At 46.1% G+C, this 41,366-nt stretch carries 38 protein-coding genes; 21 read left to right on the forward strand and 17 right to left on the reverse strand.

Annotation, left to right across the window (positions count from 1 at the left end):
- From ACUVJL_RS22270 to ACUVJL_RS22285, 4 genes are all read left to right on the forward strand, one after another.
- Positions 1-1,237 (forward strand): ABC transporter permease (locus ACUVJL_RS22270; protein WP_445247826.1); only part of this gene is annotated, 1,237 nt, incomplete at its 5' end.
- Positions 1,234-1,683: an EVE domain-containing protein gene (locus tag ACUVJL_RS22275; protein WP_445247827.1), complete on the forward strand. Its 450-nt coding sequence runs from the start codon at positions 1,234-1,236 to the stop codon at positions 1,681-1,683. The genes ACUVJL_RS22270 and ACUVJL_RS22275, both read left to right, overlap by 4 nt.
- A gap of 82 nt (positions 1,684-1,765) precedes the next feature.
- A complete protein-coding gene (locus ACUVJL_RS22280; protein ID WP_445247828.1) occupies positions 1,766-2,251 on the forward strand; it encodes a hypothetical protein in 486 nt (161 codons plus the stop codon).
- Between the two features lie 74 nt (positions 2,252-2,325).
- Positions 2,326-3,285, forward strand: a complete 960-nt coding sequence (locus ACUVJL_RS22285; RefSeq protein WP_445247829.1) for a tetratricopeptide repeat protein — start codon at positions 2,326-2,328, stop codon at positions 3,283-3,285.
- A 502-nt stretch (positions 3,286-3,787) separates the two neighbouring features.
- Here the strand turns inward: ACUVJL_RS22285 and ACUVJL_RS22290 are convergent.
- Both ACUVJL_RS22290 and ACUVJL_RS22295 read right to left on the reverse strand, forming a co-directional pair.
- Positions 3,788-4,828, reverse strand: coding sequence for a glucokinase (locus ACUVJL_RS22290; RefSeq protein WP_445247830.1), 1,041 nt, complete (start codon positions 4,826-4,828; stop codon positions 3,788-3,790).
- Between the two features lie 35 nt (positions 4,829-4,863).
- Positions 4,864-6,924 (reverse strand): amylo-alpha-1,6-glucosidase, encoded by a 2,061-nt coding sequence (locus ACUVJL_RS22295; RefSeq protein ID WP_445247831.1) that lies wholly within the window; start codon positions 6,922-6,924, stop codon positions 4,864-4,866.
- Positions 6,925-7,623: 699 nt separating this feature from the next.
- Between ACUVJL_RS22295 and treZ the strand changes: the two genes are divergently transcribed.
- The 10 genes from treZ to ACUVJL_RS22345 all read left to right on the forward strand — a co-directional run bounded on the left by treZ (position 7,624) and on the right by ACUVJL_RS22345 (position 23,691).
- On the forward strand, positions 7,624-9,447 hold the full coding sequence (gene treZ, locus ACUVJL_RS22300; protein ID WP_445247832.1) for a malto-oligosyltrehalose trehalohydrolase: 1,824 nt from the start codon (positions 7,624-7,626) through the stop codon (positions 9,445-9,447).
- A 190-nt stretch (positions 9,448-9,637) separates the two neighbouring features.
- Positions 9,638-12,433 carry a malto-oligosyltrehalose synthase gene (gene treY, locus ACUVJL_RS22305; protein ID WP_445247833.1) on the forward strand — a complete coding sequence of 932 codons (2,796 nt, stop codon included), beginning with the start codon at positions 9,638-9,640 and terminating at the stop codon, positions 12,431-12,433.
- A 210-nt stretch (positions 12,434-12,643) separates the two neighbouring features.
- Positions 12,644-12,784, forward strand: coding sequence for a hypothetical protein (locus ACUVJL_RS22310; RefSeq protein ID WP_445247834.1), 141 nt, complete (start codon positions 12,644-12,646; stop codon positions 12,782-12,784).
- A gap of 574 nt (positions 12,785-13,358) precedes the next feature.
- Entirely contained in the window at positions 13,359-15,281 is a 1,923-nt protein-coding gene (dnaK, locus tag ACUVJL_RS22315; protein WP_445247835.1) for a molecular chaperone DnaK, read from the forward strand.
- 198 nt (positions 15,282-15,479) lie between these two features.
- Complete coding sequence (locus ACUVJL_RS22320; RefSeq protein ID WP_445247836.1) at positions 15,480-15,992, forward strand: DUF4112 domain-containing protein; 513 nt, start codon at positions 15,480-15,482, stop codon at positions 15,990-15,992.
- Between the two features lie 479 nt (positions 15,993-16,471).
- Positions 16,472-17,080, forward strand: coding sequence for a PadR family transcriptional regulator (locus tag ACUVJL_RS22325; RefSeq protein WP_445247837.1), 609 nt, complete (start codon positions 16,472-16,474; stop codon positions 17,078-17,080).
- 399 nt (positions 17,081-17,479) lie between these two features.
- Complete coding sequence (locus tag ACUVJL_RS22330) at positions 17,480-19,267, forward strand: efflux RND transporter periplasmic adaptor subunit (RefSeq protein WP_445247838.1); 1,788 nt, start codon at positions 17,480-17,482, stop codon at positions 19,265-19,267.
- Between the two features lie 184 nt (positions 19,268-19,451).
- Positions 19,452-22,718, forward strand: a complete 3,267-nt coding sequence (locus tag ACUVJL_RS22335) for an efflux RND transporter permease subunit (protein ID WP_445247839.1) — start codon at positions 19,452-19,454, stop codon at positions 22,716-22,718.
- Positions 22,719-23,204: 486 nt separating this feature from the next.
- Entirely contained in the window at positions 23,205-23,420 is a 216-nt protein-coding gene (locus ACUVJL_RS22340; RefSeq protein WP_445247840.1) for a hypothetical protein, read from the forward strand.
- Between the two features lies 1 nt (position 23,421).
- Complete coding sequence (locus tag ACUVJL_RS22345; protein ID WP_445247841.1) at positions 23,422-23,691, forward strand: hypothetical protein; 270 nt, start codon at positions 23,422-23,424, stop codon at positions 23,689-23,691.
- A 157-nt stretch (positions 23,692-23,848) separates the two neighbouring features.
- Here ACUVJL_RS22345 and ACUVJL_RS22350 read toward each other — a convergent pair whose 3' ends face one another.
- From ACUVJL_RS22350 to ACUVJL_RS22385, 8 genes are all read right to left on the reverse strand, one after another.
- On the reverse strand, positions 23,849-24,481 hold the full coding sequence (locus ACUVJL_RS22350) for a hypothetical protein (protein ID WP_445247842.1): 633 nt from the start codon (positions 24,479-24,481) through the stop codon (positions 23,849-23,851).
- A gap of 21 nt (positions 24,482-24,502) precedes the next feature.
- Positions 24,503-26,044, reverse strand: coding sequence for a pentapeptide repeat-containing protein (locus tag ACUVJL_RS22355; RefSeq protein WP_445247843.1), 1,542 nt, complete (start codon positions 26,042-26,044; stop codon positions 24,503-24,505).
- 40 nt (positions 26,045-26,084) lie between these two features.
- A complete protein-coding gene (locus ACUVJL_RS22360; protein ID WP_445247844.1) occupies positions 26,085-26,420 on the reverse strand; it encodes a DUF5615 family PIN-like protein in 336 nt (111 codons plus the stop codon).
- Positions 26,420-26,650 carry a DUF433 domain-containing protein gene (locus tag ACUVJL_RS22365; protein ID WP_265239574.1) on the reverse strand — a complete coding sequence of 77 codons (231 nt, stop codon included), beginning with the start codon at positions 26,648-26,650 and terminating at the stop codon, positions 26,420-26,422. The genes ACUVJL_RS22360 and ACUVJL_RS22365 overlap by 1 nt, the downstream gene beginning before the upstream one ends.
- Before the next feature lie 87 nt (positions 26,651-26,737).
- The gene (locus tag ACUVJL_RS22370) at positions 26,738-27,103 is read right to left on the reverse strand and encodes a type II toxin-antitoxin system PemK/MazF family toxin (protein ID WP_445247845.1); all 366 of its coding nucleotides are present in this window, start codon (positions 27,101-27,103) and stop codon (positions 26,738-26,740) included.
- Positions 27,097-27,297 carry a DUF2281 domain-containing protein gene (locus tag ACUVJL_RS22375; RefSeq protein WP_445247846.1) on the reverse strand — a complete coding sequence of 67 codons (201 nt, stop codon included), beginning with the start codon at positions 27,295-27,297 and terminating at the stop codon, positions 27,097-27,099. Before ACUVJL_RS22375 ends, ACUVJL_RS22370 begins: the two co-directional genes overlap by 7 nt.
- A gap of 95 nt (positions 27,298-27,392) precedes the next feature.
- Positions 27,393-27,698 carry a XisI protein gene (locus ACUVJL_RS22380; protein ID WP_445247847.1) on the reverse strand — a complete coding sequence of 102 codons (306 nt, stop codon included), beginning with the start codon at positions 27,696-27,698 and terminating at the stop codon, positions 27,393-27,395.
- A gap of 55 nt (positions 27,699-27,753) precedes the next feature.
- The gene (locus ACUVJL_RS22385; RefSeq protein ID WP_445247848.1) at positions 27,754-28,131 is read right to left on the reverse strand and encodes a XisH family protein; all 378 of its coding nucleotides are present in this window, start codon (positions 28,129-28,131) and stop codon (positions 27,754-27,756) included.
- A gap of 349 nt (positions 28,132-28,480) precedes the next feature.
- Between ACUVJL_RS22385 and ACUVJL_RS22390 the strand changes: the two genes are divergently transcribed.
- Complete coding sequence (locus ACUVJL_RS22390; protein WP_445247849.1) at positions 28,481-29,509, forward strand: hypothetical protein; 1,029 nt, start codon at positions 28,481-28,483, stop codon at positions 29,507-29,509.
- Positions 29,510-29,569: 60 nt separating this feature from the next.
- Here the strand turns inward: ACUVJL_RS22390 and ACUVJL_RS22395 are convergent, their stop codons facing one another.
- The 3 genes from ACUVJL_RS22395 to ACUVJL_RS22405 form a co-directional block, all read right to left on the reverse strand.
- Entirely contained in the window at positions 29,570-29,818 is a 249-nt protein-coding gene (locus ACUVJL_RS22395; protein WP_445247850.1) for a transporter suffix domain-containing protein, read from the reverse strand.
- 366 nt (positions 29,819-30,184) lie between these two features.
- The gene (locus tag ACUVJL_RS22400) at positions 30,185-31,003 is read right to left on the reverse strand and encodes a carbohydrate ABC transporter permease (protein ID WP_445247851.1); all 819 of its coding nucleotides are present in this window, start codon (positions 31,001-31,003) and stop codon (positions 30,185-30,187) included.
- Between the two features lie 232 nt (positions 31,004-31,235).
- A complete protein-coding gene (locus ACUVJL_RS22405) occupies positions 31,236-31,433 on the reverse strand; it encodes a hypothetical protein (RefSeq protein ID WP_445247852.1) in 198 nt (65 codons plus the stop codon).
- A 63-nt stretch (positions 31,434-31,496) separates the two neighbouring features.
- On the opposite strand from ACUVJL_RS22405, the gene ACUVJL_RS22410 reads away from it, so the two are divergent.
- From ACUVJL_RS22410 to ACUVJL_RS22420, 3 genes are all read left to right on the forward strand, one after another.
- Positions 31,497-32,189 carry an aldehyde oxygenase (deformylating) gene (locus ACUVJL_RS22410; RefSeq protein ID WP_445247853.1) on the forward strand — a complete coding sequence of 231 codons (693 nt, stop codon included), beginning with the start codon at positions 31,497-31,499 and terminating at the stop codon, positions 32,187-32,189.
- Between the two features lie 142 nt (positions 32,190-32,331).
- On the forward strand, positions 32,332-33,357 hold the full coding sequence (locus ACUVJL_RS22415) for a long-chain acyl-[acyl-carrier-protein] reductase (protein ID WP_333132807.1): 1,026 nt from the start codon (positions 32,332-32,334) through the stop codon (positions 33,355-33,357).
- A 554-nt stretch (positions 33,358-33,911) separates the two neighbouring features.
- Positions 33,912-34,088, forward strand: coding sequence for a GDP-mannose 4,6-dehydratase (locus tag ACUVJL_RS22420; RefSeq protein WP_445247861.1), 177 nt, complete (start codon positions 33,912-33,914; stop codon positions 34,086-34,088).
- Positions 34,089-34,290: 202 nt separating this feature from the next.
- Here the strand turns inward: ACUVJL_RS22420 and ACUVJL_RS22425 are convergent, their stop codons facing one another.
- The 4 genes from ACUVJL_RS22425 to ACUVJL_RS22440 all read right to left on the reverse strand — a co-directional run bounded on the left by ACUVJL_RS22425 (position 34,291) and on the right by ACUVJL_RS22440 (position 38,031).
- Positions 34,291-35,307 carry a methyltransferase gene (locus ACUVJL_RS22425; protein WP_445247854.1) on the reverse strand — a complete coding sequence of 339 codons (1,017 nt, stop codon included), beginning with the start codon at positions 35,305-35,307 and terminating at the stop codon, positions 34,291-34,293.
- A 388-nt stretch (positions 35,308-35,695) separates the two neighbouring features.
- Positions 35,696-35,881 (reverse strand): zinc ribbon domain-containing protein, encoded by a 186-nt coding sequence (locus ACUVJL_RS22430; protein ID WP_445247855.1) that lies wholly within the window; start codon positions 35,879-35,881, stop codon positions 35,696-35,698.
- A gap of 600 nt (positions 35,882-36,481) precedes the next feature.
- Entirely contained in the window at positions 36,482-36,754 is a 273-nt protein-coding gene (locus ACUVJL_RS22435) for a hypothetical protein (RefSeq protein ID WP_445247856.1), read from the reverse strand.
- Between the two features lie 800 nt (positions 36,755-37,554).
- A complete protein-coding gene (locus tag ACUVJL_RS22440; protein WP_445247857.1) occupies positions 37,555-38,031 on the reverse strand; it encodes a tellurite resistance TerB family protein in 477 nt (158 codons plus the stop codon).
- 218 nt (positions 38,032-38,249) lie between these two features.
- Here ACUVJL_RS22440 and accA point away from each other — a divergent pair, with 218 nt between their 5' ends.
- From accA to folE, 3 genes are all read left to right on the forward strand, one after another.
- On the forward strand, positions 38,250-39,230 hold the full coding sequence (gene accA / locus ACUVJL_RS22445; protein ID WP_445247858.1) for an acetyl-CoA carboxylase carboxyl transferase subunit alpha: 981 nt from the start codon (positions 38,250-38,252) through the stop codon (positions 39,228-39,230).
- A gap of 588 nt (positions 39,231-39,818) precedes the next feature.
- Positions 39,819-40,544 (forward strand): SDR family oxidoreductase, encoded by a 726-nt coding sequence (locus ACUVJL_RS22450; RefSeq protein WP_445247859.1) that lies wholly within the window; start codon positions 39,819-39,821, stop codon positions 40,542-40,544.
- Positions 40,545-40,647: 103 nt separating this feature from the next.
- Positions 40,648-41,366, forward strand: a 719-nt coding sequence (folE, locus tag ACUVJL_RS22455) for a GTP cyclohydrolase I FolE (RefSeq protein ID WP_445247860.1), incomplete at its 3' end; no start/stop codon positions are given.

Here is a 41,366-nt window from a genome sequence, read left to right on the forward strand (position 1 = left end):
TTTCTTTTTAGACGAACCGACTTCAGGACTCGATCCGGGTTTGGATAAGAAGATGATGCAACTGCTGCGAAAGTTGGCAAATCAAGGCCGGACGGTGATTCTGGTGACTCACGCGACGGCAAATATCACGATGTGCGATCGTATTGTTTTTATGGGTCGCGGTGGACGCCTTTGTTACTTCGGCCCGCCTAGGGAAGCCCTCGATTTTTTCGATGTCAAAACTGGCGATTTTGCTGACATTTACAACGAATTAGAAACAGGAGAAACCAACGTTCAAAGCTGGGCCGAAAAGTTTAATAAATCTCCCTACTATCAGCGCTATATTGTCAACCACTTCAGCACAGGCAAGGCTAATGCAAAAACGCCTTCAGCACCTTCTGTACCAAAATCTCAATCTTTTGTAAAACAACTCGTTTTGCTCGCCCAGCGCTATTTTCAACTCGTTTCCCGCGACTTGGTTAACTTGAGTTTAGCTCTTTTAACGGCTCCGATAGGCATTAGTTTGCTGCGGCTAGCCGTCAGAGATAAAGACCCATTAATTGGCGCACCGGAGGCAACTTTAGCACCTTTAGCGCTCAGAGTTTTGTTTGTATTTACCTGTGCGGCGATTTGGGTAGGACTGGCAACTTCTCTGCAAGAAATTGTTAAAGAATCTGCTATTTATTTGCGAGAACGTTTGGTCAATTTAGGATTGTTTGCTTATTTAGGTTCAAAAATTTTTATACTTTCTGGTTTGGCAGTATTGCAAACACTGTTAATGGTAGGAGTTATTCTGATTGCTTTTAAATCCCCCGAACCGAGTTTTATTTCCTGGCCTGTGGGAGCAAGTATTACCACTTTCCTAACTTTAATGAGCTGCATAAGCCTTGGATTAGTGGTTTCCGCGATTGTTAAAAATAGCTCTCAAGCTAACAGCGCTTTGCCTCTATTACTGTTGCCTCAGATTATTTTTTCTGGAGTTTTGTTTAAGATGGAAGGTGCAGCGAGCACATTTTCTTGGCTGATGTTAAGCCGCTGGTCTGTGGGTGCTTACGGCTCTTTAGTTAATGTGAATGGGATGGTTCCCGCGCCTACTACATTACCGGATGGGAGTACGCTTCCTCAGCCATTTGAGCCTACTCCTGTTTACGATGCCACGTGGGAAAATTTGGGTTTAAATTGGGCTATTTTGTGCGTGCATATTTTCGTTTATTTGATGTTGACTCTGTGGTTGCAGAAGCGGAAAGATATTCTATGAATTATTGGCTGATGAAGTCGGAACCAGATGTTTACAGTATTGCGGACTTGAAGGGCGATCGCACTTCGATTTGGGATGGCGTTCGCAACTATCAAGCGCGCAATTTTATGCGAGAAATGTGTCGGGGAGATTTAGTATTTTTTTACCATTCTAATACTCAAATACCGGGTATTGTCGGCTTAATGCGCGTTGTGGAAGCTGGGATTGCCGATCCGAGTCAGTTCGATATGAATAGCGAATATTATGACCCTAAATCGCCCTTTGATGCTCCTCGCTGGCAAACTGTGAAAGTGGAGTTTGTTGAGGAGTTTGCTAAGTTAATATCTTTGGATGAACTGAAACAAAAGTTTAGTGCTGATGAGATTTTGGTGGTGAGGAAAGGCAATCGGTTATCGGTGATGCCGGTATCTGAAAGTGCGGCACAGAAGATTTTGAAGATGAAGTAGGAGAAAAGAGGGAAATCGATCCGGATGTCGATGTATAGTGATAATATGAGATTTAAACTGATTATATTATTTGGAGTTTTCGATGATTAGCCGTGACCTGTCCGACCTGCAATCTGAAGTCCAAGAATACTACAAGCAACTCGCTGGCCGGGAAAAAGGGAAACGGTTGGCACGCTTTGAAGACAAGGAACTGCTTCAGCAGCAGATTGACGAACTCAAAATAGACATCCGTAGGGTTGAACGAGAGTATTGGCTGCGCTGGCAGGCGGAAATTGCCCGATTGACGATTCCCGAAGCGGATGCGGAAATATTTGCGAGTGAATTGGTGGGGGAAGTGGAAATTCTGCAGATTGAACCTGCGGTTCAGAGTAATGCTGAATTGATGAAGGTGTTACAGGAAATCAAAGCGGAATTGAGTAAGCCGGGAATTCCGGCGGCGGGAAAACTCAAAGCAGCGATTCCGTTGTTTCCGGGAGTGATTTCCTATGAGATGGAGTTGGATACGGAAGGATTGTTGCGACGGGTATTTCCCACGTTGTGTAGCTTGGCAGACAAAATAAAAAAGTAACGCCCTCCGAAACACCCCCAATTTCGGAGGATAAGCCGCAAAGGACAACAAGGCTTTGGCTAGTTGCAGGGGCGATGGGATTATTGAGTCTCGGTGGTGGCGGTATAGGTTTGCATTTTCTACAACCTCAGTTATCACCTCTATGTCTGATACAACAGTGCGAACAAAAAACCCAAACTGTAACGGTTTTGTTAGCGGAGTTTGATGGGGTGGATGCGAAAAATTATCGCGTCACAGAAACGATTTTACAGAACTTGCAGGATGCAACTAAAAATTACCCAACCGTGAAAATTCTGCCCCTAAAACAAGCGATTAGTCAGCAGGAAGGTAAAGATAAAGCGCGGGAATTGGGCAAGAATAAAAATGCGGATATTGTGATTTGGGGTTCCTATGGCAAGACGCAGCAGAAAGCAGCAGTCAGCGTGAATTTTGAGATTCTTTCAGCAGCAAAGGATTATATCGATGTAGGTAAGCAAGTGCAGGGAGAACCTCGCAACATGGCGGTGGCTTCGCTAGAAAGTTTTGAGATACAAGTCAATTTAGCCGAGGAGCTGAAATATTTAACGTTGGTGACATTGGGGGTGTCTGCTTATGCAGCGGATGATTGGGATAATGCTATTAAGCAACTAACGGCAGCACTTTCAGTGGCTAAACCAAATAATGCTGCACTTGACCCAACCGCTATCTATTTCTATCGCGGCAATGCTTACTACAAGCAAAAGGAATACGATCGCGCCATTGAGGATTACAATCAAGCCCTTCTACTCAATCCTAAAGATGTAGACGCCTTATACAATCGCGGCAATGCTTACTACAATAAAGGGGAATACGATCGCGCCATTGCCGATTACAATCAAGCCCTTCTACTCAATCCTAAATATGCAGAAGCCTTATACAATCGCGGCATTGCTTATGAACTCAAAGGCGACAAAGTAAAAGCAATTGAAAGCTATAGCCAAGCTTTAGCCGTCGCTCAAGATCCGCAGGTGAAGGAGTTGGCCCAGCGGAAGCTGAAAGAACTGGAAGGGAAGTAATTTTAAATTTTAGATGAGAACTAGACAGGATATTCTATTTTACTTAGTCTACTTAATCCCAGCTATGATATAATTAGTCATCCGATTTTGTATATGAGTCTGAGGATGAGACGTTAATTTTAGAATCGGTTGAGTTTCAGATTAGTTTAAAGGATATTTACGATCGCATAAAATTTGAGATTCTTGAATGAGGATAATCTCAGAAATCAGACACGGCAATGCCGTTTCCCTACAATGAATCGGGGTAGGGACACGGCAATACCCATTGGTGTCAACTTAAGCTTTTTGTCCGCCAGTCCTCCCGCCCACCCGGCAGTCCGCCAGGGAATGAATTCCCTGTCTAATAGCTAAAGTCCTCTCAAAGAGGACTGAAGAACTCATTAGTCCTCTTGAGAGGACTTTAGCTTTGAGGCAGGGGTTTCAACCCCTGCCGGACTATCGGTTTTACGTTAAGTTGACACCAATGGGCAATACCGTGTCCTCTATCATTCCGGTGCCTTAGCTAAAGACCGGCCGCACAAACAGCCGCTCCAATTAACCCTACATTGGGATTCAAAACAAGACGAACAGGCATCATTTCTAACAGCGAATCCATCCGGCCTTTATGCGTAAACGCTCGCATAAAACCCCCTTCTAGAATCAGCGGCAAAATCTTAGCAGCAATGCCGCCAGCTACGTACAAACCGCCGTAAGGTAACAGTGTCACAGCCAGATTTCCGGCCACCGCACCGTAAGCTTCTACAAACATTTGCATTGTTTGTTCCGAAAGCCGATCGCACTTTTTGAGGGCCGCCTGTGCAATTGTCGCCCCCGGATCGACACTCTGCTCGCTTTTACCGATTTCTGACTCCCATTTTTTAATAACTTCTCCTATCTCCGGCGATTCAGGAGCAAACTTTCTGTCCCGCAAAAACTGGTAAATTGAAACAATCCCTTGTCCCGAAACCACACGCTCGATCGATATTCTTTGAATGTCGTGTTTTGCTAACAAATAATTCAGCAATTCAAACTCCAACTCCGAACGAGGAGCAAAGTCACCATGTCCCCCTTCCGAAGAAAAAACCCTGATGCCATTTGCCTCGGGAATTCCAAAACAATTTCCCAAACCCGTACCCGCACCAATCACAGCAATTGGATCGTGTTGGCGGGGTTTTCCCAATTGCAAAGTGTGCAAATCTCGATCGTCCAAACCCCAGACGCCGTAGCCAACCGCCACAAAATCATTAATTAAACTAACGTGTGATATTCCTAATTCCTGTTCCAGACGCTTCCCATCCAGCACCCAAGGCAAATTAGTCAGTTTTGCAGTGTTGTTAACCACCGGGCCTGCGATCGCAAAACAAGCTTTTTCAGGTACAAGCGGCCCATTCAACTTAATAGCAGCTTCCGTCAAAAACTGCTGCACCATCGGCACTAAATCGGGAAACTCCCCGCTGGGATAGCGGAACTCGTAAAGAGCGTTCATTTCACCATCAGCAGTCCTTTCTACCAAGCGTAAAATTGTCTTAGTTCCGCCAATATCGCCCGCTAATAATAATGCCATAAATCTCTTTTTCCACCAAAGATAACATTCCCCATTTAAACACCCACAGTATTAATTGCCAACCAAGCCCGCAGCACCTCAGCCACAGTCCAAGCTTGAGCCGTGCAGCCCCGCGGCGAGTGGGGGGCGTCGCCCTCAAAAATTTCGCCCAGACTGCCAACTCCGCCGGCCCTTATATGATGTGCCATCGGTTCGAGGAATTCGCGAGCTTGTGCTGGGTTTTTGTATACGTGCAAGTGCGCCAAGACAAACGGGCCAATCAGCCAGCCCCAAACTGTGCCCTGGTGGTAGGCGCTGTCGCGCTGCAATTGGTCGCCTCCGTATGCGCCGCGATACTGGGGGTGCTGTGGCGAGAGGCTGCGGAGGCCGACAGAAGTCAGAAGCTGTTGAGCGCAGCCGTCCACCACGCCGCGCTGCTGGATGGGCGTCAGTAACGGTGTATAGCGGGTTTCCTGGCGTATCCCCGCTGACGAGGAGTTGGCGGAGTGAGGGGGAATCGAGTCTAGGGGCAGGGAAACGGCGAATATTTGGTTGGGCCGCAGGGAAGTATCGTGTCCGTCGGGGCCGTCGAGAACGTCGTAACAGTAACCTGTTGAGGCGTTCCAGAAGCGAGGGAATCCGGCGGCCGTTCGATCGCCCAATTGCTCGTATTCATTGTGAGGCTTGCCCAGTTTTCGAGCAAAACTTGCCATAGCTTGTATAGCATTGTACCAAAGCGCGCTGAGTTCGATCGGCTTACCAATCCGAGGCGTCACCACCCAATCGCCGATTTTTGCGTCCATCCAAGTCAGTTGCACGCCCTTTTCGCCGGCGTAGATTAAACCGTCATCGGGATCGAGGCGGATATTATACCGAGTTCCCTGTATGTGCCAGTCAACAATCTCACATAGTGTCGGCCAGAGTTCGCTCAAAAGTTCCTCGTCCCCCGTGGCATCGATATAAGCGCGAATTGCCTCAAAGTACCACAGAGTGGCGTCTGCGGTGTTGTATTCCGGTGCGCCGCCCGCATCCGGGAAGCGGTTCGGCAGCATCCCCCGATCGATATACCGCGCAAATGTCCGCAAAATCGATCGCGCAATGGACCATCGCCCGGTACAGATTGTGAGGCCGGGTAGGGCGATCGTCGTGTCGCGCCCCCAGTCGCTGAACCAGGGATATCCGGCGATGATCGTTTTGCCTTCGGGTTCCTCCGGTAGCGGGCGGCTGACGATAAATTGGTCGGCGGCTAGCACTAACTGATGGATCCAGTCGGGAGAGTCGCTCACTTTTGACCAGTTTTGCAGCAGTTCTCGATCGTTCGCGCGGCGCACTTCTAAAGCTTTACCGCCGTTGAGTTCGGGATTTTTCTCGGTGCTGGCTATCAATGTCAGAGAACTTCCCGGTGCGAGGGTCATGTGAAAAGTCGCCGCGTGCAAGTGATCCTCGCAGCAGTCCAATCCGCGCCGCTTTTCGGCTGCCAAATCAAATCCGTAATACCAATTGTATAAAGGCGCAGAAACTCGAAATTTTGCCTCGGCTTCGGCATCCGTCAGCAGGTACAGGGGTGCAGAGTCGGGATATGCAGTCACGCAAACCCCGCGTTCCAAGGTTTCTAGGCTCATCTGCCAGTCGCCGGCGCGAGTTGTGTGGTGGTAGTCGCGATAGTTGATCAGGGCTTTGACAGCGAGGGCGATCGGTTGTGAGGCGCGGTGCAGGCGGTATTGAATATATGTTGTGTTAGCACCTTGCTGCATCCAAATCCGCTTTTCCAGGATAGCGTCGGCGAGAGCAAACCTCCAAACAGGCGTCGTGCCTTCGAGGTGAAAGCTTTCGATGTAGTTGTAGCCGTGAGGTTCCATCGTCGCGTCGGCCCAGCGGTTTGTATAAAGCGGATAGGCGCGATTGTCATACACAGCCGTCTCGTCCAGCTTGGCGAGGATCAAAGTGCGTCCCAGCGGGGGTTTGAGCGCGGCTACCAGCAGGCCGTGATAGCGGCGTGTGAGGAGACCCGCGATCGTACCGCTAGCGTAACCGCCGATCCCGTTTGTGACCAACCACTCGCGAGACTCCGCCGAGTCAAGATTGCAGCAGATTTCCCGTCCAAAAGCCATAACCATAAAATGCACACTCGCGCTAATTAGTTATCTATCTTTAGGTATATTTTAAACATATAAGCAAGAAATATTAAGCCTTCCAGGCGATCCTATTGGCGATCGAGCAAGAGAGAAGATTCATTAGAACTATGGGCGGAGCGTAGCGGAGGGTTGGAACCCCGTCCTTTTAGGACGGCTTTACATTGAATTAAATCCCCTCGCGGGGTGGAGGGGTATGGTTGCCCCTCCGGTGAGGTATGGTTGCCTCAAACTCCTTTCAGAGTAGAAGAGACGACCTGCCAGGTCGTCTGTACTTCGCCAATGTTTTAAGAGCTTGTGTTTTGCTAGCAGCACTACTTCAGTGACCTTAAAGTTGTTTAACCACTAGCGACAGAGCAGGGGACTAGCTTCGCATCCCAAGGTGTCGTGACTCAAAAAACGTAGTCCGCGAAGGACTTAGGCTGGTCAGAACGGCTTGTTAGATTTCTCTTTCAAGCCTCATGCCTTTAGGCTGAGGTTCCTGACGCTCTAATTTAGACATAACCAACCGCTACTTTTGCCTTGTACACAATTCTAGCCTTTGATGGCTATGTCTAAAGTTAGTTGTTTGTTATATTAAGTAATATTACCGTCTAAACAGGCGCGGAACGTTAAGGGCAAAGCATTTGATAGCGCGTCGGGCGATCGAACCACCAACCTATTTTATAAGGAGAACAGCTCAAAGTGAAGATAGGAGCAAATTACCTCGGCAACAACCAATGTGAATTTACCGTTTGGGCGCCCACCCTCAAACAAATAGCAGTCCAAATAGTTTCCCCAAAAAAACGCCTGATACCCATGCAACAATCGGCAGAGGGTTATTGGCAAACCACAGCTACAGACATCGAACCAGGAACCCTTTATACCTACCAACTCGAAGGAAAAATAGACCGACCCGATCCAGCCTCAAAATATCAACCCCAAGGCGTACACGCCCCGTCGCAAGTAATAGATCAAAACAACTTTACTTGGACAGACACAAATTGGCAAGGCGTGCCACTCGCCGAAATGATTATTTACGAACTGCACGTCGGCACATTCACGAAAACCGGAACATTTGAAGCAATAATTCCCCAGCTCAAACAACTTAAAGAATTGGGAATTAACGCCATCGAAGTCATGCCAGTAGCCCAATTCCCCGGCGAACGAAACTGGGGATACGACGGCGTATATCCCTACGCCGTCCAAAGCTCCTACGGTGGCCCCGAAGGCTTCAAAAAACTCGTCAACGCCTGCCACGAACACGGCATTTCAGTAATTCTCGATGTAGTTTACAACCACCTCGGCCCCGAAGGAAACTACCTCAGTCAATTCGGCCCCTACTTTACATCAAAATACGGCTCAGTTTGGGGAGACCCCCTCAACTTCGACGACGCCTACAGCGACGGCGTGCGCAACTACTTTATTGAAAACGCCCTCTACTGGTTTCGAGACTATCACATCGATGGTCTGAGATTAGATGCAATTCAAGCAATATTTGAAGTAGGTGCCAGACCTTTTTTACAAGAACTATCTGATGCCACATCCGAGATTTCTCAAGAGCTAAAACGGCAGATTTACTTAATAGCCGAAAGCGATTTAAACGATGTCCGCACTATACGTCCTAAAGAACTCGGTGGCTTCGGATTAGACGCCCAATGGTGCGATGATTTCCACCACGCACTGCACACATTGCTCACCGGAGAAGACGACCGATACTACCAAGATTTCGGCAAGTGCGAACACTTAGAAAAAGCCTTCAAAGAAAGCTTTGTTTACTCCGGCCAGTACGCACCCCACAGAAAGCGGAAACACGGCAGTTCTGCCAAAGATGAACCAGGCCATAAATTTCTGGTGTTTGCCCAAACCCACGACCAAATCGGCAACCGCATTTTGGGAGATAGACTCTCGAAAATAGTTGACTTTGAAGGATTGAAACTCGCAGCCGGCGCAGTCTTAATTTCTCCCTACATTCCCTTCTTTTTTATGGGAGAAGAATACGGAGAAGAAGCCCCGTTTCTGTACTTCGTTTCCCACTCAGACGCTAACTTAATTGAAGCTATCCGCAAAGACAAACAACAAGAATTTAAAATCTTTGAAGGGCGAGGCGAGTTTCAAGACCCCCAGAGTCCTGAAAGCTTCGAGAAGTGCAAGTTAAACTGGGAAAAACAAACAGAAGGCAAACACAAAATCCTCTGGGAATGGCACCAACATTTGATTCAACTGCGGCGGACAATACCGGCCCTTAAAAAACTCGACAAAAACAGTCTAGAAGTGTCCAGCATTGAAGCAGAAAAAATCTTATTTCTACGTCGCTGGACAGATGACAGCCAGATATTCTGCATTTTAAACTTCAACAGGCAAGAGGTAGCTTTTACGGCTGCACTTCCCCAAGGCAACGGTCACAAAATTTTAGACTCTGCTGATGTAAAATGGATGGGTTCAGGTTCTAGCTTGCCTGAAAAGATAAATTCAGAGCAAGAATTGACGGTTAAACCGCAGAGTTTCGCACTCTACGAATTAGAGTAATTAAAACGGGAGGCAGAGCCTCAAATACAGGCGTTCCCAGGCTCTTCCTATGAACAAGAAACGGGAGGCAGAGCCTTTCTCGTTTTCTCGTTTTTCTAGTTCCCAGGCTCTGCCTGGGAATGCAGTCCCGGAGGCTCTGCCTCCTATATTAAAAGAGAAAACAAAAAAAACCAGGAGTAAAATTAACATAATGCGAATTCCCACAGCAACTTATCGGATTCAATTTCATGGAGGTTTTAACTTTGAAGCCGCCAAACAAATCCTTAGCTATTTGGAAGAATTAGGAATTAGCGACCTTTACGCTTCGCCGATATTTAAAGCTAGAAAAGGCAGCAGTCACGGATACGATGTCGTTGACTCAAATCAGCTCAATCCCGAATTGGGAACATCAGAAAACTTTGAAGCACTCACATACGAAATCAAAAAACGGAACATGGGATGGGTGCAAGATATTGTCCCGAACCACATGGCTTACGACACTCAAAACTTGCTGCTGTTAGACGTATTGGAACACGGGCCGGATTCGGACTATTTCGATTACTTCGATATTGAATGGAATCACGCTTACGAACATCTCAGGGGTCGAGTGCTGGCTCCGCTTCTGGGCAATTTTTATGGAGAGTGTCTGGAAAATGGCGAGATTCAACTCAAATACAGCGAAAGTGGGCTAACCATCAATTATTATAGCTTACAATTGCCAGTAAAAATTGAATCTTATGCTAAATTCATCAGTCATAATTTGGGGCATTTAGCCCGGGAATTAGGCAGACGCCATCCAGATTTTATCAAGTTTTTGGGAATTCTTTATTTGATTAAAAATACATCTTCAGAAACTAAAGGTAAAGCCAGATACGATCAGATAGCTTTTGTCAAAGGACTGCTGTGGGAACTCTACAATCAAAATCCCCTGGTGCAGGAATTTATCGATGAAAATATCAAATTTTTTAACGGAGAAAAGGGCAATGCCGAAAGTTTTAATTGGCTGGACGATTTGCTTTCCGAGCAGTTTTACCGTCTGGCTTTCTGGAAAGTGGGGGCCGAAGAAATTAACTACCGAAGGTTTTTTACAGTCAACGAACTGATTTCGGTAAAAGTTGAAGAGGTTAAAGTTTTTCACAAAAACCACGCTCTGATATTCGACCTGGTTGAAGAGGGAAAGTTTACCGGATTGAGAATCGACCACATCGACGGACTGTACGACCCCACAGAATATTTGAAACGGCTCCGGGAGAGAACCGGAGACACTTACATTACTGTTGAAAAGATTCTGGAACACGAAGAATATTTGCCGTCATATTGGCCGATTGAGGGAACGAGCGGCTACGACTTTTTGAACTACGTAAACGGCGTTTTCTGTAGGCGCGATCGCGAACAGCAATTTAGCGAAATATATCAGAGATTTACTCGCTTGAATGTTCCCTACGAACAGTTGTTTTTAGATAAAAAAGGGCTGATTGTTGAGAAGAATTTGGCGGGAGATGTAGACAATCTGGCTCAACTATTGAAGAATATCTCCGGTCAATCCAGACAGGGAAACGACTTTACTCGTCCCGGTTTGGAAAAAGCATTGGCTGCTATTTTGACGATTTTTCCCGTCTACCGAACTTACATAAATCAAGAGGGTTTGAGAGAGTCCGATCGCACTTACGTAAAATATGCGATCGCCCATGCCAAAGAACAAGTACCGCGACTCCTCAAAGAACTTAAATTTATCGAAACGGTGCTGTTGCTCGAAGAAGAAGAAACCCTAACAACCGAACAAAAAGAGCAGCGCCGGCACTTTGTAATGAAACTCCAGCAGTTGACAGGGCCTTTGATGGCAAAAGGCGTTGAAGACACGCTTCTATACGTCTACTATCGGCTTTTATCCCTCAACGAAGTGGGAGGAAACCCCAGTCAGTTCGGCGTTTCCGTGGCGGATTTTCACGAGTTCAACCAAAAGCAGCAAGTAGCTTGGCCGCACAAAATGAATGCTACAGCTACCCACGATACCAAACGCGGCGAAGATGTGCGAGCCAGACTTAACGTTTTGTCAGAACTTCCCGATGAATGGGAACAGCAAGTCAAGTCTTGGAGAGAGCTAAACTCTTCTAAGAAAGTCAACTTTCAGAATCGAATGGTTCCTGATACTAATGACGAATACTTCTTGTACCAAACTCTGATCGGCAGTTTTCCATTTGAGGGAATAGAAAACACTGATTATGTCGAGCGCCTGAAAGATTATGTCATTAAAGCTGTCCGCGAAGCGAAAGTCTATACGGCTTGGCTGAGACCGGATAACGACTACGAAGCTGGTTTTATGACCTTTGTCGATAGCGTTTTAGAACCTTCGGAACAAAATCAGTTTCTCAAGAAATTTACACCTTTCTGGAAAAAAGTAGCTGATTACGGAATTTTCAATTCTTTATCTCAAACACTGCTAAAAATTACTGCTCCGGGCGTTCCCGACATTTATCAAGGCACGGAATTTTGGGATTTAAGCCACGTCGATCCGGACAACCGCCGTCCCGTTGATTTTGCCCGCAGAATCGAGGTTTTGCAGGAAATTAAACAGCAAGCTCAGACGGATATTTTGCAACTGGTTGAAGATTTGATTGAGACGCGGGAAGATGCTAGAATTAAGCTGTTTTTGACGGCAAGAGTCCTAGATGCCAGAAAAAAATACTTGGAAGTCTTTAAATCAGGCGACTATCAGCCCCTGCAAGTAGCGGGTACGTTTAAAGATAATGTTGTTGCCTTTGCCAGAAGCTTTGAAGATACTACAGTTATTGTCATTGCTCCCCGGTTTTTGGCGGGAATTGTCAAACCGGAAGAAATGCCGCTCGGCAAAGAAGTCTGGAAAGATACTAATCTGGAATTGTCCGAGGAAATGCCGTCGGTTTGGAAAGATGCGATTACAAATCAGGCGGTAGAAAGTAACGGTACGCTGGCAATTGGTGAAGCTCTCAGTTACTTTCCCGCAGCTCTGCTGATCGGTGAAAAATAGCAATTAAATAGTCTGCCCTGGCGGACTTTGTACAGCTAGCGGCAGGTTTCGACCTGTCGCTTTTTTAGTGATAATCATAGCAGGAAAGTAATTTTAGTAGCGGGAGGAATAGCAAAATGCGATCGCTCGTCTAAACCGAAACCAGTACCGAAACCCGACGCTGTTGGTGGGCTTACCTATTTGTCCTAGACGAATTCATTGCCGAAGCCGATGCTACGATCGACCCCCCTAGCAGCTTATAATAATACACCTCCAGCACTGTCCGATCGCGATCGAGCCTTTTTACTGTCAGTCATCGAAAACCCGCCAGCACCTTCTCAAGGATTGCTCGCATTATTTGCAGATTATTAAACAAAACAGTAAAGCGTGTGAATTCGACTATTAACCCTCTCGAAGATACAGCAGATTGCAGGTTTATCGAAGTACACCTTCTTGGAGTATCTTGATACTCCTTTTTCACTGTTTATTCAGAGAAGTAAAATTAAATATGCAGCAAATTGGTAGCTCTTTAACTCATGACTCTAACTGATAAATTTTACTTTTATTTGGCAGCCGCTCCAGCGCTCGCCCGAACCAACCAAACAAAATTTATACAACAAAGACGGCAAATACAACACAACGTATACGGTTTGCCACAATACCCGAATCGATCGAACCCCGTACATTAGGAAGAGTAAAGAAAAGCAGTCAACAACTGTAGCGGTGCAAGCCTGACGGATGCAACCGTCCCTCAACAGGTTCGGTAAATACCCCTTCATCGCAAGGTCTACCGCCCGCAGTATAGAGATAAGCACCCTATCGAAGACTGTATTAAAGCAGGACTCACTACCCGTAAACCGCGAGGTAAAATCGCAGTCCTGAATAACCAGACTATCGCACAGATAGAAAACCAAAATTTTGTAGAGATTGGAGCCGGAACACCCCTATGGGAAAAGTAGTTGGAATTGACTTAGGTACGACAAACTCCTGCGTCGCAGTTATGGAAGGCGGCAAACCCACCGTCATAGCCAACGCCGAAGGGGGTCGCACCACACCTTCTGTAGTAGCTTATGCTAAAAATGGCGATCAACTTGTCGGACAAATCGCCAAGCGTCAAGCCGTGATGAACGCCGAAAACACCTTTTACTCAGTAAAACGGTTTATTGGACGTCGCGTTGATGAAGTAGCGCACGAAACCACTGAAGTTTCCTACAAAGTCCTCAAAGTTGGCAACAGCCTCAAACTAGACTGTCCCGCCCGTGGCAAGCAATTTGCCCCCGAAGAAATTTCTGCACAAGTTCTCCGCAAACTGGTAGAAGACGCCAGTAAATACCTCGGCGAAACAGTCACCCAAGCGGTAATTACTGTTCCCGCTTACTTCAACGACTCCCAGCGCCAAGCTACGAAAGACGCTGGCAAAATTGCCGGGATTGAAGTGCTGCGGATTATTAACGAACCTACAGCAGCGGCTTTAGCTTACGGATTAGATAAAAAGACCAACGAAACCATCCTAGTGTTTGACTTAGGTGGCGGTACTTTCGACGTATCTATTCTAGAAGTAGGCGACGGCGTATTTGAAGTGCTCGCAACCAGTGGAGACACTCACCTCGGCGGTGACGACTTCGACAAAAAAATCGTCGATTACATCGCTAATGAATTCCAAAGAGCCGAAGGAATTGACCTCCGCAAAGACAAGCAAGCACTGCAACGCCTGACGGAAGCGGCCGAAAAAGCCAAGATTGAACTTTCGAGCGTTACTCAAGCAGAAATCAACTTGCCGTTTATTACCGCGACTCAAGACGGGCCAAAACACTTGGACATGACTTTGACGCGGGGCAAATTTGAAGAACTCTGTTCAGATTTGATCGATCGCTCTCGCATCCCCGTAGAAAATGCGATCCGCGACGCCAAACTAGACAAATCTGCAATTAATGAAGTCGTCTTAGTTGGCGGTTCTACGCGCATTCCTGCGGTGCAAGAACTGGTCAAAAAAATCCTCGGCAAAGAACCCAACCAAACGGTAAACCCGGACGAAGTGGTCGCAGTCGGTGCAGCAATTCAAGCCGGCGTACTCTCCGGCGAAGTCAAAGACATCTTGTTGCTCGACGTTACCCCGCTGTCTCTTGGCGTCGAAACCTTGGGCGGCGTGATGACCAAAATCATTCCCCGCAATACCACTATTCCTACTAAGAAGTCGGAAACTTTCTCGACTGCTGTAGATGGTCAAACAAACGTGGAAATTCACGTTTTGCAAGGCGAACGAGAATTGGCGAATGATAACAAGGATTTGGGAACCTTCCGCTTAGATGGAGTTCCGCCGGCACCCCGTGGCGTACCTCAAATTGAAGTTACTTTCGATATCGATGCTAACGGTATTTTGAATGTAGCTGCTAAGGATAAAGGTACTGGCAAGGAGCAATCGATTAGCATTACTGGTGCTTCTACTTTGCCCAGCAATGAAGTCGAGCGCATGGTGAAGGAAGCCGAATCGAATGCTTCTGCTGACAAGGAACGTCGCGAAAAGATCGATCGCAAAAACCAAGCCGACTCTTTAGCTTATCAAATTGAGAAGCAGTTGGCAGAACTTGGAGACAAGGTTCCTGCTGATGACAAGACTAAGGTTGAAGGGTTGATCAAAGACTTGCGCGATGCGATCAATAGTGAAGATGACGATCGCATTAAAACCTTGACAACAGAGTTGCAGCAAGCCTTCTACGCCGTTAGCAGCAACCTGTATCAGCAAGCAGGCGGCCCGACTGACGGTCCTGGTGGCCCTGGTGGTCCTGGTGGCCCTGGTGGCTATGCAGGCGGCGGCCCCACTGGCGGCGGCGACGACGTGATTGACGCTGACTTCACTGAAGGCAAATAGAAGGCTAAACTAAAAGCCCGCAGCTAGAAGCAAGAAACCCGGTTTTGAACAGAAACCGGGTTTCTGTTCATTCAAAAACAAACAAAAGCCGATCGACTAAAATTACTAAAAATCTTGCTTTAGGCATAGTGACAAAACTAAAATATGCTTCAGTAAATATCATAAACTAGCAGTAATATCGCAATCGAGACTAATTAAATGTCACGTTCTCCTATACAAAATTCTTCCCCAAATCCTCCCAACAAATCCCAGATTGCATCCTTGCGGCGTCTGCGCCAAATCAGCCACTTACTTGACAATGCAATTCCCATTCCCGGTACCCGTTACCGCATCGGACTCGATCCGATATTGGGACTTATACCGGGCGGCGGCGATTTAATCGGAGCGATTTTTGCAGGTTACGTAGTCTTCAAAGCCGCGCAACTCGGAGCACCGCAAGAAACCCTAATACAAATGGCTGCTAACATCGTATTTGATACAGTTGCCGGTACTGTACCTGTTGCCGGAGACTTGTTAGATGTTGCTTGGAAAGCTAATGTCAAGAATATAGAATTGCTGGATGCTCATTTAGGTTCCCCCGATGCCGGGAAAAAAGCCGACTGGCTGTTTGTCGCTGCTTTGCTGTTGGGTTTGGTATTAATTGTCGGAGGCGTGATTTTCTTGAGCGTCATGCTTTTCGCGTGGGTATTCCGATCGCTGACAGGGCAGTGATTTGGGGTTTTAGGATAAAGATAAATCACTCTAGCTGTGTCAGGTTAACAGCATCTAATCAGGGATAAGTTGTACTTGAAAAATTATGTTTGAGGATGATTACTGGCAGGTAACAACCTCTGGATTTAGCATAAGTTATACTTGACAAATAATTTCTGAGTATGAGCTACGAAAAAAACAGATAGGCGCTCCGATAAATTCTCAAGGAATACTAAAATATCTCAGGCTTTTAAAATTCAACCGGCGGTGGGCAAGAAAAGTTATGGTGCTCGCGAGCAAGAAGAGATACAGCAGATTGCAGGTTTATAAAGTATGAAGCAATCGCCCTCTCTTGACCCTAAAATAATATATATTAAGGGTATTGACAAATATTATTAAATGTGTAATTGCTCTATTTTCTGTGAAACTAGCTATTTACCCGATCGCCGTTGAGTCCGATATAGTGATATAATCCAGACTATAATATCAATTTGATATAAATGCTTGAATTATCAGCCCTTGGGCTGCTACAGTTGCAACCCCTGCATGGCTATCGGCTAAAGCAACAACTGGAGCTGTTTATGAGCAGTTGCATCAGCGTCAACTACGGAGCGATTTACCCGCTGCTGAAGCGCTTGGAAGAGCGAGGGGACATTTCGGTAATTGCCGAAGAAGCCGGAGATGCCGGCTGTCCGCGCAAAATCTACGGAATTACCGCCCAAGGGCGCGAACTCTGGCGACAAAAAATGCTCGAACACCCTCAAGAAAGCTGGGTTAACAGTGGTTCCCGGTTCCAAATCAAGTTTTTCTTTTTTGGCAAATTAGAACCGGCAGAACGGATGAAATTGTTGGAACACCGCTTGCGAGCCTGTTACACCAGGCAAGACTACATCGAAAGCCTCAAGAGCGAATATCCACTAACCGATGACTATCAATTCGCCTCTCGCGATCGCTGCAAGTCAGTGCTGGCGTCAGAGATAAATTGGTTAACCGAGCAACTAGCCAAAGAAAGAAGCGCGATCGCCCGAGTGCGTGACTCCCCAACCTCCGCTGAATCCGCCGACTCCAAGGAAAAATCCTTCCAACTTACCCACTCAGGTGAGTCATAAGAAGGATGTGTAATCATTCCTGCCATCGTAACTTTTGAGAGTTGACATACTCACGCCCGCTAAAGCAGGGGTGATTCTTGACAGTTCATCGGGTCTTGCTACCGAAGTAGTCTTACAGTCCCTCCCTGTCCGTTTAAAGTCTCCCAATGCCCTAGGTTGACTTTTACTCTTGCCTTCCGGGTTAGAGTCAACCATTGCCCTTCTAGCTGTCTTTAAGTTTGCTCTCATCGTAGCTGTTTCAACGTGTCTTGAGCCTAAAGATCCTTTGAGTATTCAGCATTTTAATACAAAGCCATCCTAAAAGGACAGGGTTTTAAACCCCTCTTCCTGATCAAAGCAAAGATTCCGCCAAAGTCTAGCTAAGTCAGATGTTAAAAAAAAATCTAACTGGTGCTGCAAATGAGTTATCCTAAATCCCCAGAATCCGTCGTTGAAGTCCAAGAGCAAAAATCTGCCACACCGGAACTGCACCCAACCGATGCAGACAGCGAGCAACCACAGGATTTTGCCGACGTTGCCGATAGCCCCGAACCTGTTGCTAAACGACGATCGCGCTGGCCCCTAATTGCCGCGATCGCGATCGCCACAGGCGCAGCAGGTTTCGGCCTGTACTCGTGGCAATCTAGCCATAATCGCGCACAGCAACCTGCAGCAGCAGCCAAACCCCCAGCTATACCAGTCAAGCTCGCAACCGTAGAAGCCAGCTCAGTCCAAGAAGCCTCCGAATTTGTCAGCAGCTTAGAGGCCAAGCGTTCAGTAGAAATCAAACCCGAAGCAGAAGGGCTAGTCACCGAGATTTTTGTCAAATCCGGGGACTTCATAAACAAAGGACAAGCCATCGCCCGCATGAAAAGCGACAGCGCCCAAGCTGACTTGAGGCAATCCCAAGCCAACCTGATCCGCGCTCAATCCCGCTTAGCGGAATTGCAAGCAGGCACCAGGCCCGAAGAAATTGCCCAAGCTCGAGCCCAAGTCGCCCAAGCCCAAGCCAACCTCGCTCAACTGCGATCGGGCTCTCGGCCAGAAGAAATAGGCGTTGCCCAAGCCCGCGTTAGCCAAGCTGAAGCGGATCTAGCCGATGCCCAAACAGGTAGCCTCTTAGAAGAAATCGCCCAAGCAAGAGCACAAATAGAAGCAAGCACAGCCGAAGCAAGGTTAGCCAGCCAGCAGCTTACCAGATATCAGGCCTTGGCCAAAGAAGGCGCAGAATCCGCGAACACCCTCGAGGAATACACCCAAAAAGCAGGCACCGCCAAAGCCAACCTCCGAGAAGCTCAAAGGCGGTTCGAGCAGCGGCAAAAAAACAGACAAGCCGAGATCGATCGCCGGAAAGCAGCCTTGCAACAGCAGCGGCAAGCTTTGCAGCAATTGGAAAAGGGTTCGCGCCCAGAGGAAATAGCCAAAGCCGAAGCAGAAGTCGCACAAGCCAAGAGCAGATTAACGCAGTTAACCAACGGCACTCGCCAAGAACAGATCGATCAAGCTGAAGCGCAAGTTGCCGAGGCCGCCGCTCAAGTGCGCGGCTTTGAAGTACAACTGCAAGAAACTGCTGTCATCGCCCCCTTCGCGGGAGTCATCGGCGACATACCAGTGAAAGTAGGTGATTACTTGAAAAAAGGTGATGCCATTGCCACCCTGACTGAGAACCAATTGCTAGACTTGCGGTTATCAATTCCTTTGGAACGGCAGCCTCAATTACGCTTAGGGCTGCCAGTACAAATGCTCGACGCTCAAGGTAAGGCGATCGCCCAAGGTCAAATCAGTTTTATCTCCCCCAACGTCAGCGCCAATTCCCAAACAATTTTAGCTAAAGCCAGCTTTCCCAACCCCAGCGGCGAACTGCTTAATCTCCAGTTTGTCAAAGCTAAAGTCATCTGGAAACAGAACCCCGGAATTTTAGTTCCAGTAACAGCAGTCACTCGCTTAGGTGGGGAAACTTTTGTCTTCACAGCTCAAAAGCCAGAACAGCCACAACCAGGAGCGCCACCTTTAATAGCGCGCCAAAAGTCCGTGAAATTGGGAACCATTGAGGGGAATAATTATCAAGTTATCCAAGGTTTGCAAGCAGGCGAAAAAATTGTTGTAGCAGGGATTCTCAACTTGACCGATGGTGTTCCGATTATGGCTCAACAACCAGAGGTTTCCGAAGGGAAAAACACAAAATTACCAGTGGGCAGCAAAAAATAATCTCTGAATCAGGATTTACAGGATTTTCAAGATTTACAGGATTAAATTTAGAATGACTAAAATTAATCCTGTTCATCCTTAAATCCCGATCGCCATTAGCAATTACCCATTATATCGTTTCCGGTAGCATCGGAATGATTTAACCGCAGAGGGCGCAGAGAACGCAGAGGGAGAGAATACAGAGATGAATAATTCCGATGCTACCGGATTTGATATTAGCCATCCGCAACTACCCATTACCCAAACAATGTTTGCAGATTTCTTTATTAAACGACCAGTCTTTGCTAGCGTCTGCGCCTTAATTATTATCTTGGTAGGCGCAATCAGCATTCCCACCCTACCTATCGAGCGCTTCCCCGACATTAGCCCTACCCAAATTAACGTCACATCTAACTATAGCGGGGCGAGTGCTGAAATTGTCGAAAATGCAGTTACCAACATCCTAGAAAGGCAAATCAACGGCGTTGAAGGACTAAAATATCTAACTTCCAGTAGTAGTAACGATGGCACCAGCACCATTACAGCTACCTTTGATGCCTCGCGCAACAAAGACATTGCCGGCGTCGATGTTCAAAATCGAGTTGCAGTTGCTCAACCACAACTACCAGATGCCGTACAACGCACAGGAGTTAGAGTTACCAAACAATCTACAAGTCTCCTATTAGCGATCGGTTTATTTACCGAAAATAAAGAATACGACACCATATTTTTAAGCAACTACGCTGACCTATATTTAGCAGATGCTTTAAAGCGGGTAAAAGGTGTTGGCGACGTGCGAATTTTTGGGGAAAGACGCTATGCAATGCGTTTATGGATAGATCCCAATAAATTAGCAGCTCGCCGTCTCACAATGCAAGATGTAACGAGAGCTCTCAACGAACAAAACTTGCAAGTTGGTGCTGGGAGAGTTGGTCAAGAACCTGCTCCACAGGGACAAATGTATCAAATTGACTTGCGTGCTGAAAGTCGCCTCAAAGAACCAGCAGAATTTGAAGAACTCGTCCTCAAAACAGAGACTAATGGAACGTTAGTTAAATTAAAAGATGTAGGGAGAGCAGAACTAGGGGCAGAGAATTACAGCTCATTTCTGCGATTTCGAGGCAATGATGCAGTAGGTTTAGGGATTTACCAACTGCCTGGAAGTAATGCTTTGAATGTTGCCCATGCCGTCAAAACCGAAATGGAAAAACTAGCGGTTGGTTTCCCTCCGGGGTTGATACATAGAGTAGCGCTAGATACGACTTTGTTTGTAGAAGAGTCGATGGCAGAAGTAGTCAAGACATTATTTGAAGCAGTCTTGCTAGTGGTGATAGTGATTTTTGTTTTCTTGCAAGACTGGCGCACAACTATTATTCCTACCATCACAATTCCAATTTCTTTGATTGGGACGTTTGCCTTTATCAAAGTTTTCGGATTTACTATTAACAGTTTATCTCTGTTTGGTCTGACCTTAGCGACGGGATTAGTTGTTGATGACGCTATCATTGTAGTAGAAAATATTGACCGCCTGATCCGCCAAGGTATGAATGCCCGCGAAGCGGCTTTTGAGTCTATGCGGGAGCTTTTTAGCGCTGTAATTGCGACTTCTTTAGTGTTGATGGCAGTGTTCGTGCCAGTGGCATTTTTCCCCGGAACTACGGGAGCGCTTTATAAACAATTTGCGCTGACAATTGCTTTTTCAGTCCTGCTTTCTACCTTTATTGCTATTACTCTTACGCCCTCACTTTCAGCTATATTACTGCGTCGAGGTCCGAAGTTTGGAGGCCCGCTGGGTTGGGTTTTTGACCGATTTAATGGAGTTCTCGATTGGGTACAGCGGCAATATCGCAAATCCTTAATATTTCTCACAGGAATTAAGACTATTGTCACCCTCGTGTTCATCGCTTCTCTGGGAGTAACAGCTTGGCTTTATTTATCAGTCCCCACAGCATTTATCCCGGAAGAAGACCAGGGCTATTTTCTGACAATTATTCAAGGGCCCCAAGGTGTTTCGCTGCAATACACTCAGAAAGTAATGGATCAAGTAGAAGCAGAAATCCTCAAACTTCCTGAAGTTGTCGGGACTTTTTCAGTGGGTGGATTTGGTTTTAGCGGTAGCACTTCTAATCAAGGCATTATATTTACTACACTTAAAGCCTGGGATGAACGTCACGGAGAAGATCAAACTGTACAAGCGATTATTGGTAAGTTGCGGGGTAAGTTTTTCTCGATTCCCGAAGCGAGAATTTTCCCTGTGAATCCGCCTGCAATTCAAGGTTTAGGTCAATTTGGGGGTTTCCAATTTCAATTGCAAGACCGCAAAGGTAACAGCGGTTTAGATGGCTTAGTCCAGACTATGGGCGGGATTTTGAAGCAGGCAAATCAGACACCGGGATTACAGGCGGTATTTAGTACGTTTGCTGCGAATACGCCTCAGTTAATTGTGGAGGTTGACCGCAATCGAGCTAAGGCTCTCGATATTCCCATTGATGAGGTTTTCAGTACGTTACAAACGGCTCTGGGTGCTCAGTATGTGAATGATTTTAACCTCCAGCAGCGCAACTATCGGGTGTATGTTCAGGCGGATAAACAGTTTCGTGATAACCCTGAAGATATTGGAAAATTGTATGTGCGTTCTGGAAAGAATGAAATGATTTCTTTGAGCAATTTGGTGAAGATTACTCCGGTGGTGGGGGCACAAACTGTTAACCACTACAATTTATATAGGTCAATTGAAATTACTGGTACTGCGGCTCCGGGAGCGAGTTCTGGACAGGCGCTAAAATCGATGGAAAAGGTGTCGGCGGAAGTTTTGCCCTCGGGTTTTGGCTATGAATGGTCGGGGAGTTCTTTAGAAGAAATTGAGTCGGGGGGTCAAGCACCGATTATTTTTGGTTTGGGGCTGATTTTTGTGTTTTTGGTTTTGGCGGCGCAGTATGAAAATTATGTCGATCCTTTCATTATTTTGCTATCGGTGCCTCTGGCGATTTTGGGTGCACTTTTAGCTCAGTCGTTGCGGGGCTTGGCGAATGATGTTTATTGCCAGATTGGTTTGGTGATGTTAATTGGATTGGCTAGTAAAAATGCGATTTTAATCGTGGAGTTTGCGAACCAGTTACGGGAGCAGGGATATTCTATTGCTAAGGCAGCAGTTGAGGCTTCTCAAGAGCGTTTACGACCGATTTTGATGACTTCTCTGGCTTTCGTTTTGGGTATTGCTCCTCTGGTTAACCCAGAAGGTGCGGGTGCAGCGAGTCGCCGATCGCTAGGGAATGCGATCGCGGGGGGGATGGTTGTTTCTACTGTCTTGAGTTTGTTTATGGTGCCGGTTCTGTATGTGGTGGTTGTCTCGGCTCGCGATCGCTTTAAGAAGCGCGATCGTGTAGAAAATGTCCCCGAGGATGGCACAATTTTGAACGGGAAAACAACTCCCCACGAGGAGATTGAACGCGACAAAGTATCGCCGTTTTAGTTGGTAATATAGCAATCCTTGCAGGAGTCGTAAATTTTTTACCCCACCCCAGCCCTCCCCTTAGTAAGGGGAGGGAGTAAGAAATTCACAAATGATTTAGGATCGCTATATCATGTCCGATCGATCGCCCTTAATACAATTGCCGGGGCGGGTTTATGAGATTGTCCGTTTTTGGCAAATATTATTGGTGAGGGGATCCCCTACAGGAATCAGGGTAATCCACCGGACATGATATTACTTACTGGGCGTGGGGTGGGCGTCTCGCCCGCCCTAAAAATACAATTACTTACTGGGCGTTGATATTGGATTTCAGGGTAAAAATAAGAGATTGGCGATCGCCCAAAACCCGCTAATCCGGCATCAAAACCCCCAAAGTCCCCAGATTAGTCCGGGGATCAATTCTTCAATCTAAAATCTAAAATCTAAAATCTAAAATCGATTGACGGCGGCCCCCATCTGCCGCTACGCTTGGAAGTGAGAGGTTGCTTGCTTGTAGAGGAGGCAGCCCGCGTCGCCCAAAAATCTAGTTGCACTGCCCAAAGCTGCTACGAACAGCAATGGACAGCTAACCGCCAAACTGGGATAGCAGTCTGGCGGCTAACGGAGTATCTTAACATCCTCTGTAGCCGCCCTGCTGTGTTGAACGGCGGGGCGGCTGGGTTTTTGGGTTTTTCTAGAAAACCCAAAACCAGGAGAACATAATATGTCACAGGAATTCTTACCTGACGACAACAAATCCGATCGCGCCAATGACGACTCAGCAGCAGTATCGGAACAGGAAGTAGTGCTGTTAACGGTTGTCGGTTCGCCCAAGGGTGTCAGGGAAACCATATTCACTTTGTACCGACTAGGATTTGCCCAAGTCGGCGATTGGAGCCCCCTACAACGTGCAGCTAATCCGAAGCAGGTGATGAGTGTGCTGATCCGTCGTTCGGGGGCTCACGGTACACCGCCGAGAAAATCTGAAGGGTAAGCTGTGTTGTCATCCTGAGTGAGTAGCTTAGGATTTACGCACGGGTGGTCAGAAACCGGGTTTTTTGCGAGAAAAGGCGTTAAAGCGCGCAGATTTGCGAAAAAACCCGGTTTCTTTGGTCGAAGTGTGTAAGTTCTGTCTGAATTTATGAATAATTTTAGGGTAAAAGTAAGAGACTTGCGATCGCGGGCAACAATTTACTGCAAGCTTCTACCAACGTCGCTGCACTCGGTAAACCAGCAAGAATACCTTTCAGCATTGTCATGGCTGTTTCCCCCGCCTCTTGCATTGTGCTTGGTTGGGGATTTTTCCCTACTTCTGCCAAGGCTTTTACCTGTTTCAAGGCTACAGCTTTATTCTTGTCAGATAAATTAGTTTCAGCCTCGATCGCTGTTTGTAACTCAGTCAATAATTCTTTGATTCCCGGCTTGTCACTTTGAGGAGAGGCTGGTAGCTGGTTAATAGAGTTGGTAACTGTACCGCTGATATCGCTATTCAAATTTGATTGATTAATATCTCTAGCAGTGATGTTGTTGCTGTTGGTTGGGTTCATAGCTTTACTCTCTGATGTAGAATTAAGTTCATTAGTAATAATAACATTATTAACACGTTCCTGACGCAATTGATTAGCCAACATTTTTGCAAGTTCCATCTGCTGTAAAATTTGGTGACGGTAAAATTCTATCTCTTTATCTTTAGCTTGCACTTCAGATTTGTGCTGGGCTTTTAAATATTTAATATGTTTCTCATATTTCTGTCTAATTAGAGCAAGACTTTCGTCACTTTCCATGGTTGGGCTAAGAGTTTATGCTTACTTATCCTCCTGAATAATATTAATCGACTGTGGTTGTTGAGCTAAAATATCCACTATTTCTTTCATGTAATCTATTTCCTGGCGATAGAAGGCGATTTCCTCATCTTTATATTTTAATTGCTCGGCTTGCCTTTGAGCTTCTAGCCTTGCTTGATAAACTTCGTCCCAAATTTTCTCAATTTGCTCAAATGTATCCTTATCCGTTCCTTCGGGAACTTTGAGAGTCAGTAAAACATCATTTTCTTTCTTCTCAATTCCTTGAATTGACTTCGGTGTCATGTCTGGAAATTCTTGCATTAACTTCTGAAAAGCGGCGATAAAAGCTTTTGGGTTCAGTCCATCTTTGAGCAGGATTTGCACGGTTGTCATAATTCTTTTATAGAGTTTCTCGAAATCCCCCGGTTCAAAACATTTACTGATGTGGTGAGGGCGGCGTTCGCGATCGTCAGTTCCCGGTTTGGGATATTCTAGAAGATAAATAAACCCACAGTCAACTCGATCGATCTTTGTACTCGCGTCAATATTCCATGCTTCCAAACAAGCACCTGTAAAAAAAGCTGCTGTAAAATCCGTTGCCAAGGCTTGAGTTTCAGTGAGGTTTGCCGATTTCAAACTAGCTTGATGCAAAGTTGCTCCTTTGAGGTTAGCCTGCTTGAGATTAGCATAGCTGAGATTAGCGCCTGTCAGGTTTGCTCCTTGGAGATTCGCACCAACATAGGATTTTTTGTAGCCATTGCCGGTGATGAGTAATTCTCGGATGCGGGTATCAGCTAATATCGAATTACCGACTCGTGCGCGATCGAGTTTTGTTGTATTGCGGAAGGAAGTGCGAGTGAGATTGGCTGTTCTAAAATCCGTACTTTTGAGAATTGCGTGAGTGAAATTAGCATCAGTTAGATCCGCATTGCGAAAGCTAGTGCCACCTATAGTGGCAATGGCAATGGCAGTGGTGTGAATCCAAGCATATTTTTCCTCTCCAGCCAAGGCACGTTCAGCAAGATAAAGAGCTAATCCTGTCACTGCCCCTGCTATTGCCGCTGTCCCTGCCCATGCTATTGCCCCTGCCCCTGCCGCCGCTGCCCCTGCCACTGCCCCTGTAGCTGCCGCTACCCCTGCCATTACCGCCACTATTGTCGCTGCCCCTGCCACTGCCCCTGCCACTGCTACTGCCACTGCTACTGCCCGTAGACCTTGGCGGATGGTATCTATAAAGAAGATTGCCAAAACTATCAGCATAAGCACAGCGGAAATAATGGTGTACTGTTTGATGATATTTAGAATCAAAAAAACTGCTATCCAAGAACTAGCAAAGCCTGACATGAATCCCGATATTACCGATAGAAACAGCGAGATAGTTAGTAGAAAAATTCTCCAGCGGTGTTGCAGTCCGGCTTGGGCACCGGTGAAGTTAGCTTCTCTGAGGATGGCATTGGTGAAGTTTGCGCCTCGGATGTCTGCCTGGCTGAAGTTTGCACCTGTGAGGTTTTGACCTTTGAAGTTGCGGCCTCGGAGATTTTTACGGGAGAAGTCTTTGGGCATGATTTCACACAGGGAGATAGTAGTTATTTTTTCATTTTCCTTAAAACAAAGTGATAATGCCACTATTAGGAGCGTCACTTAAAGCTGCGATCGCATCATAGTTCTTTCTTAGTAGCCCCTCGATATCCCGCGTCGAGCAATTTCCGCGCCGTATCCAAATTACCTTTGGAGGAAATCCCAACAATAGACTCAATTCGCTAAAATCCGCATCCTTGGTAACGATAATATAGTCATGCTGACGAGCATAATCCCAAACCTCGCGATCGGGTGCGGTAGGTAATCCCATCCTATCGACATGAACGGAACCCGGATAAATATCAGCAAGAAGATTGACCAGACTGGGAGAGAGATTTTGGTCAAACAAGAGTAGTTTCATCACCCAACAACTAACATAAACTGCTCCCGTTTAGCCGCAAAACTCAAACAAGCTAAAATATCCTGTTGCGTGAGATAGGGAAAATCATCTAGGATTTCTTGATAAGTCATCCCAGATGCAAGATATTCCAACACGTCATAAACCGTAATTCTCATGCCCCGAATACAGGGTTTGCCACCACGCTTCCCCGGTTCGATCGTAATGATCTTAGCGATGTCTTGTTCTGACATGACATTTTTCCTTTAGCTACTGCTCTCAATTTTAGCATCTGAAAATAGCGATCGCCCCATATCTTTACAATGACGAAGTGCGATCGCTCACAAACCTAAAATCACACGCAGGGCTACTGCCAGCCCATCCATATAATTGTCATCTAAATGACCGATTATCCTAATAACCCTAGATTTGTCAATAACTCGAAGCTGTTCGCAAAGTATCACTGAATCTTGATTTAAACCCCCAACTCCAGATGGCACAAATACATGAGAAGGTAAAAGAGCGCGACGAATCTTAGTAGTAAACGGTGCAATAATAGTATGAGGACTTACTGCATTAGCACGGTCAATCTGCAAGATGACAGCAGGTCTTATGCCAGCTTGCTCTGTACCCACTACCGGATTCAAATCGCACAATATGACATCTCCTCTGGTATAAGTTACATTTACTGATGAAGCCCCTACCATTGAATTTCTCCTCGTGCTAACTTTTCTTCGTAGGCTTCTAAATTCTTTAAATAGTCAGAAAAGTCTGATTCAGTTAACTGTGGCAATTCACTGTTATATTTGAGGAGCAAAAAGTCTATGAAATCATTCACTTCTTGAACAAGTGACTCTGGCAGTTGGCTAATTTTAGCCGAAGTTATATCGTAAATTGTCATATTTTTACTCTATTTATTCGATTATTCTTAATTCTAGCATCAGAAGATAGCGATCGCCCCGCAGCTTCTCCTCTCGGACGATCGCACTTATGGCATCAACCAACAGCAAACTCCGTAAATTTCCGTCTATATGGGGCTTTAAAAGCCAAAACTATATCTTGCTTTGGAATTCCAGCTTCAACCAATTCATTAGCAACTCCGATTTCCGTGCCATCCCGTTCGATCCAAATTTTACCATCTTTAATTTCCACGTAGATGATACAACCAAATACTCGACTCAACTCTTCCCACCCGATATGCAACAATTGATAGCGAGATCGTTCCGTATCAAATATCAAATGCACTTCTGTCTTACTATTTAAGCGATTTTCTACGTGGTGTTTAAGAATCCTTTGTACCACTTCACTGTAATTCAATCCCTCCATTGCACAATCTCCTCTTGATTTGGGTTAAAAATTAATATAATAATTTTAGGTGATATTCTACTATCACTCTTTGAATAAACCTACGAGTAAAAAATTCATTGTAAACATCTTCAGGAACAGCCAAATACAAAGTCCGATCTGGTTCGGTCAATCTCAATGCTGAACGGTAGTTGAGACATTGACCGAGTGCACTGTGAAACTCAGTCACGTCTGAGGCTCCTAGAAAAGATTTTACCTCTACAGCAATCTTTTTACCAGTTTTTTCAGCGACGAGGATTTTTTCTGCCGTTAAGTCTATGTAAAAATCAACATCCTCAACTTCAATGAATAGATTTTCGTCAGTGATGATCCACCCATCTTTTTCGAGAGATGTTTTAACAGTATTGTGAAAAAAATCTTTAGCTGGCATAAGTTAACTTGAGTTTTCAGCTACTTAAATTATAGTCAGGCTGACGAGCATACTCCCAAACTTAGCGATCGAGTACAGTAGGTAATCCCATCCTATAATATCCTAATTCACTTTAACTCAATCCCCCCACAGCCAGCACTCGGATCAAGTCCCATCCGGGGCGTACCCGGAGTCATTTTGGGTATCTTTTCGCCGATCGCCCTCCATCGTGCAATAATAAAATGACTTGCACAAAAACTCTATTAGTAGGGTGAGCCTTGCCCCCCTGACTACTACAGGTAGCGTCTCAACTGTCAACCCGTGCAAATTCCCACTTAAACCGGCTATTGCACTACACAAATTTTTCCTAATGGCTGAAGTCCCCCTAAATCCCGCAGAACTTGCAGAAGCCCTCAACGGCTTTACCGATATCAATTTCCAATTGCCAGACCCCGAAGACGAACAACTACCAGACTTTGATTTTGAAAATCAAGTTGACAATGCCTGGAAAGTGTGCGATCGCTTCGACTTGCAAACCGACATTTGGCGGGGACGCATTCTCCGAACAGTCCGAGACAGAGAAAAAAAAGGCGGCGAAGGACGCGGCACAGGCTTTTTGAACTGGCTCAAAGAAAGAGAAATTGGCAAAAGTCAAGCCTATTCTTTGATAGAATTAGCTAATAGTGCCGATACTCTGATCCAGCAAGGAGATTTAGACCCAGATTCCATTAGAAACTTCAGCAAAAGAGCCTTTGTAGAAACCGCCAAAGCATCTCCCGAAGTCCAGCAAATGGTAACAGATGCAGCAGCAAATGGCGATCGCATCACCCGCCGCGAAGTCAAACAACTCTCCGACGAATGGATGGCAATGAACTCAGAATTATTGCCCGAAGAAGTCAAAGAAAAAGCATCTAGCGGTTCTCTACCTTCCCGCTACCTCGCACCTTTAGTCAAAGAAATGGAGAAACTCTCCCCATCTCACCAAAGCGAAATTCAAAAAGAAGTAGCAGAAAATCCCGACGTAGATACTGTCAAACAGCTAACTTCCGACGCCAAGAACTTATCAAAATATCTCGACGCCGCCGCCCAAGTGCAAGCTCTCAATCAGCCTCACTTAGACATGGAAATGGCCTTAGAAGAATCTTTGCGAGTCGGCTGTTTGGGAACCACCGCCGACGTTGTAAAACAAGCCGCGCAGCTAGAACAAACAGTAGTCAAACTCTACACAATTTGGAAGCGTTTAGGTAGTTTGGCAGATAGATTGTACGTGGATACAGGAGCAAGCACACCCAATTTGCGGTTGCTTTTGGGATGCTTGGACACTCTTTCGGGAGAAAAGATAGAAGTGGATTTCGGAGACGGAGAACGCTCTATTCGCTTGCAAATTTTTAGTGAATAGCTCAATCTTGACCGCAGATAAACGCCACAATCCCGGCTCATTATCTGCGTCAATTCCGGTTCATCTGCGGTGAAAATTTCTGATTTTTTTCCAAAGATAGCGGGGATGCAAATAACGCCGATATTTGGTAACTACTTCTTTCCCCAACAGCACCACGCTAATCCAAAAACAAACTTCTGCCCCAACAGCTAGAACGACATCAATCGTAGTTTTTTCGGCGATGCTTAGCGGCAGGAACGGCACCACAAAAAAGATTACCAGCCAGGGCAGAAAAGATAGGACAAATAAAAACAAACCGAGCTTTTGCATAGATTCACATAATACAGCTTTGATCTCCCCTTTATCTCTTAGTCCGCTTGGAGTGGACTTCGTTTGTATAGTAGCACTTTCACTCGCTGAGTGACTATAAACTCCCATCTTGCACCAATGTCAGCAACAGGCAAGATGCCTGTTCCACAAGAACATTAGACCTCTTGCAAAAATCCTTTTCATCAATTGATGGGACGGGGAAGATGCCCAAACCACAAGAGTTTTTTTTTTTTGTGGGATGGGCATCTTGCCCGTCCTATTTATTTTTGCAAGAGGTCTATTTAGTATTGGTGGAACAGGCATCTTGCCTGTTCTTGAGAATGGTTCAACATCTGACTACAAACTTAATTGCCAAGCATCTCCACCTCAATTCTTAATCCCCGTCGCCGCAATCCCCCGAATAAACTGCCGCTGACCGACCAAAAACAGCAACACCACAGGTACAGTTCCAATTACCACCGCCGCCATCAACAACTGCCAACTGCTAGTAAACTGTTCCTGAAATTCCGCCAAAACCAACTGCACAGTCCGCAACTCCGGCCGCGTCGTAAACACCAGCGGCTTAAACAAATCGTTCCACTCCCCGATAAAAGTAAACAAAAACAGCGTCACCAAAGCAGGGCGGGCCAAAGGCAACATCACCTGCCACAAAACCTGCCAGCGGTTAGCCCCATCCAGCATTGCCGCCTCCTCCAACTCCACCGGAACAGTCATAAAATACTGGCGCAGCAGAAAAATCCCAAAACCGTTAGCCGCCGTCGGCAAAATCAGCGCCCCGTAAGTATTCAGCAGATGACCCCACTTCAAAACCAAGAAAATGGGAATCACCAAAAGCTGAAACGGAATTACCAGCGTCGCCAAAACCCCCAAAACTATGGCCTGTCGCCCCCGAAACTTCAGCCGGGCCAAAGCGTAACCGGCCAAAGCAGAAGTCACAACCTGAAAACCAGTCACTGCGATCGCCACTAGAGTAGAATTAAAGAATGCCAACAAAAAATTACCCCGTCGCCAAGCCTCCTGATAGTTCGCCAAAGTCAGGGCTGTGGGCTTGACACCAACACCAGATGGTGAAAGCGAAACCAAAAATACAGCAGCCAGTGGCAGCAGCACCAGCGCAGCCCCCGCCAGCAACAAAATAAAACTCAGCAATTCCAGCGCTTGAGACCTGTCAAAGGATTTACCCATAAATTTGTGAATTAACCTAAAATAATAAGCCTGTGAGGTTCTCGGGCCCGATCGCCTCCCAGATTCCCATACAACAACATAATATGTCCTAGAGGGAAAGAAGGAGTACCAAGGGCGGAAGTTGTGATTAGGATATAATCTTAGAGATAGAGTTGGTACTGTAAAACCCTTAAAGGTGGAGACATAGACCGTATTTCTATCATCTATTTCCGGGCAACAGATCGACTAACGACTAATTCAAGTAATTAGTAAATAGATAGCATTCTAGCGATAGTCTTTCTGGAGTGTTCGACGGCAAAAGTCCGGCAAACACTCTGAGGACGCCAGTTTTTCCCGGATCGTCAAAGAAAAGTTCTTTGTCGAAAGAATCCTCAGCTATAATCTTTGATTTAGATGGGGTGCGTTCAAAATAGGTAAAGTGTACTGTCACTGACCCCTATTTTAAAGGGGTTTCCAAACATCCCACAAGCTTATATAAGGAGACTACATATCTATGCCCCAGCTTGAGGCCAGCCCAACAATTGACTTTCAAACCGAAACTTACAAAGATGCTTACAGCCGCATCAACGCCATTGTGATAGAAGGCGAACAAGAAGCTCACGACAATTACCTGACACTGGCCGAACTGTTGGCTGACAAAAAAGCAGAGTTAGTTGGCTTGTCCAAGATGGAGAACCGCCACATGAAAGGCTTTCAAGCTTGCGGTCGGAATCTCAAAGTCACGCCGGACATGGCATTTGCCAAGCAGTTCTTTTCGGAGTTGCATAGAAACTTCCAAACGGCCGCTGCTGAAGGTCAGATTGTAACTTGCTTGCTGATTCAATCGCTAATTATCGAGTGTTTTGCGATCGCAGCTTACAACATCTACATCCCCGTCGCCGATGACTTTGCTCGCAAAATCACCGAAGGCGTCGTCAAAGAAGAATACAGCCACCTCAACTTTGGGGAAGTCTGGCTGCAAGCTCACTTTGAGGAATCCAAAGCCGAACTCGAAGCCGCCAACCGCCAAAACCTGCCCATCATCTGGAAGCTGCTAAACGCTGTCGCAGACGATGCCCGCGTCTTGGGAATGGAAAAAGACGCTTTAATCGAAGACTTTATGATTGCCTACGGCGAAGCCCTAGGTAACATAGGCTTTAACAACCGCGATATCATGCGGATGTCAGCACAAGGCCTCGCAGCCTAGTAAATTTGGAAATAAGGAATGGGAAAAGACTTAAAAATAAAAAATAAAAAATGGGATACCTCATTTTAAAATATAAATTTTTAATCTTCCCATCTTCCATCTTCCATCTTCCATTTTCAATCTTCCTTCATTTGACAACTTAATGTTTGGTCTAATCGGTCACTTAACCAGCTTAGAACACGCCCAATCAGTAGCTAACGAGCTGGGCTATCCAGAATATGCCGATCAAGGTCTCGATTTTTGGTGCAGCGCACCGCCCCAAATAGTTGATCATATCACCGTAACAAGCATCACTGGACAAAAAATAGAAGGTCGCTATGTGGAGTCCTGTTTTCTGCCAGAAATGCTAGCCACTCGCCGGATTAAAGCAGCCACTCGCAAAATCCTTAATGCGATGGCACACGCTCAAAAAAACGGGATTAACATCACTGCTTTAGGCGGCTTTTCTTCGATCATTTTTGAGACTTTCAACTTGCAGCAAATTAAGCAAATTCGCAATCTCAAGTTGGAGTTCGAGCGCTTCACAACCGGCAACACTCACACGGCTTACATCCTCTGCCGCCAAGTAGAAGAAGCAGCCCCCAAATTAGGGATTGAACTTTCAAAAGCCACTGTAGCCGTTTGCGGTGCTACTGGCGATATTGGCAGTGCGGTGTGTCGCTGGCTGAATGTTAAAACAAATGTAGCAGAATTGTTGCTCATTGCCCGCGACAAAGAACGATTGCAAGATTTGCAATCGGAATTGGGGCGAGGCAAAATCATGGATTTGGAAGAAGCCCTGCCCCAAGCTGATATTGTCGTGTGGGTAGCCAGTATGCCAAAGGGAGTAGAAATTGACCCTAAGACATTGAAGCAACCCTGTTTATTGATTGACGGTGGCTATCCGAAAAATCTGGCAACTCAGGTTCAGCATCCCGAAATTTACGTACTCAATGGCGGCATTGTGGAGCATTCCCTCGATATTGAGTGGAAAATTATGAAGATTGTCAATATGGATGTACCGGGCCGACAGTTGTTTGCCTGTTTTGCTGAATCAATGCTGCTGGAATTTGAAAAATTGTATACCAATTTTTCTTGGGGACGGAATCAAATTACTGTGGAAAAGATGGAGCAAATCGGTCATATTTCTGTCAAACACGGTTTCCGACCTTTATTAATATCATTTTGATGTTGACAGTTGACTTTTGACAGTTAACTGCAGGAGTTAGGCAGAAAACGGGTTTTTAGGAGAAGAGTGCTTTAAGGCTTTTAATTCTCATAAAAACCCGGTTTCTAGGGGTCGGAAATTTTAATATTACTCCGTAGGTTTGATGCTTAAAAAAAACAAGCTAAGCTGTCGCGCATTTAAATTGTATATTCAGGGCGGGCGGGACACCCCACAAGACTTTGATTTTTTTTGACAGAGAATTTAAATGCCGCAACAGCTTAATACTATTCAGTGTTAGTCTGTATAAACGCCCTATATTAAGGTTAGGCAGAAAAATTATGTCTAATACATAGGGCTTGCTGAAAAAGTCTACAGAGCGAATAATATCGTTTCCGGTTGGATGAGAATGATAAAATCAAGGTCAATAATTCCCCCTTCCCCCACGGATTACTCCCAACGGACCACTCCCCATCATTCCGGTGTAACCAGAATTAATATAAGCTCGCGCCACACAACTTAAAAAATAGTAGGTGCGTCGCTTATTTCTCAAATTTACCCAGCGACTTGCCACGAAAGTGCATTTGATCGAAAAGGCGATCGTTGCTTCCAGTGATAAAGCCTATGGAGATAGTCGGCATCTTCCCTATACCGAAGATATGCCATTGATTGGCAGCCATCCTTATGATTGCTCAAAATTATGTCAGGAACAGGTTGGAACAAGGCATTGCCGAAACAGTGCAATGGAATTGTAAATATTTTGAGCATCGTGTCTAGTCGGCGAATGATATTAATGATTTGGATGTGAACTATATTTAATCTGCCTCAACTAGCGCCAGGGATGAGATAAATAAGGCTTTGGAACGAACCATTGCCTTTGAAGTTGGCTCTGGTTCGTTCGATATGGATGATACGGTCTATGACGATGGGGGGAAGTAGCGATGAGTAGTCGCCTGCTTATTTGGGCTTGCTGCCAACCACCATGGAATAATAGCCATAGGTATTTATTACCTTGAGATCAGTGAATCCGGCTGTGCTGAGCATCTGGAATAGTTCCGGGGCTGAATACTGTTTTCCTTGTGTCATCAATATCAGAATTAGGGAGAAGGCGGTGGCAACCCTTGGCATATCCTTGCCATCATTGAGCAGAATTTCATGGATGAAGATTTTCCCACCCGGCTCTAGTGCATCAAAACTCTGGCGGACAAAGAATTCACATTTTTCTTTACCCCAATCATGGAAAATATTGCTGAAGATGATTCCGTCATAGTCGCGCGGCCACGGGTCTTTGAAAAAATCCATTGCAAGGGTATCAATTTGCTTGTTCAGTCCCTGAGTGATAATGAATTCATTGGCTATTTGGCAGACAACTGAGAGTTCCAGGATGGTGAATTTCATGTGCGGGTATTTGTCAGCCAGTGGCAGGCAAAAAGTGCCGATCCCGCCACCAATGTCAAGCAGCCTAGTCAAACCCGCAAACTCTGCAGATTGTGCAGCTGCAGTTGCGGGGGCGATGGTTTGAGAGTGCATGTGTTGGGCAAATTTTTTAGCCTGTTCAGTGTCAATTTCATGCGTTTCCCAAATATCATTTTTGGAATAAAAGGTCGATGCATCCTTTTTAATCGCATTCATTACCGTTTCATGTGAAAGTGGCAAAGTCTTCATCAAATGCAAGATTCCACCCCAATAATAGTGGCTATCGGGCAGCAGGAAAGTGCGCGCCGTATCGGTAAGATAAAATGCGGCATTTCTTTGCGTCAGGAAACCGATAGATACCATTAATCCGAGCAGCGATTCTGTGCCACGGATGCCTAAAGCCAGTTTGCTGGCGGTTTCCTCTAGCGTTGCAGGCGTTTGTTCTAAAAATGCAAAGAGGCCGATTTCATCTGCGACAGTGAGTGCCGGAAAATAACAGGAAGACATCCAAGTATCCCAAAGCAGACGATCGTTACAGGTTAATAGAGTAGATTGCATGATATCCCTGATGTTGGTTGATGTTGCAGCTTAAGGTGGATTGAGGGTTCAATCCGGATTAAATGACGAGGAAATATGCGTATTTGACTTAGGCATTAACAACCTAATTATGTCATTCACAAGTGTTGCGAAGAATCTTCAATCCTCGCCCAACCATTAAAATGCCTAAGTCCTGTGCATATTTTTTTTTTACGCAGGGTATGCGCCGTGAACAAACCAGACGGTCAACGGAGTACCATTAGAGCGCAGGCTTCTTTTTCCCTCGATGCCAGGGCTTTTTTGAGTGACGTAGAACCACCACCACTTTCGCAATTCAATCCAATCTTTTTGATAAGCTTGGCTGATTTTTTTTGCTCTCCAAAGACTCACCTCACTGACAAGAATGCCATCAATCTGACAATTCTTTAGGCACTTTGTTGAGACAATTCCAGCAAGGTTGAGAAGTTCCCTTGGGGTCAAGGAATACAACGCTTTTACCTAATTTCCCAGCGACATATTTGATGACATTAGCAAATTGACTGTGAGCAGCATCAAGCAGTGATTTATTCCAACCACTCTTACCTGCCTGACCCAAGAATCAAGTAAACTAAATTGCCATCTTCAATATGAGTCTTGACTGGGGCGCGTTTACTCCTATTCTTAAGACTAAAATCCTCTACAACCAAAACATCACACTTGTCAAATAACTTATGTGCTGTTTTGAATTGCCAATCAAGTCTTGTTCTAGCTACAAATTTATGGAGCTTAGAAATCTTGCCTTTGAGAATTTTTTAGAGCTTATAACCTTTAACCCTGCTAGCTAACTTTGCTTGAAGTCTGGCCAACTTTTCAGCAGATGCTCTCAAAAATCTCGGGTTTTAAACTCGTTCATTATTGGATAGGTAGGCGTAATTAGTAATCCCTAGCTCAATACCCATACTGTTTTCTGCTGTCGGTTGAATTTCTACAACCGTTACTGGAACTGTTTTATCTTCTAGCGTTAGGGAAATATGCTATCCATCTGCTTCTGTGATAACCGTTTCAGTCTTAACCTTGAATCCTTTAGGTATTGGTCTATGGAATACGATTGGCACTTAACCTACTTTTGCGGTAGTCGATACAAATCCTCTGAAGGCTCATCTTTGATAATCTTCTAATTATCAAGTTGAGGATAAGTAAGAGATTTGTAGTAAGGTCAACCTTTAAATTTAGGCTTGCCTCTACGATTGCCATTTCTGTCAAGTATCGTAAAGTTTGAAAAGGAAGTTTCCACAGGATTCACTACATCCTGCAAAACCTGGGAATCCAAGGCTTTGTAATCAGGAAATAGTCTTTTGGTGTTTTTTAAGTCAGCTAACTGTACAGTTTGCCATTGCATATAGCCACCATCAATGTTTAAGAAAACATTACCCTTTTTTGTTAAAGGATTACCAGAGCCATCTTTTTTCTTACCATCTCTCGTTTGCACTCTAGTGAGAGGAATATTCTTGTAGATTTCCTCTACTGAAACTCGATATGCAGTTAAAGGGAGGGCATTGATGGGTGTTCTGGCCGCTTCCCACTATTTGAATCTTTCGCCTCATCGGTAGTTGTATAACCTAGGGCAAAGTTAGAGGTGAGTCGCTATCGTCACCGATTGATGTTTAGTGGGTTTTAGGCTGTACTTCTAGGTTAGTTGCATAAACTTCTTGTTTTCGACCTAATTACAATATACTCTATTTGGTCACATTGTTATGATTGTATTACTGTTTCAATTCCTAGAAAGTACATTGACAATCAGGATGCTCCCGAAATATAATTGGGCTGCTTCGGAACAAAGAAGACCGCGACGCCTTCGATCGAGAGGCGTGGTTGATTCGGGGTACGGAGGCTTATAAGGCCTTCTTTGACCGAAAGCAGCCTGGCTACAAGCCCCCGGATTCTTTCGTGGAGCGAGAAAAAAGCTCCGAATCGTCATCACGAGTCCCCGGATTTATGTGACGAATGTTGTTTACAATGGAGAGCTAGTATTTAAAGACATTCAGGAGCATCCAATTTGTAAATTAATGGCAAAAATTTTTGAGTAGCTTGTGTTGGGAAAATTCAGGGTGAGGCCGATCGCCTATGTATAGCCTTTCTCAGTAACATGAGGTGCTCTCGCGGGCATAGGGCATAGGCCTCCGTGGGCATAGGGCATACCTCACTTTTTTGAGAACCGCTATAGTTAAAACAAAATGACATAATTCTTACTATTTTCAAAGGAACAAGCGCTCGAATAGGCTGAGGCGCTTAAAAGTTTTGACCGCAATTTTTGATAGTCATCACTTCGATAATTTTTTTGCCCATCTCGTCCGAGATTTCTAAAGCTTCGGCAAGTTCCACTAAGAATTCCTTTTCTTCTTGAGTGAATATTCCATCTACCAAAACTAAATCTGTGGCGATCGCAAAAGCGGTTTCTCGAAGCTGAGGAGTTAGGGTATTTTTAGCAGCTGCAAATACCTCAGCCGGATTGTAATGACGGCTCAAGTTCAGGACTTTCTTAAAAAGCTCTTGGAAGTGTTCCCCTGAATAAGAGCTGAACAAGCGGAGGTGATTCGCGGCAAGGGTTTGTCTTTCTTCTTCTGAGATTTGACCGTCGGCGGCAACAGCTAATACAGAAATGGCTGTTAAAGCTTCCGAGGGAGTGAGTTCGATCGTACTTGTGTCGCTTTTTGTACGAACGAACAATTCAGCAGGATTTGGTCTTTTGTGGCTGTGGGCAGGCATAGGCGCGCGGGGAAAGCTCCGGGTAAAACTCTGAGCTGAGCCATAACAGTTTACCACAAAACGAACATCAAGGAGCTGGTTTTCAACGGCGTCCGGCAGCAAATCACTATTCAAAATTCAAAACTTTCGATTTTCCCTCTTTTTCAGCATCCCCTGACACGGTAGGATCTGGAAATAGTCGATCGACAAAAAATTAAAACCTTATAGAAATTATCAGCGTGCCAAACTCAGACCGCAAACCACTACTCCTAGATTTTGAAAAGCCGCTGGCGGAACTAGAAACCCGAATTCACCAGATCCGCGAACTCGCCGCAGAAAACGGCGTCGATGTCACCGACGAAATTCGCAAACTCGAAGCTCGCTCGGCCCAACTGCGACAAGAAATTTTCAGCAGCTTGTCCCCCATGCAGCGGCTGCAACTCGCCCGTCACCCGCGCCGCCCGAGCACCCTCGATTACATTCAGGCAATTAGCGACGAGTGGATCGAGCTTCACGGCGATCGGCGCGGCACAGACGACCCGGCCCTTGTCGGCGGAATTGCCCGCATAGACGGGCGTCCCACAGTCATCATCGGCCATCAAAAAGGGCGCGACACTAAAGACAATATCGCCCGTAACTTCGGCATGGCTGCTCCCGGCGGCTACCGCAAAGCCCTGCGGTTGATGGAACACGCCGATCGCTTCGGAATGCCAATTTTCACCTTTATCGACACTCCGGGAGCTTGGGCGGGCTTAGAAGCAGAACAGCTCGGACAGGGAGAGGCGATCGCCTGCAACCTCCGAGAAATGTTTCGCCTCGACGTTCCCATCATCTGCACCGTCATCGGCGAAGGAGGTTCCGGGGGCGCATTGGGTATCGGTGTCGGCGAGCGGCTGTTGATGCTGGAACATTCCGTCTACACCGTCGCCACCCCCGAAGCTTGTGCGGCCATCCTCTGGAAAGACTCTGGGAAAGCTAACTTGGCCGCAGAGGCCCTCAAAATCACCTCTTGGGATTTGAAAAACCTCGGCGTTCTCGATCAAATAGTACCAGAGCCGATCGGCGGCGCTCACTCGAATCCCCTCAAAGCTGCGTCCATACTCAAACAAGCTTTGTTAGAAAACTTAGCAGAACTGACACAGCTTACTGGTCAGCAGCGACGCGAGATTCGGTATCAAAAGTTTCGCGACATCGGTGTATTCACTGAACTTTCTGCTTGAGCCGATCGATTCAGAGTTATCAGTTAGGACTTAAAAATCTCTTAACTGATAACTCATTATTCTGCAAATCAATCAGCAGTGTTATAATTTCTCAGGTGACACCCGCTTAACAGTTCTTAATGTGGATCTCATAATTAACTGCGATCGCCCGTAGCAGACAGCTTTCTAATTTGCCGAAGAAGGCTGCAACGCTTGAGGAAGTTGCCGAGCGAAAGTATTAGGACAGTCAAGAACCTCAGCCTAAAGGCATGAGGCTTGAAGGAGAAATCTAACAAGCCGTTTTGACCAGCCTCAGTCTTAACTGACTACGTTTTTGGAGTCACGACACCCTGGGATGCGTAGCTAGTCCTTTGCTCTGTCGCTGAAGGTTAAACAGTTCTAAGGTCACTGGGACAGTGCTTTCAGCCTAACAAGCTCTTAAAACATTGGCGAAGTACAGACGACCTGGCAGGTCGTCTCTTCTACTCCGAAAGGAGATTGAGGCAACCATACCTCATCGGAGGGGCAACCATACCCCTCCACCCCGCAAAGGTTTTAAGTCAATGTAAAGGCGTCCTAAAAGGACGGGGTTTCAAACCCATATTTCTGATGAACCATCCCACAACAAAGCAGGCTCTGATTACCGGAGCCAGCAGCGGTATTGGCAAAGCGACGGCTCTAGCGTTCGCTGCCGAGGGCATAAATCTGGCCTTAGTTAGCCGAGAGTCGGAAAACTTAGAAGCCGTTGCCACAGCAGCCCGAGAAGTCGGAGTGAAAGCAGAAGCTTATCCCTTAGACTTGGCAAAAATTGAGCAAGTGCAAAGCAGCATCAGCGCGATCGCAGCTCAATTGGGTGCCGTAGATATCCTGGTCAACAGCGCGGGTATGGGCTACACCGGCTCTTTGACCGAAACGTCCCTAGCCGACTGGCAGAGCGTTCTAGACCTCAATCTTACTAGCGTTTGGCAGTGCATTCTAGGAGTTTTGCCGTCGATGCGCGATCGCGGATCGGGAATCATCATCAACGTTTCCTCGATCGCCGGCATCCAAACCTTCCCCAACTGGGGGCCCTACTGCGTCAGCAAATTCGGTCTCATGGCTTTGTCTAAAACCTTAGCCGCCGAAGAACGGGCTCGCGGAATTCGGGTAACAGCAATCTGTCCGGGTTCTGTCAACACTCCCATGTGGGACACAGACACCGTGCAAGCCGACTTCGATCGCAGCGCCATGTTAACCCCAGAAATCGTGGCCCAATCAATTCTGCACGCAGTTCAGTTGCCAGCAAATGCAGTAATTGAAGAAATCACCCTCATGTCCAACGCAGGAGTTTTGTGAACTTAAGATTTGAGACTGCTGGATTTTTCTCGAATTCAACAATCTTTGAATCTCTAGCTATATCCCCCTATCGAAAATCGATTCACCCTCACACCAAATTGTTATGACAACTGCATCTTCTACCGATTCCAATGGCTCGAACTCACTCTCGACTGACAGCATGAAACTGTTACAAACAGCAGATAATAACTCCCCGCGCATCCCCACTCGACCCGATCGCAATTCCTCGCACGGTCAAGAATCCAGCGTACCCGTACCCTCAGAAGTAGGCCAGGAAGAAATGATCGAGGCCGTTCGCACCCTGCTGCTGGGAGTAGGAGAAGACCCCGAACGCGAAGGATTGCTCAAAACCCCGAAGCGGGTAGCAGAAGCACTGCGGTTTCTCACCAGCGGCTATACTCAATCCCTCGAAGAACTCCTCAACGGCGCTATCTTTGACGAAGGCCACAACGAAATGGTACTGGTACGAGACATCAGCGTATTCAGTATGTGCGAACACCATATGCTGCCGTTTATGGGCCGAGTTCACGTGGCTTACATTCCCAACCAAAAAGTAGTGGGACTGAGCAAATTAGCCAGAATTTCCGAGATGTACAGCCGCCGGTTGCAGGTGCAAGAACGTTTGACACGCCAAATTGCCGAAGCAGTTCAGACAATATTGGAACCGAAGGGAGTGGCTGTAGTAATGGAAGCCAGCCATATGTGCATGACGATGCGGGGCGTCCAAAAACCGGGTGCTTGGACGGTTACGAGTGCCATGTTGGGCGTGTTTCAAGATGAACAGAAAACTCGCGAAGAATTCCTGAATTTGATCCGCCACCA

The organism is Microcoleus sp. OTE_8_concoct_300, assembly GCF_031383065.1.
GTDB lineage: Bacteria > Cyanobacteriota > Cyanobacteriia > Cyanobacteriales > Microcoleaceae > Microcoleus.

Excerpts from the sequence above, each read along its gene's own strand:
- ACUVJL_RS22320 (WP_445247836.1), top strand. The coding sequence starts at position 15,480 with ATGTCACGTTCTCCTATACAAAATTCTTCCCCAAATCCTCCCAACAAA.
- ACUVJL_RS22365 (WP_265239574.1), bottom strand. The coding sequence starts at position 26,650 with ATGTCAGAACAAGACATCGCTAAGATCATTACGATCGAACCGGGGAAG.
- dnaK (WP_445247835.1), top strand. The coding sequence starts at position 13,359 with ATGGGAAAAGTAGTTGGAATTGACTTAGGTACGACAAACTCCTGCGTC.
- ACUVJL_RS22440 (WP_445247857.1), bottom strand. The coding sequence starts at position 38,031 with ATGCCTGCCCACAGCCACAAAAGACCAAATCCTGCTGAATTGTTCGTT.
- ACUVJL_RS22370 (WP_445247845.1), bottom strand. The coding sequence starts at position 27,103 with ATGGTAGGGGCTTCATCAGTAAATGTAACTTATACCAGAGGAGATGTC.
- ACUVJL_RS22345 (WP_445247841.1), top strand. The coding sequence starts at position 23,422 with ATGTCACAGGAATTCTTACCTGACGACAACAAATCCGATCGCGCCAAT.
- ACUVJL_RS22330 (WP_445247838.1), top strand. The coding sequence starts at position 17,480 with ATGAGTTATCCTAAATCCCCAGAATCCGTCGTTGAAGTCCAAGAGCAA.
- ACUVJL_RS22415 (WP_333132807.1), top strand. The coding sequence starts at position 32,332 with ATGTTTGGTCTAATCGGTCACTTAACCAGCTTAGAACACGCCCAATCA.
- ACUVJL_RS22390 (WP_445247849.1), top strand. The coding sequence starts at position 28,481 with ATGGCTGAAGTCCCCCTAAATCCCGCAGAACTTGCAGAAGCCCTCAAC.
- ACUVJL_RS22425 (WP_445247854.1), bottom strand. The coding sequence starts at position 35,307 with ATGCAATCTACTCTATTAACCTGTAACGATCGTCTGCTTTGGGATACT.
- ACUVJL_RS22375 (WP_445247846.1), bottom strand. The coding sequence starts at position 27,297 with ATGACAATTTACGATATAACTTCGGCTAAAATTAGCCAACTGCCAGAG.
- ACUVJL_RS22275 (WP_445247827.1), top strand. The coding sequence starts at position 1,234 with ATGAATTATTGGCTGATGAAGTCGGAACCAGATGTTTACAGTATTGCG.
- ACUVJL_RS22290 (WP_445247830.1), bottom strand. The coding sequence starts at position 4,828 with ATGGCATTATTATTAGCGGGCGATATTGGCGGAACTAAGACAATTTTA.
- ACUVJL_RS22350 (WP_445247842.1), bottom strand. The coding sequence starts at position 24,481 with ATGGAAAGTGACGAAAGTCTTGCTCTAATTAGACAGAAATATGAGAAA.
- ACUVJL_RS22285 (WP_445247829.1), top strand. The coding sequence starts at position 2,326 with ATGGGATTATTGAGTCTCGGTGGTGGCGGTATAGGTTTGCATTTTCTA.
- ACUVJL_RS22400 (WP_445247851.1), bottom strand. The coding sequence starts at position 31,003 with ATGGGTAAATCCTTTGACAGGTCTCAAGCGCTGGAATTGCTGAGTTTT.
- treY (WP_445247833.1), top strand. The coding sequence starts at position 9,638 with ATGCGAATTCCCACAGCAACTTATCGGATTCAATTTCATGGAGGTTTT.
- ACUVJL_RS22450 (WP_445247859.1), top strand. The coding sequence starts at position 39,819 with ATGAACCATCCCACAACAAAGCAGGCTCTGATTACCGGAGCCAGCAGC.
- ACUVJL_RS22355 (WP_445247843.1), bottom strand. The coding sequence starts at position 26,044 with ATGCCCAAAGACTTCTCCCGTAAAAATCTCCGAGGCCGCAACTTCAAA.
- ACUVJL_RS22310 (WP_445247834.1), top strand. The coding sequence starts at position 12,644 with ATGCTACGATCGACCCCCCTAGCAGCTTATAATAATACACCTCCAGCA.
- ACUVJL_RS22360 (WP_445247844.1), bottom strand. The coding sequence starts at position 26,420 with ATGAAACTACTCTTGTTTGACCAAAATCTCTCTCCCAGTCTGGTCAAT.
- ACUVJL_RS22385 (WP_445247848.1), bottom strand. The coding sequence starts at position 28,131 with ATGCCAGCTAAAGATTTTTTTCACAATACTGTTAAAACATCTCTCGAA.
- ACUVJL_RS22295 (WP_445247831.1), bottom strand. The coding sequence starts at position 6,924 with ATGGTTATGGCTTTTGGACGGGAAATCTGCTGCAATCTTGACTCGGCG.
- ACUVJL_RS22335 (WP_445247839.1), top strand. The coding sequence starts at position 19,452 with ATGAATAATTCCGATGCTACCGGATTTGATATTAGCCATCCGCAACTA.
- ACUVJL_RS22325 (WP_445247837.1), top strand. The coding sequence starts at position 16,472 with ATGCTTGAATTATCAGCCCTTGGGCTGCTACAGTTGCAACCCCTGCAT.
- ACUVJL_RS22395 (WP_445247850.1), bottom strand. The coding sequence starts at position 29,818 with ATGCAAAAGCTCGGTTTGTTTTTATTTGTCCTATCTTTTCTGCCCTGG.
- ACUVJL_RS22280 (WP_445247828.1), top strand. The coding sequence starts at position 1,766 with ATGATTAGCCGTGACCTGTCCGACCTGCAATCTGAAGTCCAAGAATAC.
- ACUVJL_RS22410 (WP_445247853.1), top strand. The coding sequence starts at position 31,497 with ATGCCCCAGCTTGAGGCCAGCCCAACAATTGACTTTCAAACCGAAACT.